The organism is Chloroflexaceae bacterium (assembly GCA_025057155.1).
Classification (GTDB): Bacteria; Chloroflexota; Chloroflexia; order Chloroflexales; family Chloroflexaceae; genus JACAEO01.
The window spans coordinates 115,344-172,363 of record JANWYD010000010.1 but is presented as its reverse complement, the minus strand read 5'-3'; the positions used below and the strand labels follow the sequence as shown (position 1 = coordinate 172,363).

The 57,020-nt window shown below is 63.7% G+C and carries 52 protein-coding genes and 3 tRNA genes (2 of these 55 cut by a window edge); 25 read left to right on the top strand and 30 right to left on the bottom strand.

Going from position 1 to position 57,020, the window contains the following annotated elements:
• From NZU74_11300 to NZU74_11235, 14 genes are all read left to right on the top strand, one after another.
• Window positions 1-1,187: the 3' portion of a glycosyltransferase family 2 protein gene (locus NZU74_11300; protein MCS6881910.1), read on the top strand. It extends 43 nt beyond the left edge of the window; only the last 1,187 of its 1,230 coding nucleotides appear in the window; its start codon lies beyond the left edge, outside the window; the stop codon is at window positions 1,185-1,187.
• Entirely contained in the window at window positions 1,187-1,645 is a 459-nt protein-coding gene (locus NZU74_11295; GenBank protein MCS6881909.1) for a hypothetical protein, read from the top strand. The genes NZU74_11300 and NZU74_11295 overlap by 1 nt, the downstream gene beginning before the upstream one ends.
• A gap of 52 nt (window positions 1,646-1,697) precedes the next feature.
• The gene (locus tag NZU74_11290) at window positions 1,698-3,476 is read left to right on the top strand and encodes a radical SAM protein (protein ID MCS6881908.1); all 1,779 of its coding nucleotides are present in this window, start codon (window positions 1,698-1,700) and stop codon (window positions 3,474-3,476) included.
• A gap of 172 nt (window positions 3,477-3,648) precedes the next feature.
• Window positions 3,649-5,181: a glycosyltransferase family 39 protein gene (locus NZU74_11285; protein MCS6881907.1), complete on the top strand. Its 1,533-nt coding sequence runs from the start codon at window positions 3,649-3,651 to the stop codon at window positions 5,179-5,181.
• A gap of 16 nt (window positions 5,182-5,197) precedes the next feature.
• Window positions 5,198-6,697, top strand: a complete 1,500-nt coding sequence (locus tag NZU74_11280; protein MCS6881906.1) for a hypothetical protein — start codon at window positions 5,198-5,200, stop codon at window positions 6,695-6,697.
• Window positions 6,698-6,815: 118 nt separating this feature from the next.
• Window positions 6,816-8,063 carry a glycosyltransferase family 4 protein gene (locus NZU74_11275; protein MCS6881905.1) on the top strand — a complete coding sequence of 416 codons (1,248 nt, stop codon included), beginning with the start codon at window positions 6,816-6,818 and terminating at the stop codon, window positions 8,061-8,063.
• Window positions 8,060-9,349 carry a glycosyltransferase gene (locus tag NZU74_11270; GenBank protein ID MCS6881904.1) on the top strand — a complete coding sequence of 430 codons (1,290 nt, stop codon included), beginning with the start codon at window positions 8,060-8,062 and terminating at the stop codon, window positions 9,347-9,349. Before NZU74_11275 ends, NZU74_11270 begins: the two co-directional genes overlap by 4 nt.
• A 279-nt stretch (window positions 9,350-9,628) precedes the next feature.
• Window positions 9,629-10,384 carry a glycosyltransferase family 2 protein gene (locus NZU74_11265; GenBank protein ID MCS6881903.1) on the top strand — a complete coding sequence of 252 codons (756 nt, stop codon included), beginning with the start codon at window positions 9,629-9,631 and terminating at the stop codon, window positions 10,382-10,384.
• 134 nt (window positions 10,385-10,518) lie between these two features.
• On the top strand, window positions 10,519-10,872 hold the full coding sequence (locus NZU74_11260) for an EamA family transporter (GenBank protein ID MCS6881902.1): 354 nt from the start codon (window positions 10,519-10,521) through the stop codon (window positions 10,870-10,872).
• Between the two features lie 114 nt (window positions 10,873-10,986).
• The gene (locus NZU74_11255) at window positions 10,987-11,628 is read left to right on the top strand and encodes an SIS domain-containing protein (GenBank protein ID MCS6881901.1); all 642 of its coding nucleotides are present in this window, start codon (window positions 10,987-10,989) and stop codon (window positions 11,626-11,628) included.
• Window positions 11,625-12,725 (top strand): DegT/DnrJ/EryC1/StrS family aminotransferase, encoded by a 1,101-nt coding sequence (locus tag NZU74_11250; GenBank protein ID MCS6881900.1) that lies wholly within the window; start codon window positions 11,625-11,627, stop codon window positions 12,723-12,725. The genes NZU74_11255 and NZU74_11250 overlap by 4 nt, the downstream gene beginning before the upstream one ends.
• Before the next feature lie 142 nt (window positions 12,726-12,867).
• Window positions 12,868-14,220 (top strand): NAD(P)/FAD-dependent oxidoreductase, encoded by a 1,353-nt coding sequence (locus tag NZU74_11245; protein MCS6881899.1) that lies wholly within the window; start codon window positions 12,868-12,870, stop codon window positions 14,218-14,220.
• Window positions 14,221-14,253: 33 nt separating this feature from the next.
• Window positions 14,254-15,726, top strand: coding sequence for a sugar transferase (locus NZU74_11240; GenBank protein MCS6881898.1), 1,473 nt, complete (start codon window positions 14,254-14,256; stop codon window positions 15,724-15,726).
• A 71-nt stretch (window positions 15,727-15,797) separates the two neighbouring features.
• Window positions 15,798-16,829 (top strand): Gfo/Idh/MocA family oxidoreductase, encoded by a 1,032-nt coding sequence (locus NZU74_11235; protein MCS6881897.1) that lies wholly within the window; start codon window positions 15,798-15,800, stop codon window positions 16,827-16,829.
• Window positions 16,830-16,960: 131 nt separating this feature from the next.
• Here the strand turns inward: NZU74_11235 and NZU74_11230 are convergent, their stop codons facing one another.
• Window positions 16,961-17,650, bottom strand: coding sequence for a response regulator transcription factor (locus NZU74_11230; GenBank protein MCS6881896.1), 690 nt, complete (start codon window positions 17,648-17,650; stop codon window positions 16,961-16,963).
• 632 nt (window positions 17,651-18,282) lie between these two features.
• Complete coding sequence (locus tag NZU74_11225) at window positions 18,283-18,936, bottom strand: biotin transporter BioY (GenBank protein ID MCS6881895.1); 654 nt, start codon at window positions 18,934-18,936, stop codon at window positions 18,283-18,285.
• A 329-nt stretch (window positions 18,937-19,265) separates the two neighbouring features.
• Here NZU74_11225 and NZU74_11220 point away from each other — a divergent pair, with 329 nt between their 5' ends.
• Both NZU74_11220 and NZU74_11215 read left to right on the top strand, forming a co-directional pair.
• The gene (locus NZU74_11220) at window positions 19,266-20,585 is read left to right on the top strand and encodes a glycosyltransferase family 4 protein (GenBank protein ID MCS6881894.1); all 1,320 of its coding nucleotides are present in this window, start codon (window positions 19,266-19,268) and stop codon (window positions 20,583-20,585) included.
• Between the two features lie 19 nt (window positions 20,586-20,604).
• Entirely contained in the window at window positions 20,605-21,639 is a 1,035-nt protein-coding gene (locus tag NZU74_11215) for a YvcK family protein (GenBank protein ID MCS6881893.1), read from the top strand.
• 94 nt (window positions 21,640-21,733) lie between these two features.
• Here NZU74_11215 and NZU74_11210 read toward each other — a convergent pair whose 3' ends face one another.
• Complete coding sequence (locus tag NZU74_11210; protein MCS6881892.1) at window positions 21,734-22,051, bottom strand: metal-sulfur cluster assembly factor; 318 nt, start codon at window positions 22,049-22,051, stop codon at window positions 21,734-21,736.
• A gap of 277 nt (window positions 22,052-22,328) precedes the next feature.
• On the opposite strand from NZU74_11210, the gene NZU74_11205 reads away from it, so the two are divergent.
• Complete coding sequence (locus NZU74_11205; GenBank protein ID MCS6881891.1) at window positions 22,329-23,963, top strand: transporter; 1,635 nt, start codon at window positions 22,329-22,331, stop codon at window positions 23,961-23,963.
• An 84-nt stretch (window positions 23,964-24,047) separates the two neighbouring features.
• On the opposite strand, the gene moeB is transcribed toward NZU74_11205, so the two are convergent.
• From moeB to NZU74_11140, 13 genes are all read right to left on the bottom strand, one after another.
• Entirely contained in the window at window positions 24,048-25,202 is a 1,155-nt protein-coding gene (moeB, locus tag NZU74_11200; protein ID MCS6881890.1) for a molybdopterin-synthase adenylyltransferase MoeB, read from the bottom strand.
• Window positions 25,199-25,480, bottom strand: coding sequence for a MoaD/ThiS family protein (locus NZU74_11195; protein MCS6881889.1), 282 nt, complete (start codon window positions 25,478-25,480; stop codon window positions 25,199-25,201). The genes moeB and NZU74_11195 overlap by 4 nt, the downstream gene beginning before the upstream one ends.
• 182 nt (window positions 25,481-25,662) lie before the next feature.
• Complete coding sequence (locus NZU74_11190; protein ID MCS6881888.1) at window positions 25,663-26,145, bottom strand: M67 family metallopeptidase; 483 nt, start codon at window positions 26,143-26,145, stop codon at window positions 25,663-25,665.
• A 139-nt stretch (window positions 26,146-26,284) separates the two neighbouring features.
• The gene (locus NZU74_11185; GenBank protein ID MCS6881887.1) at window positions 26,285-27,214 is read right to left on the bottom strand and encodes a cysteine synthase family protein; all 930 of its coding nucleotides are present in this window, start codon (window positions 27,212-27,214) and stop codon (window positions 26,285-26,287) included.
• Complete coding sequence (locus tag NZU74_11180; protein MCS6881886.1) at window positions 27,211-27,624, bottom strand: iron-sulfur cluster assembly scaffold protein; 414 nt, start codon at window positions 27,622-27,624, stop codon at window positions 27,211-27,213. The genes NZU74_11185 and NZU74_11180 overlap by 4 nt, the downstream gene beginning before the upstream one ends.
• 141 nt (window positions 27,625-27,765) lie before the next feature.
• Complete coding sequence (locus tag NZU74_11175; GenBank protein ID MCS6881885.1) at window positions 27,766-28,617, bottom strand: sulfurtransferase; 852 nt, start codon at window positions 28,615-28,617, stop codon at window positions 27,766-27,768.
• Window positions 28,618-28,692: 75 nt separating this feature from the next.
• Window positions 28,693-29,010, bottom strand: coding sequence for a non-heme iron oxygenase ferredoxin subunit (locus NZU74_11170; GenBank protein MCS6881884.1), 318 nt, complete (start codon window positions 29,008-29,010; stop codon window positions 28,693-28,695).
• 67 nt (window positions 29,011-29,077) lie between these two features.
• Complete coding sequence (gene sufB, locus NZU74_11165) at window positions 29,078-30,493, bottom strand: Fe-S cluster assembly protein SufB (GenBank protein ID MCS6881883.1); 1,416 nt, start codon at window positions 30,491-30,493, stop codon at window positions 29,078-29,080.
• Window positions 30,494-30,610: 117 nt separating this feature from the next.
• Window positions 30,611-31,006, bottom strand: coding sequence for an SUF system NifU family Fe-S cluster assembly protein (locus tag NZU74_11160; protein MCS6881882.1), 396 nt, complete (start codon window positions 31,004-31,006; stop codon window positions 30,611-30,613).
• Between the two features lie 8 nt (window positions 31,007-31,014).
• Window positions 31,015-32,253: a cysteine desulfurase gene (locus NZU74_11155; GenBank protein ID MCS6881881.1), complete on the bottom strand. Its 1,239-nt coding sequence runs from the start codon at window positions 32,251-32,253 to the stop codon at window positions 31,015-31,017.
• Window positions 32,254-32,488: 235 nt separating this feature from the next.
• A complete protein-coding gene (gene sufD / locus NZU74_11150) occupies window positions 32,489-33,694 on the bottom strand; it encodes a Fe-S cluster assembly protein SufD (GenBank protein ID MCS6881880.1) in 1,206 nt (401 codons plus the stop codon).
• Window positions 33,695-33,718: 24 nt separating this feature from the next.
• Window positions 33,719-34,498, bottom strand: coding sequence for a Fe-S cluster assembly ATPase SufC (sufC, locus tag NZU74_11145; GenBank protein MCS6881879.1), 780 nt, complete (start codon window positions 34,496-34,498; stop codon window positions 33,719-33,721).
• Window positions 34,499-34,757: 259 nt separating this feature from the next.
• The gene (locus NZU74_11140) at window positions 34,758-35,441 is read right to left on the bottom strand and encodes a MarR family transcriptional regulator (GenBank protein MCS6881878.1); all 684 of its coding nucleotides are present in this window, start codon (window positions 35,439-35,441) and stop codon (window positions 34,758-34,760) included.
• 392 nt (window positions 35,442-35,833) lie between these two features.
• Here NZU74_11140 and NZU74_11135 point away from each other — a divergent pair, with 392 nt between their 5' ends.
• A complete protein-coding gene (locus NZU74_11135; protein ID MCS6881877.1) occupies window positions 35,834-36,169 on the top strand; it encodes a DUF4177 domain-containing protein in 336 nt (111 codons plus the stop codon).
• A 64-nt stretch (window positions 36,170-36,233) separates the two neighbouring features.
• Here NZU74_11135 and NZU74_11130 read toward each other — a convergent pair whose 3' ends face one another.
• From NZU74_11130 to NZU74_11100, 7 genes are all read right to left on the bottom strand, one after another.
• The gene (locus NZU74_11130) at window positions 36,234-37,451 is read right to left on the bottom strand and encodes an AAA family ATPase (GenBank protein ID MCS6881876.1); all 1,218 of its coding nucleotides are present in this window, start codon (window positions 37,449-37,451) and stop codon (window positions 36,234-36,236) included.
• Window positions 37,452-37,622: 171 nt separating this feature from the next.
• Window positions 37,623-38,531 carry a hypothetical protein gene (locus NZU74_11125; GenBank protein ID MCS6881875.1) on the bottom strand — a complete coding sequence of 303 codons (909 nt, stop codon included), beginning with the start codon at window positions 38,529-38,531 and terminating at the stop codon, window positions 37,623-37,625.
• A gap of 225 nt (window positions 38,532-38,756) precedes the next feature.
• Window positions 38,757-39,434 (bottom strand): response regulator transcription factor, encoded by a 678-nt coding sequence (locus tag NZU74_11120; protein MCS6881874.1) that lies wholly within the window; start codon window positions 39,432-39,434, stop codon window positions 38,757-38,759.
• 433 nt (window positions 39,435-39,867) lie between these two features.
• Window positions 39,868-40,668: a class I SAM-dependent methyltransferase gene (locus NZU74_11115; GenBank protein ID MCS6881873.1), complete on the bottom strand. Its 801-nt coding sequence runs from the start codon at window positions 40,666-40,668 to the stop codon at window positions 39,868-39,870.
• A 185-nt stretch (window positions 40,669-40,853) separates the two neighbouring features.
• The gene (locus tag NZU74_11110; GenBank protein ID MCS6881872.1) at window positions 40,854-42,020 is read right to left on the bottom strand and encodes a glycosyltransferase family 4 protein; all 1,167 of its coding nucleotides are present in this window, start codon (window positions 42,018-42,020) and stop codon (window positions 40,854-40,856) included.
• Window positions 42,020-43,051 carry a GDP-mannose 4,6-dehydratase gene (locus tag NZU74_11105; GenBank protein MCS6881871.1) on the bottom strand — a complete coding sequence of 344 codons (1,032 nt, stop codon included), beginning with the start codon at window positions 43,049-43,051 and terminating at the stop codon, window positions 42,020-42,022. Before NZU74_11105 ends, NZU74_11110 begins: the two co-directional genes overlap by 1 nt.
• A gap of 421 nt (window positions 43,052-43,472) precedes the next feature.
• Window positions 43,473-43,547 (bottom strand) — tRNA-Cys (locus tag NZU74_11100).
• 154 nt (window positions 43,548-43,701) lie between these two features.
• On the opposite strand from NZU74_11100, the gene NZU74_11095 reads away from it, so the two are divergent.
• Window positions 43,702-44,367 (top strand): TIGR04282 family arsenosugar biosynthesis glycosyltransferase, encoded by a 666-nt coding sequence (locus tag NZU74_11095; protein ID MCS6881870.1) that lies wholly within the window; start codon window positions 43,702-43,704, stop codon window positions 44,365-44,367.
• A gap of 18 nt (window positions 44,368-44,385) precedes the next feature.
• Here the strand turns inward: NZU74_11095 and NZU74_11090 are convergent, their stop codons facing one another.
• From NZU74_11090 to NZU74_11065, 6 genes are all read right to left on the bottom strand, one after another.
• A complete protein-coding gene (locus NZU74_11090) occupies window positions 44,386-45,066 on the bottom strand; it encodes a hypothetical protein (GenBank protein ID MCS6881869.1) in 681 nt (226 codons plus the stop codon).
• Between the two features lie 138 nt (window positions 45,067-45,204).
• Window positions 45,205-45,717 carry a FixH family protein gene (locus tag NZU74_11085; protein MCS6881868.1) on the bottom strand — a complete coding sequence of 171 codons (513 nt, stop codon included), beginning with the start codon at window positions 45,715-45,717 and terminating at the stop codon, window positions 45,205-45,207.
• Window positions 45,718-45,746: 29 nt separating this feature from the next.
• Window positions 45,747-46,358 carry an SCO family protein gene (locus tag NZU74_11080; protein ID MCS6881867.1) on the bottom strand — a complete coding sequence of 204 codons (612 nt, stop codon included), beginning with the start codon at window positions 46,356-46,358 and terminating at the stop codon, window positions 45,747-45,749.
• Window positions 46,359-46,471: 113 nt separating this feature from the next.
• The gene (locus NZU74_11075) at window positions 46,472-46,975 is read right to left on the bottom strand and encodes a copper chaperone PCu(A)C (protein MCS6881866.1); all 504 of its coding nucleotides are present in this window, start codon (window positions 46,973-46,975) and stop codon (window positions 46,472-46,474) included.
• Window positions 46,976-47,094: 119 nt separating this feature from the next.
• Complete coding sequence (locus NZU74_11070) at window positions 47,095-47,478, bottom strand: hypothetical protein (protein ID MCS6881865.1); 384 nt, start codon at window positions 47,476-47,478, stop codon at window positions 47,095-47,097.
• A gap of 415 nt (window positions 47,479-47,893) precedes the next feature.
• Window positions 47,894-49,273 carry a cyclopropane-fatty-acyl-phospholipid synthase family protein gene (locus NZU74_11065; GenBank protein MCS6881864.1) on the bottom strand — a complete coding sequence of 460 codons (1,380 nt, stop codon included), beginning with the start codon at window positions 49,271-49,273 and terminating at the stop codon, window positions 47,894-47,896.
• A gap of 198 nt (window positions 49,274-49,471) precedes the next feature.
• On the opposite strand from NZU74_11065, the gene ligA reads away from it, so the two are divergent.
• Window positions 49,472-51,556 (top strand): NAD-dependent DNA ligase LigA, encoded by a 2,085-nt coding sequence (gene ligA, locus NZU74_11060; protein MCS6881863.1) that lies wholly within the window; start codon window positions 49,472-49,474, stop codon window positions 51,554-51,556.
• A 292-nt stretch (window positions 51,557-51,848) separates the two neighbouring features.
• Here ligA and NZU74_11055 read toward each other — a convergent pair whose 3' ends face one another.
• Window positions 51,849-53,030: a zinc-dependent metalloprotease gene (locus NZU74_11055; protein ID MCS6881862.1), complete on the bottom strand. Its 1,182-nt coding sequence runs from the start codon at window positions 53,028-53,030 to the stop codon at window positions 51,849-51,851.
• Window positions 53,031-53,347: 317 nt separating this feature from the next.
• On the opposite strand from NZU74_11055, the gene NZU74_11050 reads away from it, so the two are divergent.
• The 5 genes from NZU74_11050 to pstC form a co-directional block, all read left to right on the top strand.
• Window positions 53,348-53,420: transfer RNA gene (locus tag NZU74_11050), tRNA-Ala, on the top strand.
• Between the two features lie 7 nt (window positions 53,421-53,427).
• Window positions 53,428-53,503, top strand: a tRNA-Ala gene (locus tag NZU74_11045).
• Between the two features lie 234 nt (window positions 53,504-53,737).
• Window positions 53,738-54,643, top strand: a complete 906-nt coding sequence (locus NZU74_11040) for an isoaspartyl peptidase/L-asparaginase (GenBank protein ID MCS6881861.1) — start codon at window positions 53,738-53,740, stop codon at window positions 54,641-54,643.
• A 422-nt stretch (window positions 54,644-55,065) separates the two neighbouring features.
• Window positions 55,066-56,169 (top strand): PstS family phosphate ABC transporter substrate-binding protein, encoded by a 1,104-nt coding sequence (locus NZU74_11035; protein ID MCS6881860.1) that lies wholly within the window; start codon window positions 55,066-55,068, stop codon window positions 56,167-56,169.
• A gap of 151 nt (window positions 56,170-56,320) precedes the next feature.
• Window positions 56,321-57,020 carry the 5' portion of a phosphate ABC transporter permease subunit PstC gene (gene pstC, locus NZU74_11030; protein ID MCS6881859.1) on the top strand. The gene runs 263 nt beyond the window's last position, so only the first 700 of its 963 coding nucleotides appear in the window; its start codon is at window positions 56,321-56,323; its stop codon lies beyond the right edge, outside the window.

Sequence of the window (57,020 nt, the reverse complement as noted above, 5' to 3'; positions counted from 1 at the left end):
ACGGCATTGCAGCCATTGTTGAACGCGTTCTGGCGATCCGGCCGCAACTGGCCGAGGTCGGTGTTGATGACCTGGAGTGCATCGTGGTTGACGACGGCTCGACCGATCGCACCGCGGCGATTGTGCAGGGTTTTGGGGAGCAGGTGCGCCTCATCCGGCAGCAGAATCGCGGGTACGGCGGCGCCCTGAAAACCGGCTTCAGCGTGGCTCGCGGCGAATTGATCGGCTTCCTCGACGCCGACAGCACCTACCCGCCTGAGCGCTTCCCGGAGATGTGTCGCCTGGCGCTCGAGGGCGCCGAGATTGTGATTGGCAGCCGTATGTCTGGCGAGCACAGCGAGATGCCCCTGGTGCGCCGCATTGGTAATACGATCTTTGCCACGATGCTCTCGCTGGTCGCGGGTGTGCGCATCACCGACAGCGCCAGCGGTCAGCGCGTGCTGCGCCGTTCGGTACTGCCAATGATCTATCCCCTGCCTAACACGCTGGACTTCACTCCGGCAATGAGCACACGGGCCCTGCACGAAGGGGTAAAGATTGTTGAGACGCCGATTCCTTACAAGGAACGCTCCGGTCGCAGCAAACTGAGCGTGGTGCGTGACGGGCTGCGCTTTACCAAATCGATCATCTGGACCGCGCTGACCTATAACCCGGTGCGGATCTTCGGCGGGCTGGGACTGGCGCTGCTTCTCACCGCTATGCTGATCATCGGCAGTCAGATCGCAGTGCACTTTGCGACCGGTCAGGCTGGCTGGTCCTTCCCCACCCTCTTTGGCGCCCTGGTTCTGGCTGTGGCCGGAGTGACGCTGTACACCACCGGCACGACCTTCAGCTATGTGGTGGCTCTCTTCCACCGCCGGCCAATCCGTCAGGGACTCTTCGGACGCCGGGGCAATGGTCGCCGCATCGAGAAGCACTACTGGTGGCTGGGCATCCTGGCGATCCTCGGCGGCTTCGCCACCTACCTTGCAGCCGTCATGTTCGACCTGACCAACCCGGCCCTGGCCGCCTCGTGGTTCGCGCCGGTGGTCAGCGCGCTGCTGGTGCTGACCGGCGTGCAACTGGTGAGCGCCTGGAGCCTGGCGCGGGTGCTGGCCGAACTGAGCCGCCGCGACGTCGAAGCGGAAGCCGACCTGAACTGGACCTACACCCCCGCGCCGGCATTGCGGGGCGAGGCGGCAATCTGATGGAGGCGGTACAAGAGCTGCTGGCGCTTGAGGAATGGAGTTATGCTAACCTTGGACAATGGCATTACGTCCTGGGATACGCGATTGTCCTGGTCAGTCACAACTGGCCGATCATGCTCGCCCTGGCGCTTAGCGGGTGGTTCGGACTCCGAGCGTATGTACAACCAACTCGGCTGAACGTGAGCTGGCTACTCACTGGCCTGTTATTCGGTCTGCTCTACGAATACGCCAAGCACATAGCGAGAGAGTTGCACGCAGCGATAGACTTTCTCTTCGGGTTAGAGATCGCCAATTTGAATCGACCATTGCACTTTCTGGTCGGGCCAGCAGCCATAATCATCTTGCAACTCAGCTTCCTGGCAATGCTGGCCCAATCACTGAGGCTCTCTCTGGCCGCTCGACGCGCCAGGAAGCGTGATAGCATAACCCAAGGGCCAATTCACTCTCAAGGTTCATAAGGTTTCCTAGACAACTATCGCGCTCGACGCGCGCAACGAGGAGAACTAGCAGATGAGCGAGCACGTGCATGACACTACTACCCCGAAGCCTGCCGACAACGGCGCCGAGAAGCGCGTCGCTCCCGGGGACAAGACCAGCGGCATCAAGCTGGTGGCGCCGGCCAGGGCCGACGAGCGGGCCGGCGAGATCCGTTTCGTTGAGATGCCCCGCGAGCGCACGAAGCGCCTTGACGTACTGGTGTTGAATCCGCCCTCGCCCGATGGCGATCTGTTCCTGCGCGACATCGCTCGCGTCGGACGGCGCACCCGCGACGGGATCATCTGGCCGCAGACCGCTCTGGCCCAGATCGGCGCTGTGGTCAAAGAGGCTGGCTACAGCGTCGAGGTCATTGACGCAATCGGCCTGATGATGGATTGGAAGTCGTTCGAGAAGTATATGTGGGAGAAAAAGCCGCGCTACATGATCATTCACGCCACGGCGCCCACGCTGACGAACGACATGCGCACCACCTTCATCGGCAAGGCCGTCGGCACCATCACGATGGCCATCGGCACTCACGTGACCCCGATGAGCCGCGAAACGTTGGAGGCATACCCGACGCTCGATATCGTTGTGCGTGGCGAGCCTGAGTTGACCATTGTCGATGTGATCAAGACGATTGATCGCCAGGTGGAACTGGAGAAGGCCACCGAGACCGTGCCGGTCGGCAACCCTGACCTGACGGCGCCCTGGCGCAAGCTGCCCTTCCCCGACGCTTCCTACCTGACCACCCGCGGGCGTTTCCTTGGCGTCTACCCGCAGGTGATCGCTCGCGCCCTGCGCGAGACCCTTGGCATCGCCTACCGCGATGAGCACGGCCAGGTGCGCATCAACCCCGACCGGCCTTTCATCGAGAACCTGGATAGCCTGCCCATCCCCCTCCACGATCAACTGCCCTGGCGCAAGTACAAGGTGCCTATTGTCGGCGGACCCTACACCTTTGTGCTCACCAGCCGCGGCTGCCCGGCCGGCTGCCGCTACTGTATCAAGCACGTCACCTATCAATCGAGCGTGCGCCACCGCAGCCCTGAGCACGTGCTCCAGGAAATGTTCATGCTCAAAGAAATGGGCATGCATCATATCCACTTCGAGGCCGACCTGTTCACGGTGAAGAAGGAGTTCGTCTACGACCTCTGCAACACGATCATCAAAGAGGGTTTGAAGCTGCGCTGGAGCTGCAACAGCCGGGTGGACTTCGTTGACGAGGCCGAGCTGCAACTAATGCGCCGGGCAGGCTGCTTCATGATCGCCTGGGGACTGGAGAGCGGCAGCGAGGCGGTGCTGAAGCGGGCGCGCAAAGGCACGACCGTCAAGCGCATCGAAGAGACGATTGCCGCCAGCCACCGGGCCGGGATCATGAACTGGGGCTACTTCATCATCGGCCTGCCCGGAGAGACGGTCGAGACCATCCAGCAGACCATCGCCCTTTCCAAGCGTCTCCCGCTGGACATCGCCCTGTTCCATATCGCCACCCCCTATCCGGGTACGCCCTTCTACTACGAAGCGGTCGAGAATGGCTGGATCCAGATGAATCAGTGGGAGGACTACGATATGTACTCCCACACGGTGCTGAACTATCCGCACCTCAGCTCGAAAGACCTGGAATACTGGGCCAGGCGCGCCGCCCGCGAGTGGTCGTTGCGTCCAGGGCCAATCAAGACCTTCCTCAAGGGCGCGACCAACCCCGACACCCTCGGCCAGCTCTGGACCATTGGCATCAATCATCTCAAATGGATGGGGGGCAGCCTGCAGGCCAAGGGGATGCAGCGCCTGGCCGGTTCGGGTGACTGAGGGCGACTGGTGTCTTTGTAATGGTCGAATGAGAGGGGGAGGCCGTCACCTCCCCTCTCGTTCGACTGAAGGCGGCTGATGCCATTTCGGAATGAGGATTGCCGTATCTGGCGTCCTGGCGAGACCTGGCGATGAAGCGCATGCGGTCTGTTCAACGCGGATCGGGATAACGATGTCAGAACAACTCTCAGTTAGACGCTCGCCTCTCGCACACCAATCAGCCGCTGCTCGGCGAAGCCGGGAATGGATCATCGCCCTGCCCCTCGCTCTTCTGATCGCGCTTCTCGCGCTGATCAACCTGCCCTATGCGCCGCCAACCTGGTTCGATGAGGGTTCGCACCTGCATGTACCCAAGACGCTGGTGCGCTACGGGGTGTACGCTGACATCAGCAGCGAAGGCTTTCGCTACTTCGGGCCGACGATCGGCGTCGGGCCGACGGTGATGCTGCCTGTGGCCGCCGCGTTCAAACTGGGCGGGGTTGGCCTGCTTCAAGCGCGCCTGGTCATTGTGGCCTATATGGCCCTCGCGCTCGTCGCGCTCTACTTCCTGGCGCGCCGGCTCTATGGCTGGCAGGTGGCCATGCTGGCAGTGCTGCTGGCGCTGGCCTCTCGAACCCTGCGCTTCGAGGGGCTGATCGAGTACGGGCGCCAGGCGCTCGGCGAAGTGCCAGGGATCGCCTTTCTCTTGCTTGGACTCCTTGGCTATAGCGCCGCCATTTTGAGGCCAGCGACAGCGCGACGCTCCAGCCTGCTCGCCGGGCTGGCCTTCGGCCTCGCCCTGGTGACCAAGAATCAGTTTGTGCTGATTGTTCTGCCATCGCTGGCGCTGCTGGCCCTGCTCGACTGGCTCTACTACCGGGCGGGCAACTGGTGGGTGCGCCTGGCGCCACTAATGATTGCCACGGCCTGCTTCACGATCTGGACCGTGGTCATGTTCACCTTCTTTGGTCCCGATGGTTTCGCAGCAAACCTGGCCAAGACGCGCCAGGCTGCTGGCGGAGCGATCTTTGTCTTTGACACGCAGGCGAGTCTGCGCGCCGCGCGCTACCTGATCCAGGTCTACGGCGGCTTGCTCCTCCCCGGTCTGGCCTATGGCCTCTGGCGCGCCCGCACGCGCAGCCCGTGGGCGCTGACGCACCTGGCCGCGACCTTAATGGCGGTACTCTGGCTCGCCTGGTTCATGATCTCGCTGGGCTGGCCGCGCTACGCGTTCCCTGCCGTGATCCTCGGGTCCTTCACAACAGCCCTGCTGGCCTATGATCTCTTCCAGGCGCTGTGGAAGCGCCAGCGCACAGCCCCGGCCTGGCTCGGGGCGGCCTATCTGGCGCTAGTTATTCTCGTGCCACTAGCCCTTAGCACCCGGGGCGTACTTAGCCCCCGCTACGCTGCCCACGAGATGGCTGCCTACCTTGACCGGAATGTGCCGGTCGGCCCGATCATCGAAACCTGGGAGCCGGAGATGGGCGTGCTCACCGACCATAACTATCACTACGTACCAACCGAACTGCTCGATCCGGCTGTTCGCCACGTCTGGCTCGGCGGCCCGCCCGTCCAGTACAATGGGCTGGAAGCCCGTCCGCCCTATGTGCTGCTCGGGCCGTTCAGTGCATACACCAGGATCTACCCGGACGAGGTGCTGGCCCGCGACTACCAGGTTATCTACACCGCTGAGCCGTATAGATTGCTACAGCGCAGCGGGCCGTGAAAGGGAGGCAGGAGCGATGCAACGCTCACTTCTGATTTTCATCCTGCTCCTCATCTGTTATACCTATGTGCTGCCTCGCTGGTCGGACTGGAACCAGAACTCGCGGCTCAATCTGGTGCTGGCTATGGTTGACGATGGCACGGTCAGCATTGATCGCTATGTCGCCAATACCGGCGACTATGCCATCTACGAAGGACGCGCGTATACCGACAAGCCACCGGGGCTATCGTTTCTGGCCATGCCCGTGTACATGGTCCTCAGCCCGGCGTTAAACATCCCGCCGGTGCGTGAGCGCCTGGAGACCATTAGCAGCGGAACGGCGTTTCAGTCCACGCTGCGGGAGGATGGCAGCGGCCTGCGGGCCGACAAGATCCGCTTCGCTCTGGTGCAGTATGCGTTAACTCTGGCAGTTGTCGCTATCGCCGCAGCAGGCCTAGGGGTGGTATTTCACCTGGCGCTCGTGAGGCTGGGCGTAGTCCCATCACTGGCTGCTCTGGGCGCCCTGGCCTACGGCCTCGGCACCAGCGCCGCGCCCTATGCGGGCAACTTCTACAGCCATCAGGTCGCCGCTGCACTGCTCTTCGGGGCCTTCTTTGTGGCCTGGCCGCGCGATGACGAGAGGGGCCGGCCTGCCTACGCCCGCGGCCTGCTCTGCGGACTGCTGCTGGGCTGGGCAGTCATCAGCGAATACCCTGTTGTACTGCCCGCCGCACTGATTGGTCTCTATGCGCTGGCGCGGCGCGGCTGGCGCTGGATCGGGCCGCTCGCGCTTGGCGGCGCCATGCCGCTGGCGCTCCTGATCGTGTACGACCTGGTCGCCTTCGGTACGCCGCTGCCTATCGGTTATGCCCACTCGGCCCTGTGGCAGGAGCAGCACCACACTGGCTTTATGAGCATTACCGGGCCCCGGATCGAGGCCCTCTGGGGCCTGACCTTCGGCGCCTTCCGCGGCCTGTTCGTGCGCGCGCCGTGGCTGCTGCTCGCGCTGCCGGCAGCGATCCTCTGGTGGCGTGGCGGCGAGCGACGCGCCGAGTGGTGGCTCCTGGTCCTGGCGCCGCTCACGCTGATCCTCTTTTACGGTTCATCGGTGATGTGGTGGGGCGGCTTTGCGGCTGGCCCGCGTTATATTGTGCCGATCATCCCCTTCCTGGCCCTTAGCGCTGCCTGGCTCGCCGCCCGGCTCTGGTCGCGACCGGCAGGCCGCACGGCGGTGACGACCCTGGTCATCGGTTCGATCGCCCTGGTCTGGGCTGAAAGCCTCGCAGGTCAACTCTTTCCCACCGACGCGATCCGGAACACGTGGACCGGTTACGTGTTCCCTGCCTGGGCCGCTGGCGATATCGCGCGCAATCTGGGGATGGTCCTTGGCCTTACCGGACCATGGAGCCTGATCCCCCTGCTGCTGGCAATCCTGGCACTGGCGGGGTTGATGGTGGTCCCGAGGAACCATCGGCGATCGCGCCCTTCAGCAATCGCAGGTGGTAATACCGCTCTGGTACATGAGGAGGTTGTTTGATAAAAACAGCAGGTACGAGAAAACCGTTCCTCCTCGCACTTCTATATGAGCGGGCTTCGCCCCTCGATGGCTAAAGAGCAATATATCCATCAAAACCTGTGCGAAACGCGAGTCTGCCATGCGCATTCTGATGTTGACCCTGGTGGCGCCCTATCCGCCGGACAGCGGTCCCAAGGTGAAGACCTATAACCTGCTTCAGTACCTCGGCCAGCAACACGAGGTAACCCTTGTTTCGCTGGTGCGATCCGAGCGAGAGCGGGAACATGCCGAGAGTTTGCGCGGCCTGTGCAAGGCAGTCTACACTGTGCCCTTCAGACGCTCGCGCCTGCGTGACGCGCAACATCTGCTGCACAGTACGATGACCGGCGAGTCATTCATTATGCGTCGCGACGTCTCGCCTGAGCTAGAAGCCCTTCTGCGCGATCTGGTCCGCCGCGAGACCTTCGACATTATCCACGCCGATCAACTGAACATGGCCCGCTTCGCTGCGGACCTGCCTGGCGCGCGGGTGCTGGATGAGCACAATGCGGTCTGGACGATTGTCGCCCGGATGGCCCGCCACGGCGGGCCGCTGCCGAAGCGATTGTTCCTCGAACTTGAGGCGCGGCGGTTGCGTCGCTACGAGGCACACATCTGCGCCCGATTCGACGCTCTGCTGGCGGTCAGCGAGTCGGATGTGCGCTTCCTCGAACTGGCCGCTGCCGAGGCCAGGACCAGTCTGCCGCCGACAACCATCGTTCCCATCGCCGTAGACGCACGCGGCAATGGGCCGGTACAGCGGGTTGCGACTCCGGGCACCATCCTCAGTATGGCTACCATGTTCTGGCCGCCCAACGTTGACGGGGTGCTCTGGTTCGCCCACGAGGTGTATCCGCTCGTTAAGCGTGAAGTGCCGGAGGCGAACTTTGCAGTGGTCGGCGCGCGACCGCCAGCAAGCGTGCGCCGGCTGAGCAAGGACGATCCAAGCATTGTCGTAACCGGCTACGTGGAGGATCCCCGTCCGTACATGGAACAGACCGCCGCGCTGATCGTACCGGTGCGCGCGGGGGGCGGGATGCGAGTGAAGATCCTCGAAGCGCTGGCCCGCGGCCTGCCGATTGTCTCAACCACCATTGGTTACGAAGGGATTGACCTTACACCGGGCGAACACCTGCTGGTCGGCGACACCCCTGCCGAGTTTGCAGCGGCTGTGGTGCGCATCCTGCGCAATCCGGGCCTGGGGGAGCGCCTGGCCGCTGCCGGGCGCCGCGTCGCCGAGGAACGCTACGACTGGCGAGTGGTCAATCCGAGTGTAGAAGCGGCCTACGGCGCGGCCCTGGCCCGCGCTGAGGCGCGAGGCGCTACAGCATCACAGGTGCACCTATGAGCATCCTCTCCGCCTCACCTGATCGAGTCAGCGCCAACGGAGCGGGTTCACGCTTGCGTGTGCTCTTCGTCGCCCCATACGCACCTTCGCCGATCCGCGTGCGTCCCTTCCAGTTTCTGCGTCAGCTTGTTGCGCGGGGCCATGCGGTGACACTGGTCTGCCCCATCAGTGGCCCCGACGATCAACGGGCGCTCGACGCGCTCCGCGGGCTTTGCCCGACCATAGCCGTACCACACGGTCGCCGGGCGGTCCTCGAAGCGTACCTGCGTGCCATCCCCAGCGCGCTGCCCTTCCAGGCGGCCCACTGTCTGAACCCGGCGCTGGTTCAGGCAGTGCGCACAGCAATGGTCAGTGACACATATGACATTGTACATATTGAACACCTGCGGGGTGCCGAGGTGGCCCGCAGCGCAGCGGCGGGTCTATCCTATGCTCCGCCCCTGGTGCTGGACGCGGTTGACAGCATCAGTCTGCTCTTCGAGCGGACCCTGCGCCACAACCCCGTGCTAAGCGCGCGGGCCATGGCGCTCCTCGACCTGGCTCGCACTCGGCGCTACGAGGCAGCCTACGGGCGCGCCTTCGCCCAGGTGGTGATCACTTCACCAGAAGACCGCTGGGCGCTTGACATCCTGCGAAGGCGGTTCAATCAGCTTCCGGGCGCCCCGATTCAGGTCGTGCCGAATGGGGTTGATTGCGAGTACTTCCATCCACCACAGACCGAGCGAGAACCAGCAACCATCCTCTTCAGCGGCAAAATGAGCTACCATGCCAACGAAGCCGCCGCCCTGCGCCTCCTCCGCGAGATCATGCCCCTGGTCTGGCAGCAGCGCCCTGACGCGCGCGTGGTCATCGCCGGAGCGAACCCAGGGCCGCGCCTGCGCGCCTGGAGGCGCGACCCGCGCGTCGAGATCACCGGCTACGTCCCGGATCTCCGCGTCTATATGCAGCGCGCCACACTCGCCGTCGCGCCGCTCACGTATGGGGTGGGTATTCAGAACAAGGTGCTGGAAGCCATGGCCTGCGCCACCCCGGTAATTGCTGCGCGCCAGGCTACGGTCGCCCTGCAGGTGCGGGCGGGAATTGAGTTGCTGGCCGCCGAAAGCGTCCGCAACTTCGCTGACGGTATCGTCGCGCTGCTTGAAGACACAACCTTGCGCGCGCGGCTGGGGCAGGCTGGCCGAGCCTACATCGAGCGCCATCACACCTGGAAGGCCAGCACCGCGGCTCTGGAACGCGCCTACCACGCCGCCCTGCAGACGACCCCTTCCGCCGGTCCCAAACAGTAACAATCGACAGCTTGCGCAGCCAGGAGCCGCTCAGGCACCGGCCTGAGAGGTTTGCGTCCTCTCGTGCGCTCTCACGAGCAGGAAGCGGGAAACATTGGAGACCCCGCGTTCAGAACGGCAGAAACGCACCACCGCTAAACGAACTGTCAGATGCTCAATCGGGACGATTTAATCAAGAGTCAGAAGCCTCCGGCATACTAGAGGTCACAAGCCGGCGGTGGCTCGTGTGGAACAAAGAGCCATCTAAGGGCCCAGGGGCGTGTGAGGAGAAAACAAGCAATGCAGAATGTCGATTTATCTGTTGTTGTTCCGTGCTATAACGAGGCTGAAGGCATTCCCACGATGCGCGAGCGGATCGGACAGGTGCTGCCTGAATTGCGCCAGCGCGGTAGCGTCGAACTCATTCTGGTTGACGATGGCAGCAGCGACAACACCGGCGCGTTGCTCGCGAGCGCCTTCCGTGATGTGCCCGAAGCGCGAATCGTTAGCCATGAGCGCAACCGCGGCCTGGGGGCCGCCCTGCGCACCGGCTTCGCGCACAGCCGGGGCGCCGTGATTGTCACATGTGACAGCGACGGCACCTATCCTTTCGCCGAAATCCCCGCGCTGCTTGATCGGCTGACCCCTGATGTTGATATTGTCACAGCGTCACCATACCATCCCGGCGGCAGGGTCGAGAACGTGCCGACGTATCGGGTGGCGATCAGCAAGAGCGCCTCGCTCTGCTACCGCTTGCTGATTGATTGGAACATCCACACCTACACCGCGCTGTTCCGGGCCTGCCGCCGCGAGGTGATCGAGCGGATCACCACCCACGCCGACGGGTTCCTGATGGTTACCGAACTGCTGGTCGAAGCCCGGCTGGCCGGTTACCGCATCGCCGAATATCCGACAACCCTGCGTGTTCGCCGCTATGGGCAATCCAAGGCGAAAGTGCTGCGCATCACCCGCACCCACCTGCGCTATATGGCCGGCCTGATCGGGCGACGCTTTGCCGGGCGACAGGGTTGGAACACTGCAGCGCGCCCGCAGTAAGGAATCGCCCGATCAGCCACGCGAAGGAGAACCAGGGAATGCAGCATATTGATGAAGTGACCGCTCCCGTGCGCGTCTCTGCTCTAACGAGAGCAACGCCACGGCGAATCGGAGGGTTGTTGATGAGCACATGGATGCTGATCCTTATCGCGACCGTTATGGGGATTGTTGGCCAAACGATGTTAAAGCACGGAATGAACCAGATGGGTCCGCTGGGCCTGAGCGTTGAGACAGTGCCGGGGATCATCTGGCAGATCGTACGCTCGCCATATGTTATTGGCGGATTGCTCATCTACGGTTTCGGCACTTTCTTCTGGTTAGTAACCCTTTCACGGATCGACCTGAGCGTCGCCTATCCCTTTGTGAGCCTGAACCATGTGCTTCTGTTCCTGGTTGGCTGGCTCATTCTGCGTGAGAGCGTCAATCCGCTACGAGCGGCGGGCGTCGCCGTGATCTGCATCGGTATGATCCTGGTAGCCAGATCGTAGCAGCCCTGCCCCCTGTCAGACACACACTTTGACTATCTGTGGCACATAAACCGCTCAACAACTGCCCCGGAGCTAAGCTCTGTAGCTTGGCCCTGGTAGAGAGTCGTGACACCTATGACAACCCCGCTCAATCGCTATCTCCACCTGGTGTCGCAGAGCCTGCAACAACTGCCGCGAGAGCCCCTCGAGGCAATCGCCGATGCACTCTGGCACACATACGAACGCGACGGTACGATCTTTATCTGCGGCAATGGCGGCAGCGCCGCGACAGCCTCCCATTTCGCCTGTGACTTGACCAAATGGACAATCAGGCCCGGGGCGCGGCGCGTGCGGGCGCTGGCCCTCACCGACAACGTCCCGGTGATCACCGCCTTTTCCAACGATCAGGGCTATGCCGACGTCTTTGTCGAGCAGTTGATGACCCATTATCGCCCTGGCGATCTGCTGTTCGCCATCTCGGGCAGCGGCAACTCGCCGAATGTCCTGGAAGCTGTCAGTTGGGCCAACGCTCGTGGGGCGATCACCATCGGTCTTACGGGGTTCGACGGCGGCAAGCTGGCGCAGCTTGCTCAGATTAGCCTGCACAGCGCGACCTATCACATGCCAGCAGTGGAGGACGTGCATAGTGCTGTCTGTCACTCACTGGCAGTCACGATGGGCCTGCGCATCGAAGAGAGCCTCCTGGAGGTAAGAGAGGTCGCGGCTGAACCGCAGTACGCCCTGGCGACGCGAGTAGCGGGAGGAGGCCGGCTGTGATCCCCGTCGCCCGTCCCCAGATCGGCCCCGAGGAGGAGGAAGCCGTCCTTGCCGTCCTGCGTTCAGGCATGCTGGCCCAGGGGCCCGAAGTGGCGCGACTCGAATCGGCCTTCGCAGCGGTCTGCGGCGTGGCGCATGCCGTTGCCGTGAGCAATGGCACGGCAGCCCTCTTTCTCGCGCTGCGCGCCCACGACATCGGCCCCGGCGACGAGGTAATCACCACTCCGTTCAGCTTCATTGCCACTGGCAACAGTATCTTGATGGCCGGGGCCCGTCCGGTCTTCGTGGATATTGATGAACACACGTTCAATCTCGATCCCGACCAGGTGGAGGCGGCCATCACGCCGGCAACGCGGGCGATTATGCCTGTCCATCTGTATGGTCAACCGGCTGCGATGGACGCCCTGTGCGCCATCGCGGAGCGCCACGGGCTGGTGATCATCGAGGATGCCGCCCAGGCGATTGGGGCGCGCGATCAGGGACGACCGGTCGGAAGCTTTGGAACCGGCTGTTTCTCGCTCTATGCGACGAAGAACATCATGTCGGGCGAAGGCGGCATGATCACCACCAATGATGCGCAGATTGCCGACCGGCTGCGGCTCCTGCGGAGCCACGGCAGTCGGGTGCGCTACTACCACGATTTCCTGGGCTACAACTTCCGCATGACCGACCTGCAGGCGGCCATCGGGAACGCCCAACTGGCGAAGCTCGAACGCTTCACGGAACGCCGGATTGCCAATGCGGCCTACTTCAACCAGACGATCACCCACCCGCAGGTGCTGAAACCGTCTGTGCGCCCTGATGTCCGCCATGTCTACCACCAGTACACGGTGCGCATCCTGGGCGATCGCGATGAAGCGATGCGCCAGCTCCGCGCTGCAGGCGTAGATACGGCAGTGTTCTACCCGTTGCCTATTCCGCACCAGCCGATGTACCGCGCGCTGGGCTACAATCAGTCGCTGCCGGTTGCTGAACGTCTTAGCCGGCAAGTCCTATCCCTGCCGGTTCATCCAGGTCTCACCAGCGAGGATCTAGCGCACATCAGCGAAGCGCTGAATGCCCTGTCGCTCGAACCCAGCGAGGTATTGAGCGAATGACGCGACTGAAGATTTCAGCTCGCCGATGTGCGATTGCAGCCTCGACGTGGCGCATCCGAACACGGACAGTCCGGGAGGGACGCACCCTCCCGGCGATCCTCTTCCAGAATCCGCCTTCAGAGACGCTTACAGGAATGAACGAATGATTGACATCATTGGCGGTGGCATTTTAGGACTTACATTGGCGCATGAGTTCTTGAAATGGGGCAAATCGGTCAGGGTCTGGGAACGCGCCGCGACCCTGGGCGGCCTGATGGGGCGCACCACCTTCGCCGAGCTGGGCGGCATGAGCTGTGATCGCTACTATCACGCGATCCTGAGCAGCGATCAGACCCTGATGAGTCTGATGGACGAACTGGGCCTGCGCAGCCGCCTGCGGATGGTCTCAACCAAAATGGGCTTCTACCACGATGGGCGCTGCTATCCTATGACGACGCCCCTTGAGTTCCTGCGCTTCCCGCCACTGAACCTGATTGACCGGATGCGCCTGGCGTACACCATTCTGGCCTGCCGCCGGATCAAAGACTGGCGCGCCCTGGAGCAGATCCCAGTTGCAGATTGGCTGCGGCAACTGAGCGGGGAAAAAACCACCCGCCATATCTGGGAGCCGCTGCTACGAGCCAAGTTTGACGGCGACTTCTCGCAGGTGCCTGCGACCTACATCTGGTCACGACTGGTTCGCACCACCGACACACGTACCCGAGGTGGCAGCCAGGAATTGATGGGTTACCTGCCGAATGGCTACCAGGAGTTGATTGACGCGCTGGCAGCGGCGATACGAGCGCGAGGAGGGATGATTACTACGGGGGCCAACGTCGAGCAGGTGCGGATTGCCGACGGGCGAGTAGTAAGCCTGAGCATCAACGGGATCGAGCAGGTCACCGACCGGGTGATCATTACTGCGCAGACGCCCATCGCGCGCCGGCTGTTGCCGCCTGAGGCGACGGCCGTCAGTGAGCGCTGGGGCAGGCTAGAGGGTTTCCTGGGCATCGTCTGCGTGCTGCTGGTGCTGCGCCGCAGTCTAACACCATACTACACCCTGAACATCACCGACGAGCGTATCCCCTTCACGGGGGTGATCGAGACGACGAACCTTATCGATCCGGCCTGTGTGGGCGGCTACCATCTGGTCTACCTTCCCAAGTACGTGGCGCCGGGCAGCCGTTTCGCCACCATGTCCGATGACGAGCTGCGCGCAGCCTTCCTCGGCTACCTGCGCCAGATGTTTCCCGACCTGCGTGATGACGAGATTGCAGCGGTGCGTATTGGTCGCGAGCGTTATGTCGAACCGTTACATCCTGTGGGAATGACCGACCTCATCCCGCCGGTACGTAGCGAGATCACCGGGCTTTACCTGGCCAACACTAGCCAGATCTACCCGCAGTTGACGAATGGCGAGTCCGTGTGTGCCTTTGCGCGCCGGACGGCATGGGAAATTATCACAGACGTTACCGGGCGCAACACCTCTATCTCGCCAGCCCTTATCAGCGCCTGAGACACTCAATCGAATGAAATGGTGGGGACAGCTATGAACAACCAGATGATTGACATTCTAGCCGGACAGCTTTTCCCAGCCAGAGAAGCTCGGCGCAACGAATGGCGATGGGTGCTCCTGGGGATCGGGTTGGGTGACGCCCTATGCGTGGCCGGGGGATTTATCCTGGCCTACGTGCTGCGTTTCTTTACCGACTGGGCGATTTTCTACCCCGGCGATGCGCGGTTGGAGTTCTACGCCACACTGATCGCCCTGCTCGTACCATCGTGGATTGTGCTCTTTGCCATGTATGGGCTGTACAACCCTAATATCATCTTCGGAGGCACAACCGAATACGCCCGCATTTTCAATGCCTGTACCGTGGGTGTGCTGGTGATTATCGTCCTCACGTTCCTGCAGCCGGACTTCGTGATTGCGCGGGGATGGCTGCTGCTGGCCTGGGCCTCTGTCCTGGCAATGACCATAGGATGGCGCTTCCTTGCGCGACGGCTCGTGTACTCACTCCGAGAACAGGGACGCCTGATCCAGCGCACGGTAGTGCTAGGGGCCAACGCCGAAGGCCGGGCAGTTGCCGAGCAATTGAACGCCTCAAGCCAGGGCGGTATGCGGGTCATCGGCTTCATTGACGATCATCTGCCGCCGGGCACGGAAGCGCTGCCGGGTGTGCCGGTGCTCGGACCGGTTACGGCCTTTGAAGCCATCGTCACGCATACGGGGGTAGATAGCGCAATCATTGCCGACACCGAGATGGTGCGCGAGCGGTTGCCTTCGGTATGCGGCGCGATGGAGACCCTACGCCAGCTTGACGTCTTGCTGGCGCCAGGGATCTTTGAGTTGCTGACTGTCGGAGTAGAGGTGCGCGAGCGTGGTTCCGTGCCGCTGCTCGGTCTTAACAAGACGCGCATTACCGGCCTCCATGGGGTGTGGAAGACAATTATAGACCGGGGGGGAGCGCTGGCAGCCTTGATACTCCTCAGCCCGCTGCTGGCTATTGTTGCCATCCTTGTGCGTCTCGACAGCCCGGGGCCAATTATTTACCGCCGCCGGGTCGTGGGGGTTGGCAACCGGACTTTTGACGCCTTCAAGTTCCGCACCATGCGGGTGGATGGCGACAAGTTGTTAACGCCTGAGCTGCGTAAAGAACTTGAAGAAACCGGGAAACTCCAAAATGACCCCAGGGTTACGCGCCTCGGACGCTTCCTGCGGCGCACCAGCATTGACGAATTGCCGCAACTGGTGAATGTGCTCCTGGGTCAAATGAGCCTGGTCGGCCCACGGATGATCACGGCCGACGAACTGCGGCACTTTGGACGCTGGCGTCACAACCTGGTAACCGTGCGGCCGGGGCTTACCGGCCTGTGGCAGATCAGCGGGCGCAGCAACCTAGGCTACGAAGAGCGTGTGCGCCTGGACATGCACTACATTCGCAATTACTCGATCTGGCTCGACCTGTACATTATCTATCGCACCATTGCCGTGGTCATCTCGGGTCACGGAGCATACTGAGGCCGCAAGGCGTTTGCACGCTGCCTGAACGCACGGATCATCCAACCAGTGCATCGTGTCTGGAGGTTGTTATGCATGCACGACTTCGCGCCGGCGTTATCGGTGTCGGCAGCATGGGCCGGAACCACGCCCGCGTCTATGCCAGCATGGACGGAGTCGAACTCACTGCGGTCAGCGATACCGATCCAACCACCGCAGCGCGTGTTGGCAATATGTATCGCTGCCGGGCCTATACAAACTATCGGGAGATGCTGGAGGAAGAGCGCCTCGATCTGGTTTCTATCGTCGTACCGACCAAACATCACTTCGAGGTGGCGCAGGACGTGATCGAACACGGCGTATCCCTGCTGATCGAGAAACCGATCGCCGCGACGGTGCTCGACGGATACGCGCTGGTGGAAGCTGCCCGGCGCAAGGGCGTATTGCTCACCGTGGGACACATTGAGCGTTTCAACCCGGCGATCATCGCGCTCAAGCAGCAACTTGAAGCGCACGAACTGGGCCATATCTTTCAGATCACCGCGCGCCGGGTTGGCCCATTCCCGGCAAGGATCATGGACGTCGGCGTGGCGATTGACCTGGCGACACACGAGATGGATATTCTCAACTACCTTCTCGGCTCGAAGATCAGCCGGATGCACGTCGAACTGCATCGCCACCTGCATCGCTCCCACGAAGACCTGCTCTCGGCAGTGCTGCGCTTCGAAAATGGCGTTGTCGGCATTCTCGAGATCAACTGGCTGACACCGACGAAGATCCGCGAACTCAGCATCGTGGGCGAGCGGGGGATGTTTGTCGCCAACTATCTCACCCAGGATCTGACCTTTTTTGAGAACGACGAATGCGCGGGCAAGCACTGGCCGACACTGGCGACCATAGGGGTCAGTGAGGGGCGCATGATCCGCCTCAAGGTACAGCGACGTGAGCCGCTGTTTGAGGAACTACGCGCCTTTTGCGAGGCGGTGCGTCATGGCCATCCACCAGCGGTGAGTGGTGAGGATGGCATCGCGGCGCTGGACATGGCGCACCAGATTATCCGAGCCGGGTCTGCCTTCCAGGGCGGAACTAACGTGGTTGAAATGACTGTAGGGGTTGCCGCCTGAGCGAGCAGCGTGAAATGACGCGAGGTAAGCGCCCCTTTGGCGCCCGTGCGGCCAGACCGTTCAACTAAAAAACACTTCTGGGAGGGCAGAGCCCTCCCAGAAGCACGGCCAGATGGTGAGGACGCCCCCTGTCATGGTCGAAAGGTATAGCCCAGATCGCGGACGCGCACAATATGGGCGGGTTTGAGCGGATCGGCTTCGATCTTGCGGCGCAGCCGCCCAATGTAGACAGGCACCAGGTTACTGTCTGTCGTATCTTCCAGGCCCCAGACTTTCTGCAACAACTGCTGGGTGCTAAGGACGCAACTGGCATTTTGCACCAGATAGTACAGCAACTGGAACTCGCGCTCGGTCAAGGTTTGTTCATTGCGACCATTGATGACCACGCGGCGGCGAACCGGATCGAGACTCAGCGGGCCGACCGTGATGGGATGGTAGCCAACATGCAGACGCAGATCATTATTACCGTACCGACGCATAATCGCCTCAATACGCGCGAGTAACTCCGCCGGATTGTAGGGCTTCTGTAGAACATCATCAGCGCCCGACTTCAGCGCCTGAACACGTTGAACGACGGATTGCTCCTGAGAGAGAAAAATAATTGGCGTATGGTAAAGCGAGCGCGCCTCGCCGCACAAGACATACCCCCCGGCCTCCGGGCACTGCTCATCTAAGAGCAAGAGGTCGAAATGACCGGTCTTGAATGCCTGGCGCATTCCCTGATCGTCAACCTCGTGCTGGACCGTATATCCTACATCTTCGAGCAAGAACCTGGTCATGCGCGAATACAGGATATCACTGCTGGCAATCAGAATATGCATGGCCCCCCCGCCATTCGACCATAATCCTGAGTTACAGAACTCCTGAGCGTCGTATGTGAGCTACACGACCTCGATATTTAACGTCAAAATGACCGCCATTCATTCAGGCCTGAAAGCCATGCCGCCGCGACCTGCGAGAAGAGGAGAACAGAGAAACTTGCTTACCCGGACAAAAGTGCGGGGAACCCGGGTTCCCCGCACTCCTACTGAGCAATTTGTGTGAGGCCCAGCGTCATAATAACGACGCGCTCTCGCACATTTGCATATGGGATTCAGTTCCTGTTGCCGCACTTTATTCCTGTTCCGATGGGGACTGGCGGTATCAGACGCACCAGCAGGCTGTCTTCAGAAGCAGCCTTCGACGGTGCTTGGTGACCGGGGTTGTCACTTAGAGTTGCGGGGTAGAATATTTTGAGGTCATGGAAATACTAACTTAACTCGCAGGGGCTGTCAAGTGCAGAAAACGCAAGTTCCCGCCAGGCAGTATATCCAACAAGACCAAGGGCGCGGCTGTCGATCAAACAGCCGCGCCCTCTTTACTCACAGCCTCGTTGCAATGTTGTTGTGAGATGGGCGTCGCCATTGCACGCCCGTTTACCCTCATCAGTCAAGAATGGTCAAGCGCGAGAGCACTAGCGCCGATCCAGACTCTCAAGCAAGCGCCACCCCCCCGGTAGCGCCAGCGCTGCCAGCAGCATCTTGATTGCATCGCCTGGCAGGAACGGGATCACCGCCATATTCAAGAGCGTGATGACGTTTACCGATCCCCGGAACATAGCCGTGATTGCGGCCAACCAGAGAAAGCCCAGGACAAGGATGATGACATTCCCCAGAAGCATCGCTGGAATGGCCGTGCGCACCCGGCGATCCCAGCCACGATGGGCCAGCGCGCCCACGACCGCCGCGGCAATCGGATAGGAGAACAGGTACCCCGCCGTTGGGCCAACGATGACCGGAAGGCCGGGAATGCTGCTGGGTGTCCAGGCGCTGCGCCCCCCGGCGAACACCGGCAACCCCAGCAAGCCCTGGGCCAGATAGACCAGCATGGTCAGCGCGCCGAGGCGCGGGCCCAGGAGCGCTCCAAGCAGCAACACGCCGAAAGTCTGCCCGGTGATGGGCACCGGGGTGAACGGGAGAGGAATGCTGATCCGCGCTGTCAGCGCCATGAGCAGAGAACCTGCCAGAACCAGCAGACCATCGCGGACGAAGGGCCGTTGCAGCGCGCCCTGCGCGGGTACCAGTCGCTGCGCAAGAGTGCCCGGGCTCGAAATGCCGCTGTTGCTCATAGGTGCCGCTCCTTTCCTGCTACGCCGGATAGCGCTGATTGTAACATATCTGGTATCGTCTGTTGCAGGCCGCTGACGCAACTGCAGAGATGGCACTACGGTTGGACAGGGAACAGCCCCGCCAAGGTCTGGCAGGGCTGATGCTATCCTGGAGGCAAGCTCCCGAACTCTACAGTTTGTCGTCGGTTTTGACGGCAATGCCGTTAAAACCGACGACAAAGACCTTTCTGGGCGGCTGCACCGCCCCGAACCTCATCGCCGGAGGCGGACGTTGCGAAGGACCTGACCCTGCTGTGCAGGGCCTATGTTCAGTCTGGCTATGTGGTATCATGCACGCTATGAAGGTCGCCTCCTCGTTGAACGGCCGTCCGATCCGCGTGGCGATGCTGGCCCGTGTCGTCTTTCCGCTGCATGGGTACGGCGGGATCGAGCGCCATGTCTTCCACCTGGCGACCCATCTGACACGCCTGGGGGCCGCGGTAACATTGTATGTGCAATCGGCTGATCTGCGCCGCCAGACCGCTGATGACGAGGCCACCCGCGCTGTGACGCAGGGGTTGCACGGCCTGATCCAGTTGCGCTACGATTACACCTCGCCATGGTTGCCGCCTAATGGCATTGCCGGTCGCCAGATCAACTATCCCTGGTATTCCTGGCGACTCGGCTGCGTGGTCGCTCGCGCCGCCCGCCGGGGGGCCTATGATGTGGTGCACAGTCAGGGTCTCTGCGCGGCCGGCTATGGCTTTATCCGCTCTCGCGACCCGCTGCTGCGCGCCCTGCCCTTCGTCGCCAATCCGCACGGCATGGAGGAGTTTCGCACCCCCGACCGGCGCAAGTGGCTGGCCTACGCTCCCTTCCGCGCCCTCTACGCCTATGGCCACCGCCAGGCTGATCGGGCCATCGCCACCGATGCCTGCACCCGCGACGATCTGCCGCGCTACCTCGGCGTTGATCCGCGGCGCGTCGTAGTCATCCCCTCGGCGATTGATGTGGATGAGTGTCTGGGGTATGTCAGGCCAGATATCCGGTCTCGGCTGCGCGAGCGCTGGAACCTTGACGCGGCTGATCCGCTCCTGCTCAGCGTGGGACGGTTGGAGCGCAACAAGGGGTTTCACGTGCTGATCGCGGCGCTCGCCCGCCTGCGGGCCGAACTGCCGCCAAGCTGGCGCTGGCTGCTGGTCGGCAACGGCAAGGAGCGAGCAGTGCTGGAGCGCCAGGCGCGACAGGCCGGGATCGCCGACCACATTGTTTTCGTCGGGCGCCTCGACGATGTGGAGTTGCACAGCCTCTACGAAGAGGTGGATCTGGTTATCCACCCGACGCTGTATGAAGGCTCCAGTCTGGTGACGTTGGAGGGGATGATTCACCGCAAGCCGCTGGTGGCCTCGGCCAGCGGCGGCATTCCTGACAAGGTCTTCGATGGGCGCAACGGCTATCTGGCGCGCCCCGGCGACGTGGAGGACCTGGCGGCGAAGTTGCGCCTGGCCCTCCGGGCGCGCGCCCGCTGGCCCGCCTGGGGCGAGGAGAGCGCGCGCATCGTGCGCTCGACCTTTGCCTGGCCAGTGGTTGCCCGTCAGACGCTTGAGTTGTACCAGGAACTGCTGGCGATAAGCGCCAGAAGTGCGACCGGCCGTGTGATTGAGCGATAGACGCACAAACGAGAAACCTATGAACCTCAGCGACACACCCGCTTCCACGCTCAGACTTGTCGCCATCGGGGGCGGCGGCGGCGTCAGTCAGGTGCTGCTGGGAGCGCGGCCCTACTTCGGCGGCCTCACGGCGGCGATTGCCGTAACCGATACCGGTCGCAGCACCGGCACTGCCCGCGCGATTGCCAGTATGCCCGCCCCCGGCGACGTTCGCAACACTCTGGCGACTCTCGCCCGCGATCCCGACTCGCTGCTCGCCCGCCTGATGCAGCACCGCCTGCGTTCGCCTGCTGTGCCCGTGCTCGATGGGATGGCCTTCGGCAACCTGCTGATCGCTGCCCTGACACAGATGATCGGAGACTTCGCCGAGGCGATCGAGGCGGCCAGCCTGATGCTCGATTGCACCGCCCGAATTCTGCCGATCTCCACGGTCAATACCCACCTCTGCGCCGAGCTTGAGGACGGCACCGTGGCCGAGAACGAACTGGCCGTGCGGGCCCTCAACAAGGCGCCGATCAGCCGGCTCTACCTCAGTACGCCCCGGGCCCCTGCCAACCCCGCTGTCATCCAGGCCATCCTCCAGGCCGATGTGGTGACGATTGGCCCCGGCAGCTTCTTTACCTCGGTGCTGGCGACCCTGCTCTTCGATCACGTTGGCGAGGCCCTCCGTGACACCCGTGCCACGGTGGTTTTCATCTGCAATACTACCACCCAGCCCGGCCAGACCGACGGATTCTCCGTCGCCGATCATGTGCGCCATCTGGTCAAGCTGCTCGGTTCGGGTGTGGTTGATATTGCCCTGATCAACCGTAGCGACCAGCTCGATCCGGAGATCATCGCCGAGTACGCCGCCGAGGGGTTGCACGTGCTCGAACCTACCGAAGCCGATCTGGAGCAGATCAGCCGCCTTGGCGTGCGACCGCTGGTGCGTAATCTGGCCGAAGCCAGGGAAGGGAAACGCACCCTCTGGAACAAACAGGACACAATCCGCCATGACCCTACCCTGATCGGCCTGGCGCTGTGGAAGATAGCCCTGGATCGGGAGGGGATGTGAGGGGGTGAGGGGGTGTGGAGGTGTGGAGGTGTGGGAGTGGGGAAACCCAGGTTTCCCCACCCACCTCCAGCCGCCCACGTTCAGGTGAGAGAGCCTAGAAAAACCCCAGCTCCTCGCGCGCCTCGTCGCTCATCAGGCTGGGGTTCCAGAAGGGCGTCCATACCAGGTTGATGCGCACGTCTTCGAGATTCTTGAACACCTCTTGCAAGGCCAGCACCTCGCGTCGGGCCTGGTCGAGGATCTGCGGCCCGGCGGGACAGGCCGGCGTGGTCAGGGTCATGTCAATATCCACCACACGGCCTTCCTCCAGCACATCAATGCGGTAGACCAGCCCCAGGTTGACAATATCCAGCCCGATCTCAGGATCGACGACATTCTTGAGCGCGGCGCGCACCATTTCTTCGGTGACCATCGTCTTCCTCGATTTCTATCAGGCGTGACCGGGGTTGACACCGAACAGGTTCATCCGGGCGCGGCCCGCCGCCCCTCTTCGGCCCCTTTCGGCCACACTGGTTGCGTTATCAAGTATACCGCTATGATACCATAGCTCCGCGGGGCGATGCCTCTTTCAGCCGCGCGGCTTCAAGGGAAAGGCGTCGGGAAACCCGCTGTCTTTGCGCTCCTGCCTGTGAGAGGAGCCGGGCAGGCGCCGCCCTCCCGGGAACTTGCGTCTGCTCCTGGATTGAGCCATGATAAACCTGCTGATCAACAATCCTCTTCTGCTGCTCTTCGTGGTATCGGCCATCGGCTATGTGCTGGGCCGTGTGCAGATCGGGGGAGTGAGTCTCGGCGTCGCCGCCGTGCTCTTCGTGGGTCTGGCCTTTGGGGCCCTCGACCCGAACGTGCAACTCCCCGACATTATCTACCAACTCGGCCTGGTGCTGTTTGTCTATACGATCGGATTAAGCAGCGGCCCCGGCTTTTTTGCCTCGCTGCAACGCAGGGGACTCCGCGATAACCTGCTGGTGCTGGGGGTGTTGCTCTTCGCCACGGCGCTGACCGTCGCGGCGCATCTGGTGATCGGCACAGGCCCGCCGATTACCGCGGGGATGTTCGCTGGCAGCCTGACCAACACCCCGGCCCTGGCCAGTGTCATCGAACAGCTTAAGCGCAGCGCCGAGCAGAACGATGCCGCCCTCGCCGGGCCGGTCGTCGGATACTCGGTCACGTACCCTATGGGTGTGCTGGGGGTGATCCTGGCGATCCATGTCTTTCAGCGGCTGTGGCGCGTTGACTACGCCGCCGAGGCGCGCTCCTCGCCCGAGCTGCGCCTGGGAGTCGAAAACCTGGTTAACCGCACCGTGCGCGTAACTCGACCTGACATGGATGGCCGGAACCTTGGCGAACTGGTACGCACCTATCGCTGGGACGTGGTGTTCAGTCGTCTGCAACACGATGGGCACGCGAGCCTCGCCACCAGCGACGCCTATCTCCGGCTCAACGATCTGGTGAGCGTCATCGGCGCGCCCGAAGAGGTTGAGCGCGTGGTGACGGTCCTGGGCGAACCGGCCCCCGAAGGGCTGGAGCTGGACCGTCACACGCTGGATTTTCGGCGTGTCTTCGTGTCAAATCCGGAGGTGGCGGGCAAACGGTTGCGCGATCTTGACCTGCCACGCACCCAGGGGGCGATTATCACCCGCGTGCGGCGCGGTGATGTGGATATTCTGCCCCACGGCGACACAGTGCTCGAACTCGGCGACAGGGTGCGGGTGGTGACCCGGCGCGAAAACCTGGACAACGTCAGCAAGTACTTCGGCGACTCCTACCAGCGTCTCTCCGAGATTGACGTCGTCTCGCTGGGCCTGGGGATGACCATGGGCCTGCTGGCAGGCATGATCCCCTTTCCGCTGCCCGGAGGCGGCGCGTTTACCCTGGGCTTCGCCGGCGGGCCGCTGATCGTTGCGCTGATCCTCGGCTGGCTGGAGCGCAGCGGGCCCATCGTCTGGAGCCTGCCCTACAGCGCCAACCTGACCCTGCGCCAGGTCGGGTTGACGCTCTTTCTGGCAGGGGTGGGGCTACGCTCGGGCTACAGTTTCGTGAGCACGCTGGCAGAGGGGGGAGGTCTGGCGATCTTCGTCGCCGGGGCCCTGATTACCGCCATCTCCGCCGTGACGCTGCTCTTCGTCGGGTACCGCCTGCTCAAGATCCCGCTGGGGCTGTGCATTGGCCTGCTGGCGGGAATGCAGACCCAGCCGGCGGCGCTGGCCTTCGCTGCGGAACAGACCCGCAATGATATGCCAAATATCGGCTACGCCACGGTGTATCCGCTGGCGACCATCGCCAAGATCATTCTGGCCCAGGGGCTGGTGGCGCTATTACGGTGAGGAAACAGGGAAAAACAAGAGGGCAGTCGGGTTGCCCTGAGGGGCCAACCCTGAGGGTTGGCCCCACCTTAATTTCTCCGGTCTCTAATACTTTGCCACTGTCGGGTCCACCTCATCACTCCAGCGGAGGATGCCGCCCTCAAGGTTCTTGACCTTACGGAAGCCGGCCTGTTTGAGCAGTTCGACCGCGCGCCAGCTACGCACGCCACTGCGGCAGTAGACCACGATCTCGCGGGCGCTGTCGAGTTCGTAGATGCGCTCCGGCAACTGGTCAATGGGGATGAGTTTGTCGGTGCCGGGGATGCTGGCAATGGCCACCTCGTAAGGATTGCGCACATCGAGGAGGAAGGGCCGATCGTCGCGCTGGAGCCAGCCGGCCAGTTCGAGCGGCGTAATCACATACTGGCCGCCAATTGAAGGCGCTTCGCGGGTGATGCCGCAGAACTGCTCGTAGTCAATCAGGGCGGTGACGGTGGGATTCTCGCCGCAGACCGGGCAGTTCGGATTGCGCCGCAGTTTCAGTTCGCGGAAGTGCATGCTCAGAGCATCGTAGAGCAGCAAGCGCCCGATCAACGGCTCGCCGATGCCGGTGAGCAACTTGATCGTCTCCGTCGCCTGAATCGTCCCGATTACGCCCGGCAGCACTCCCAGCACGCCTCCCTCGGCGCAGGAAGGCACCAGACCCGGAGGCGGCGGTTCGGGGTAGAGGCAGCGGTAGCATGGCCCGCCATGCTGCGGCGAGAACACCGTCGCCTGGCCCTCGAACCGGAAGATGCTGCCGTAGACGTTGGGCTTACCGAGGAGCACCGAGGCATCGTTGGTCAGGTAGCGGGTGGGAAAATTGTCGGTCCCGTCCACAATGACGTCATAGGGGCGCAGCAGATCAAAGGCGTTGGCCGAGGTGATCTGCGTCTCATAGACAGTGACCTCGATATGCGGATTGAGGTCGAGCAGGCGCCGGCGGGCCGACTCGGTCTTGGCGATGCCGACGGTGCTGGTGCCGTGGACGATCTGCCGTTGCAGGTTGCTCGCATCAACCACATCGAAGTCAACCAGCCCGATGTGACCAACGCCCGCCGCGGCCAGGTAGAGAGCCAGCGGCGACCCCAGGCCGCCGGCGCCAATCAGCAGCACACTGCCCTGCTTCAGACGCCGCTGGCCCTCCATGCCCACTTCGGGCATAATCAGGTGGCGGCTGTAGCGGGCAATTTCTTCATTAGAAAGCGAAACGTTGCTCATCGGCCTCCTCCCGCGATGGCAGGAATGATTGACACCGTCTCACCGGCGCTGAGGGGGGTTTCTTCACCCTGGAGGAAGCGAATATCCTCATCGTCGACATAGATGTTGACAAAGCTGCGCAAGCGGCCATCCTCGGCGAAGAGGTGCCGGCCCAGAGCAGGATGCAGTTCGACCAGGCCGCGCAGCAGTGCGCCAACCGTGTCAGCTTCCAGTTGCACCTGGGCATTGCCGCCGGCATACTCGCGTAACGCGGTGGGGATGGTTATGGTTACGGGCATAGGTTAACACTCCTTACTACTGGTTTGATCGACAACAAGACTTCGTCTCGACGGGGATTGCGGGGGCCGGCGGCCCCCGCAACCGTTCCCTTTGCGGCGCAGCTTCGCCGCGCCGCAGAGGGGGCTTCGGAGGGGCTGCGCCCCTCCGAGCCTCCCCTCGCAGGAGAAGTCTCGTTGTTATGTCACATCCCGGCAATAATCACCTCTTCGGCTTCAAAACGCGCCCCGGCATCCACCAGCAGCCAGCTTGTCACCTCGGCGGCGCGGCCCTGGCGCACGGCTTGAATGACAAAGGCGAACGTCGAGCCGCCAATGGCCTGCGCGCCGACGCGATCGCGCTCGGAGGGGGTGGCGGGCGCGTCGGGGTGGGAATGGTAACAGCCGACGATTTCGAGGCCCCGCGCCGTCGCCGCGCGGTCGGCGCGCAGATAGTCGCGGGGGTCGAGGTAGAAGCGATCGCGCCGCGAGGTGGGATCATCGCTCGAGCTGAGCTGCACCTGACCACTCCAGCGGTTCTCCACCGGAAAGGCTTCGAGAGCCAGCTTCGCGGCGCCCTCCAGGCGCCCCAGCAGCAAGCCGACGCACTCGTCGGGGTAAGTTGCCTCGGCGTGGGCCGCGATCGCCGCCGCGACGGCGGGTGAAAGGGTGAGGATAGGGCGTGTCATTCCCGGTTCCAGCATATGGAGAGTCTGGGCGAGCAGGTCACTCTCAATACTCAATACGGTGCATGCATGTGATCGCCTGATTTCACTGGGAAGCCATATTCAGCAATCCAAAATCCACAATCCACAATCCAAAATGGCATTAGATCCCGCTGCCCTGCTCGAAGCCCGGCTCCTCCCAGAAGCGTTCGCTAAGGTAGCGATTGGCGCTGTCGCAGAGGATGGTCACCACCACGCCGGAGCGCAGGTCGCGGGCCACCTGTAGCGCGGCGGTGACATTGGCGGCCGCCGAGATGCCGACCAGCAGCCCCTCCTCGCGAGCCAGGCGCCGGGCCATAGCAAAGGCGGCCTCGCTGCTCACCTCCAGAATGGCGTCGGGCGTCCCCGGGTCGTAGATCGCCGGAACGAGGCGCGTCGAAGCCATGTGCTTCACTCCCTCCAGGGCGTGGTAGGGACTATCGGGCTGCACGGCGATAGCCTGCAGGGCGGGGTTCAGCTCGCGCAGGCGCCGGGTGACGCCCATGAAGGTGCCGCTGGTGCCCAGAGCGGCGACGAAGTGGGTCACCCGGCCGCCAGTCTGACGCCAGATCTCCGGCCCGGTAGTCTCGTAGTGCGCCTGGGGATTGGCGGGATTGCTGTACTGGTCGGGATAGAAGTAGCGTTCAGGCTCGCGTGCTACGAGCTGGCGAATAGTGGCAATTGCCAGGTCCATGCCCTCGGCGGGGTCGGTGAGGATGAGCGTGGCACCGAGGGCGCGCAGGGTGCGCTGGCGTTCGGGGCTGGCGTTGGCCGGCAGCGCCAGGGTCACGCCGTAACCCAGGGCCGCACCGATAGTGGCATAGGCGATGCCGGTGTTGCCGCTGGTGGCATCGGCGATGCGCATCCCGGGGCGCAGCAGGCCCCGGCGTTCGCCGTCGCGGATCATCCACAGCGCCGGGCGATCCTTGACCGAGCCGCCGAGGTTGTACCACTCCGCCTTGGCGTAGAGTTCCACGCCGGGCGGCAGGTCGGCGTTCAGGCAGGTGAGCCGGAGCAGGGGCGTCTCACCGATCAGATCGAGGGCCGTGGTCATCGCGTCTCCTGGAAGGGCGCCTGGCGCTGCCGGCGCCGGTAGGCCCGCACGGCGGCCCGAAGGGTGTGCAGGGCCAGGGTGGCGCAGCGAGGACGAGCACGGGCGACTTCGTAGCCGACCAGATCGAGGACCGCAGCGTCATCAAGGGCCTCGATGGCCGCCAGCGCAGCGTCCTGGAGCGTCTCGGCCAGAATTGAAGCGGCGGCCTGGCTCACGCTGCACCCCTGGCCCTCGAAGCGCAGCGCTGCCACTCGCTCGCGCCCCGGATCAACCTTGAGATAGATCGTCACCTGATCGCCACAGTCGGGAATGCCGCCAGGGACGATCACGTCGGCATCGGCCAATGGGCCGTGATAGCGGGGATGTTCGTAGTGATCGAGCAGCCGTTCGATGATCGCCTGGCGGTCCATACTGCGATTTTTGATTTTGGATTTGAGATTGTGGATTGGCCGCGGCTCATCTGGACGCGGACGTAGTCTGATTGACGCTCGAGCAGGCGCCCAGAACCGCAATGGCCACTCTATGCCAGCGCCCCTATAGGGGCCTTGGCGCTAGCCCTTCTCGATCGGCAGGCCCACGGCATTGCCCCACTCGGTCCAGCTCCCATCGTAGTTGCGGACCTGAGGATAGCCAAGCAGGTAGGTAAGCACGAACCAGGTATGGCTGGACCGCTCGCCGATACGGCAGTAGGCGATGATATCCTTATCGGGCGTAATCCCCTTGCCCTCATAGAGCGCGCGCAACTCCTCGGGGCTCTTGAAGGTGCTATCCTCGCGCACGGCCTGGGCCCAGGGAATGTTGACAGCAGTGGGAATGTGGCCGCCGCGCAGGGCGCCCTCCTGGGGGTACTCCGGCATATGGGTGCGCTCACCGGTGAACTCCTGCGGGCTGCGCACGTCCACCAGCGCCACGCCGGAGGGACGCTTGATATGGGCCAGCACCTGGTCGCGGAAGGCGCGAATGGTGGTGTCATCGCGAGGCGGCGCAACGTACACGCCGCGGGGATAGGAGGGAACCTCGCGGGTCAGTTCGCGCCCTTCCATAATCCATTTAGCTCGCCCGCCATTCAGAATACGCGCGTCCTGGTGGCCAAAGAGCTTGAAGACCCAGAAGGCGTAGGTGGCCCACCAGTTATGCTTATCGCCGTAGAAGACCACCGTAGTATCATTGGAAATGCCCTTGCTCGCCACCACCTCGGCGAAGCGTTCGGCATCCAGATAGTCACGCACCACCGGATCGTTCAGATCGGTCATCCAGTCAAGCTTCACCGCGCCGGGGATATGGCCGGTATCGTACAGCAGAACATCCTCGTTGCTCTCGACGATGCGCACCCTGGGGTCATTCAGGTGGTCGGCGACCCAGGCGGTATCAACCAGCACTTCGGGATGGGCGTAGCCGCTCATCGCATGCTCCTTTACACTCGACGCTGTTATCGGCATGCACCCATTGTAGCCCCGGCGCCGGGTTTAGTCAAGTTGTTACTCTGGATACTCAAGAAATATGGCGTCGCCCTGGATGAAGGCGCGGTAGGCGGCGACCGGCTCAAAGGCGGGGAGGGTGCGAGGAGCGCCGGTGCGCACATCGAATAGCGAGCCGTGCAGCGGGCACTCAACGCACAGCTCGTCGGGATCGAACTCGCCCGCGCTGAGGGACGCCTCGGCGTGAGAGCAGGTATCGTCAATCGCGTACACCTCATCGGCGACGCGAAACACGGCGATGCGCCGCCCGTTGACCTCGAAGGCCCGTCCCGTCCCGTCGGGAAGATCGGCCAGGGTTGCAATGGTGATGTTTGGCATAAGCGCCTGGTGGTTCCAGGGGGGCAACCCTGAAGGTTGCCCCACCCTATGTCATCCGGCCAGCTCTTTACCCGACCGACCCCTCCATCTCCATCTGGATGAGGCGGTTCAGTTCCACGGCGTACTCCATGGGCAGTTCGCGGGTGAACGGCTCCATGAAGCCGAGGACGATCATCGAGAGCGCATCGGCTTCGGGCAGGCCACGGCTCATCAGGTAGAAGAGCTGCTCCTCGCCGATGCGCCCGACGGTGGCCTCGTGGGCCAGGGTGCAGCGATCCTCCTCGATCTCGATGAAGGGGATGGTGTCGGAGGCCGAGCGCTCGTCAAGGATGAGCGCGTCGCAGTTCACGTTGATCTTCGCGCCGTAGGCGCCGCGGGCCACCTTGGCCAGACCGCGGTAGGTGGTCTTGCCGCCATCCTTGCTCACCGACTTATTGGTGATGCGACTAGTGGTTTCGGGGGCGATGTGGACCATCTTCGCCCCGGCGTCCTGGTGCTGGCCCTTACTGGCGTAGGCCACGCTCAACACCTCGCCGCGGGCCTTGCGCCCCATCAGGTAGACCGAGGGGTACTTCATCGTCAGCTTGGAGCCGATATTGCCGTCCACCCACTCCATGCTGGCCTCTTCGTAGGCCACGGCGCGCTTGGTAACCAGGTTGAAGATGTTGTTGGCCCAGTTCTGAATAGTGGTATAGCGGAACTTGCCGCCCTTCTTCACGATCACCTCGACCACCGCCGAGTGCAGCGAGTTGGTGGAGTAGATCGGCGCGGTGCAGCCTTCGATGTAGTGGGCCTCGGCGCCCTCTTCGATGATGATCAGCGTGCGCTCGAACTGGCCCATGTTCTCCGCGTTGATGCGGAAGTAGGCCTGGAGCGGAATATCCACCTTGACCCCGGCGGGCACGTAGACGAACGATCCGCCCGACCAGACCGCGGTGTTGAGCGCAGCGTACTTGTTATCGGCGGCGGGCACGATCGTGCCGAAGTACTGCTTGAACAGCTCGGGGTACTCCTTGAGCGCCGTATCAGTGTCGAGGAAGATCACCCCCTGTTTTGACCACTCTTCGCGCAACGAGTGGTAGACCACCTCCGACTCATACTGCGCCCCCACGCCGGCCAGGAACTTGCGCTCGGCCTCGGGAATGCCCAGGCGCTCAAAGGTGTTCTTGATCTCCTGGGGCACGGCGTCCCAGTCGGTCTGCGGGCGCTCGCCAGCGCGCACGTAGTAGTGGATGTCGTCGTAGTTCAACTCGGCCAGTTCCGGGTTGGCCCACATGCCGCTGAGCGGAGTCGGCTTCTGGTTAAAGATCTCCAGGGCCTTCAGCCGGCGCTTCAGCATCCACTCCGGCTCGCCCTTCATCCCCGAAAGCTCGCGCACAATCTTCTCATTCAGACCCTTCGGGGCCTTGTAGAGGTAGTTCTCTTCGTTGCGGAAACCATACTTGCTATAGTCAAACTGGAGATTGACCGCCTCGGCAACCATGCATATCCTCCTCAGTAATGGTTATGCGTCATTATCCATTGTTCGGCGCGCACCGGCTGATTGTCATATGTCACGCCCCGGTAGGACCGAAGCAGCGGCGTAGCTGTTGCTTCGGCCCTACGCGTCATCAACATCCACCGACCCCACTCCGTACAGCCCGGCCTTGAGCGCCTTGAGCGCGAGAAGGGCGCACTTGAGACGGGTGGGATTTTTATTAAGCGGAATGCCGATCAGCATAAGCAGATCGTCTTTGCTGAAGGCTCTGGCCCTTTCAACGTTCATGCCTTTGATCTCGTCGGTGAGCATCGAGGCCGAAGCCTGGCTGATGGCGCAGCCCTTGCCGCTGAAGCGCACATCGGCGATCACCCCATCTTCAATCAGCAGATCAATGCGCACCCGGTCGCCACAGAGGGGGTTGTACTCCTCGTGGCTGATGGTCGGGTGTTCGAGCGTGCCGTAGTTGCGGGGATAGCGGGCATGCTCGAGGATCTGCTCGCGATAGATATCTTCCATTCCACACCTCAGGCGAACAGGCGCTTCGCCTTCTCCAGGCCCGCGACCAGCCGGTCAATCTCCTCCGCTGTATTATAGATGTAGAAACTGGCCCTGGTGGTGGCTGGAACATCAAGATGGCGGTGAAGCGGCTGGGCGCAGTGGTGCCCCGCACGCACCGCAACGCCTTCGCTGTCAAGCACCGCGGCCACATCGTGAGGATGCACGCCTGCCAGGGTGAAGCTGATCACCCCGCCACGCTGATCGGTGCTGTGCGGACCGTGAATGGTCAGCCCCGACACCTCGGCCAGACGCCCCAGGGCGTAACCCAGCAATTCAAGCTCGTGCCGGCGAATGGCCTGCATCCCCACGCGGTTGAGGAAGTCCACCGCTTCACCCAGGGCGATCGCCTCGGCGATCGCCGGCGTCCCGGCCTCGAAGCGCGCCGGCACATCGGCGTAGGTGCTGTGGTCGAGTTCCACTACCTTGATCATCGAGCCGCCGCCGAGGAAGGGCGGCATGGCTTCGAGGATCTCGCGGCGCGCCCACAGCCCGCCGATGCCGGTCGGGCCGCACATCTTATGGCCGCTGAAGACCAGGAAGTCACACTCCAGTTCCTGCACGTTCACCGGCATGTGCGGCACGCTCTGCGCTCCGTCCACCAGCAGCTTCGCGCCGACGGCATGGGCGCGCCGGGCCAGATAGGTCACCGGGTTGATCGTGCCCAGTACATTTGACTGGTGCGTCACCGCCACCAGGCGAGTGCGCTCGGTGAGCTTCGCGTCCAGTTCCTCCAGCGCCAGGCGGCCCTCGCTGTCGAGGTTCAGGTAATCGAGCTTCGCGCCCACACGCTCAGCAAGCATCTGCCAGGGGACGATATTGGAATGGTGCTCCATCAGCGTGAGCAGGATGCGGTCGCCAGGACGCAGAGTAGCATCGCCCCAGGCGCGAGCCACCAGGTTGACCGCCTCGGTCGCGTTGCGCGTAAAGACCAGCTCGCGCGGCGAAGCGGCGCCGATGAAGCGCGCCACCTTGCCGCGGGACCGCTCGTAGGCGAAGGTGGCCTCTTCGCTGAACTTGTAGATGCCCCGGTGCACGTTGGCGTTGTAGCGCCGGTAGAAGTCTTCAAGGCAGTCAATCACCTGGCGCGGCTTCTGCGAGGAGGCGGCGCTGTCGAGGAAAGCCACGAGCTTGCCGTTAACCTCCTGCTGAAGGATGGGAAACTCGCGCCGGATGGCGAGCACGTCAAACTGGGAGAGAATAGACATAGCGAGCCTGCTAGCCGGTACGGGCCGGGCGGCGCGCCGATTAGCGATCCGCGCGCCACGATGAGAGATGATTGCAAAAGAGCCATGCTTCCGTCAGGGTCCTGTACCGATCCACCCTCCTCCCACCCTCCCACCGTTGGGGGAGGAGCAAGGTTCTCTCCCCCGGCGGGGGAGGGTTGGGGAGGGGGCGGGAGCGACGAGACCCGTACCCTCCCGGGACCTCTCGAAGTTCAGCTCAGATCCTGGCCTCGATGGCCGCCTCCAGCTCCGCGCGCAGCGCCTCGACGGGAATGGTGTCGAAGGCCGGGCCGAAGAAGCCCATGACGATCATGCGCTTGGCCTCAGTCCTGCTGATGCCGCGGGACTGCATGTAGAAGAGTTGCTCCTCGTCCACATCGCCGCTGGTGGAGGCGTGACCGCCCTTGAGCACGTTGTTAGTGTCAATCTTGAGGCCGGGGATCGAGTCGTTGCGGGCGCCGGGGTTAAGGTGCAGAGCGTGCTCCTCCAGCCGCGTGCTGGTGCCGGTCGACTCGCGCTCGATCTTGATCATTCCGTCAAAGATCGAATACCCCGTATCGTTGACCACCGTGCGGAACTCCATGTAGCTCTCGGCGTGATGGCCAATATGCCGCAGCCAGGGCGCGATAAGCAACCGTTGCGCGTCACCGGCGAAGGTAGCCCCCAGCCAGTTGACCCGCGAGCCGTCTCCCTTCAGCGTGGTCTCCGCCTCGATGTGCTGCACCTTCGCGCCGATAGCCACGCTGGTCCACTCCAGGTCGGCGTCGCGCTCAAGAACGACCTTCTGCCCGCCAATATGGTACACGCCATCGCCCCAGCGCTGGATGCTGACGAAGCGCACGCGGCTGCCGGGACCAGCGAAGATCTCGGTGACCGGAGCGGCCAGGGCCGTGTCGGGCTGATCATCGGAGATGAACTCCTCGATCAGCGTCACCTGAGCGTTATCCTCGACGATCACCAGCGTGCGAGGGAAGGTCGTGCGGCTGCCGGCGGGCAGACCGTAGCGCACGCGGATGGGCTTCTCAGCGGCTATATTCTTCGGTACATGGAGCAGGACCCCGTCCTGCCACAGGGCGGCGCGCATGGCGCTGAACTTATGCTCCAGCGGAGCCACCGCGGCGTCCATCCGCGCCTCGATCAATTCGGCGTGGCTGGCCAGCGCCGCGCCCAGCGGCTTGAGCGTCACGCCCTGCCCGGCGAGCGCCTCGTCCCACTCCAGGGTGAGGGCAGTGCCAGCAGTTGGCGCCAGTTCTTCGGGGCGCAGGCCGCTGAGGTCGGTGCGGCGCCACTCCGGCGGGCCGGCCTGGGCGAAGAAGCTCCAGGCCTGACTCCGGCGCTCGGTGAGCCAGGCCGGTTCACCGCGCTGCCGCGAGATGGCGGCGATGGCATCGGCGCTCAGTTCTTTCAGGGTAAGCGATGTCATAGGTCTTTCTGGCCCTTCAACTCATCACGCCGTTCCCGCCAGCTCCTCGCGCAGCCAGTCGTAGCCCTTCTCTTCCAGTTCGAGCGCCAGCTCGGGGCCGCCTTCGCGCACAATGCGCCCATCCATCATCACCGAGACGAACTGAGGCTTGATGTAGTTAAGCAGCCGCTGGTAGTGGGTGATCACCAGAACGCCCATCTCCGGCCCGGCCAGGCGGTTGACACCCTCGGCGACGATGCGCAGCGCGTCAATATCGAGGCCCGAGTCGGTTTCGTCCATAATCGCCATACTGGGCTTGAGCATGGTCATCTGGAGGATCTCCAGGCGCTTCTTCTCGCCGCCGCTGAAGCCCTCGTTCAGGTAGCGCCGGGCGAAGCTCTCGTCCATTTCGAGCAGCTTCATCCCTTCGCGCAATTGCTTGCGGAACTCGGCCACGGGAATGGCGGTCTCCTTGGGGTCCTTGCCCTCCTCGGCCCGGTGGGCGTTGATCGCGGCGCGCAGGAAGTTAGCGACCGTCACCCCCGGCACCGACACCGGGTACTGAAAGGCCAGGAACAGTCCGAGCTTACTGCGCTCATCAGGTTCCAATTCAAGAATGTTCTGGCCCTTGTACCAGATCTCGCCGCCGGTGACCTCGTAGGCGGGGTGGCCGGCAATCACGCTGGCCAGCGTGCTCTTGCCACTGCCGTTGGGACCCATGATGGCGTGGATGGTGCCGCCCTGAACGGTCAGGTTGACCCCCTTGAGGATCTCCTTGTCGCCGATCTGCGCATACAGATCCTTGATGACCAGGTCGTTGCTCATGTGCTCCTCTATGTTTCTTCGTTGAGTGCCTGAACCTGAGTTTCCGGATGCCATAGGGTGGGAGGATGTTTCTCAGGGAGGGCAAGCTTTCCCTGCAACCCTCCTTGCAAGAGCGGCCCGCCACGCTCAAGGGCAAGCCCTCCCCGCAACCTTAATTCCTGTAAAAGGAAATAACGCGGCGCATCATCGCCATGTATCACCGAGACCCTACAGCCACATACAGCAATCCAAAATCCAAAATCCAAAATCCAAAATCCCATTACCCTTCGTCCTGCGCGCCCACGGGATCAGCGGCGCGCGCGGGGGTCAGGGGAATGTCCCCGCTCTTTAGCACGAAGCGGCAGGTATGGGCGCCTTCGCGAATGGTGCTCTCCAAAGCCAGTTTCTCACCCAGGGCATATTCAATCATCTGGCGCTCCATTGAGCAGACCTGGGGGTGATCCTGGGCCACATCGTAGAACGGGCAGGCGAAGAGACGGATGCCATCGCCGCCCTCGGCCACCTCGGCGGGCACGCCGCGCTGCTCGAGCAGACGGCGCAACTCGTTCAGCCGCTCCCTGACCTCAGTGCCAGCCATGCGATCGGCGTACTCCTCGGCGAGGCGCCGGCTGACACGTTCGAGCAACAGTTCGACTTTGTCCGGCCCCTCCAGGGCGATCAACTCGCGGAGCAGGCCGGTGATCAGACGATCATACTGTTTGGGGAAGCGACTGCGCGCCTCGTCGCTGAGGGTGTAGACCAGGCGGGGCCGGCCAGGGCCATGGCGCTCGGCGCGCACCGTCACCAGGCCTTCGGCCTGGAGATGGATGAGATGGTCGCGCGCAGCGGTGGTGCTAACGCCGAGGAGAGCGGCCAGGTCTTTGACCGTGGCCTCGCCAGCGCGCTGAAGATGCTGCAAGATCTGTCCGGCTGCACTGCTGGCGGAGTAGCCGATCACAAGCATAGTCGCAATCCTCCGAACTACTGGGGTATAGTCTACCAGCGTTTAGAGGTTTTGTCAATAAAAAAGGAAAATACTTTGTTTATTCATCGAGGGCGCGTTGCACCCGAGAGGGCATGGGAGATGCCCTCGCGCATTCCGGGCGCAACCTGGAAGGTTGGGTTGCCGTTCGCTGGCAGACTGGCAGGGGCATGGGAAAACCGGGTTTCCCATACTTTGCAACCCGGAAGAACTGGCAGGTAGGTGGCCGCTCGCAACCCGGTCAAATGGCCCGTGAACGCACCGGTTCTCCGTGCTACACTCACCCCATGACGCCCACAGGGAGCGCCCGGGCGGCGGCGCCGGTTGCCGCGGCCCGGCTGCCCGGGTAACCCGCAGGAGACGAGGAGGAACAGATGAGCACGAAGTGGGAATACAAAGTCGCCTTTGTCGAGCGGTGGGAGCGTGTCTCGGTGGAGGGGCGCGAGACGCGCCCGGAGAAGGGCGAGCGGCGCAGCGCGTTCGGGCGGCGCTTTCTCAACACCCTCGGCGCCGATGGGTGGGAACTGAGCGGCGTGCAGCACACGATGCCGGGGCGAGTCTACCTGATCTTTAAGCGCCCTCTGGAGGGCAACGCCGAGCCGGATCTCTCGGTCGTGCGCGGCGAAGCGGTGATGCAGCCGGAGGGCCAGACGCCGCCTCCAGCGCCGCCGCATGAAGGAGGCGTCGGGCCGCAGGTGGTGTCGTTGTAGCCCGAAACGTTTCTGGGAGGGCATGGCCCTCCCAGACCCTCTCCGATCCGTAGGTTTCCGCGTTTTACGAACGACCCTCGTGTCGGCGGGGATGAACCCGCGGGCCGCGAGCGGCAAAGGGACCGGCGCCGCCCTCGGCGGTGTTTGCCTTCTCGTTCGTCAGGCTGATGCTGGGAGGCTGCGGGCCGTCACTGGGGGCGATATGGAGCCGGCCAACCTCCTGCATGCGCAGTTCCTCAGCCTGGCGCAGAAGATGGGGCGCCGCTTCGTAGAAAAACTCCAGCGCCTCGCCGTGCCTATCCACGCCAGTGTAGTCAACCACCACATGGCTGCCGGCGGGGATGCCGCCGGAGGCGATCAGATCGGCCAGGGGAGCGTCAATCAACTTGAGCAGTTGCTGGCGCAGCGGACGGGCGCCAAAGCGGGAGTCAAAGCCCTTGCTCAGCAGATACTCGCGCGCCTCGGCGGTAACGCTCACCTGAACGGCCTGGCGCAGATACTGCTCGTTGCACTCGCGCAGCATCCGGTCGAGCACCTGCCGCAGCACATCGCTGGAGAGCGGGCGGAAGGCGATAATCTCATCCAGGCGGTTGATCCACTCCGGCTGAAAGACCTTCTGCAGCGCTTCAAAGCCAATCTGATAGATCTGCTGACCCGTGGCCTCAACATCGCCGTGGGGGGTGCGAAAGCCAATCGTGCGGCGGTCGAGATAATCCACCATCTCTTTGGCGCCAACGTTGGTGGTAAAAACGACGATGCTATTATGGAAGCTCACGCGGCGACCGCCGTTGAGCAGCAAGATCTCGCCATCTTCCATCACCTGGAGCAGCAGGTTCCACAGTTCTGGCTGGCCCTTTTCAATCTCGTCGAAGAGAACAACGCTATTTTCCTGTTCAATGATCTCCGGGTTGAGCAACGGCTTCTGGTCGCGCCCGACGTAGCTGGGAGGGGCGCCAACCAGGGCGCTCACCTCATGGCCCTGGCTAAAGAGCGAGCAATCAATCTTCAGGAACGCCTCGCCGTCGGGCCGGAGCAGTTGGGCCAGGGCGCGTGCCGTGGCCGTCTTGCCCACGCCGGTTGGACCGAGGAACAACAGCGTGGCGCGAGGACGACGGGGATTACCCGCCGAAAAGCCAAAACGCGCGCGGTTCAGCACGCGGATCACACTCTCGATGGCTCGTTCCTGGCCAAAGATCTGTTCGCGCAAACGGCGCTCTACCGCATCCAGCGGGTTGGCGTTGCCCCGCACCGCCCGCGTCATACCCCGGTGTTTCTCTGTCATACCGCCTCTTCGGAACTGGTGGCGCGGCGCCAGTGGATCTGGCGCTCCTCAGGCATTTCCATGCCACGATTGTAGCATGCCGTGTGTACGATACCGTAGCCTCGGAGGTGGAGTAAGGCCGAAGCATTGGCTGCGCCTGTGCTTCGGCCTTATGGGGTGGGGCGATGTCCCTCAGCGCAGGCGCATGACGGCGGACACAATCGTAATGATGTTAAACAGGTGCAGGCCAAGCGGCATTCCGATGAACAGCGCCCCGATGACCCCCGGCGAGAGCACTCCAATCATAGCCACGGCCAGACCGCTCAACATGAACAGAAAGCCCGCGACATAGGCAATGCCCACGGTCAACTGCATCAGTTGGCCGCGCTTGCCGCGGGTGAAGCGGTCGGTCAGGCGCACCAGCAGGTCGCCGGCCACCGGCCCCAGCAGCAAGGCGACGAGCAAGCCAAAGAAGCCAATGCCGCTCAGAAGCAGGAAAGCGAGGGTCGAGACCAGGATGCTGTACACCACGGTCGTGGCGCCAGCGATGGCGCTCTCGACAGCAGAGACCTGGTAGTTGACCGGCCGCCGGGCTCTGGCGCATTCAGGGCAGAGCTGGCCCACAGCGGCGGGGCGCACACAATCGGCGCAGATGGGCCGATCGCAACTGGTGCAGCGCAGGCCGGTCTCGCGGTCAGGGTGCAGATAGCAGAACCGGGTTGCAGCCGGAGCGACGGTCGCCTCAGACGGCGGCGCCGGAGGCGCTTCGGGCGCGGGGGCAGGTTGCGGCTCGCGCTCGCGGACGCCGCCGGGGGCCAGCACCTCGCCTGCGGCCAGGCGCGCCTCGACCTGTTCCAGCACGGCGCGGGCGTGCTCGTTGTCGGGGTCAATCTCCAGGGCGCGCAGCAGGTGCTCGCGCTTCTCGCGGTAGGGGCGCACGCTGCCGGCCATGCCGATCAGCGCGTCCACCCGGCGGGGATCGCGCTCCAGCGCGGCGCGAAAACGCTGGCGCGCGGTATAGGTGTCTCCGGCGATCAGCGCTGCATTCCCCTCGGAAACCAGCGCGGTCACATCGTCGGTAGTTTCGGTCATGTCTGTCATAATGGCCCTCCTAGGGTCATTATAACAGTTTGACGGTGGCGCGGGGGGCTGTCCTCACCCTTCCCCGCCGCTGGCGCAGCGGGGGAGGGCGAGGACGGACTGCCAGGCAATGACTTCGAGGGATGGGTGGGAAAACCCTGGTTTCTCCACCCCCCTGCCGGTCTGGAAATGGACCGTAGCGCCACCCTCCGGGTTATGCGCAGGGAAACCCGGGTTTCCCCATCTTCACTGCAGCAACCCCAGTTCCGCCGCGCGGGCGGCGGCCTGGGTGCGGTCGGCGGCGCGGAGCTTGGCAAGAATGCGTTCAACGTGGTTCTTGGCCGTGCCCGCGCTGATCCCCAGGCACTGGCCGATCTGGCGGTTGGTGCGCCCCTGAGCCAGCAGGCGCAGCACCTCCAGCTCGCGTGGCGTCAGCCGGTCCGCCAGGCCCGCAGGGGCCGGCGCGGGCATGGCGCCCAACTGCTTCAGGGCCTGGATAAGCAGGTTCTGGGTCAGCAGCTTTTCACCGCGGCCAGCGCGCTGGATAGCCTCCACCAGCTCGTCGCGGGAGGCGTGCTTGAGCACATAGCCCGCCGCGCCGGCCCGAAAGGCCTCGAGCATGTACTCAGGATTGGCGTACAACGTGACCATCAGCATCTGGATGTGGGGATGGGCCAGTTTCAGCGCCCGGGCGGTGGCCAGGCCGTCCATCCCGGGCATGCGCACATCGAGGAGCACGACATCAGGCCGTTCGCGGTGGCAGAGTTCGAGGGCCTGCGGGCCATTGCTGGCCTCGCCAACCACGACGATCCCCGGCTCCGCGGCGAGCAACGCGCGCAACCCCGCTCGGGCAAGGTCGTGATCGTCTACGATGAGCACGCGCAGGGGCATGGAAGACGGTGGCGCGGGCGGGGCGTCGGGCATAGCAGAACCTCCTGGATTTTGAATTTCGGATTTTGGATTGCGGATTGTTATTGGTATTCACTGATGTTTTCGGCGCGCCATAATGAGAGCCAATACGTGACGTTTACGCCAGTCGCTGCGACTGTAAACGCTGCTGAAACAAGAGCGTCAGTGGCCTCTCCCTGGCGGGAGGGAAAGCGGGGGCCGTGGCGCAACGACCCATGGTGGATGCTCAAACAGGTCGCCAGCGACCATAGTTGGTTTCGCATGCAAAAAACTGCGAAAACATCAGCATAAACGCAACACGGTTCAGTATAGGCGCTTCGCGAACCGGGCCGTAACCGGCGCCGCGCCGGGGGAGCGGGAGAACGAGATTTCCTGGGAGGGCAAAGCCCTCCCAGACCCTCCCCTTAGGGGCAGGGGGGTGGGGAAACCTGGTTTTCCCACCCTCCCCCTACCCCCTTTTCCGCAGCACAAAGAAGTAGTACGGCCCGTCGTCGCCGGGCGGAGCGTCATAGATGCGCCGTAGCAGCGGCTCCCAGAGCAGGTTGGGGGTGAAGGGCGGGGCCAGCAGCCAGCGCCCGGTGAGCCAGCGGGTGAGCAACGAGGGAGCGCCGTAGTAGTGACTGAGGTCGAAGAGCTTCAGAGCGGCGGCGCTAAGGTAGGGGCGCCAGGCAAGCACCTCGAAGCCGGCCCGCTCGAAACGCGCGCGCCACTCGTCTGCGCTCAACGTATTAAAATGGTAGGAGATGCGGTTGAACCAGCGCCCGTAGCGCGATCCGTCCAGGCCCAGGCGGTTGAGCACCCAGACGCCGAGCAGCTCCTCGGAGAAGCGGTTGCCCACCACCGAGGCCACGAAGAGTCCCCCGGGCCGCAGCACCCGCGCCGTCTCGGCGAGGGTGGCGTCGAGGGGAATGATGTGCTCCAGCACACAGTTGGAGATGGCGCTGGCGAAGCAGTGGTCGGGGAAGGGCAGGGCCGCGCCGCTGGCGACGCTCAGCCCGGCGTAGACGCCCCGCGCGCGAGCCTCGCGCGTGTCGGCCAGCAGCGGATCGATGCCGAAGATAGTCTTGCCGGGAAGGGCGATCTGCACGAAGGCGCCGTCACCGCTGCCGAGGTCGAGGATCGGCTCGGGCAGATCGGGCGCCAGTTCGGCCAACAGGCGCGCCTCAACCGACCGGATCATGGCCCGGTGAACGGGCAGGGTCAGCAGGTGGGGCCGCAGGTAGTCCCGCGGTGGGGAGGCTGGGCGCATGGGTGCCATGTCATGTGGAGCTGTAGAGCTGTGGAGCTGTAGACGTGTAGCGCAATGGCATGGTATGATCCATAGTGGAGTGCCCGCCCGCTCCACACCTCCACACCTCTACACCTCCACACCTCTACAGACCGGTTACGTGAACGTATACGGTCAGGCTGAAACAATCGGATCTGAACCATACCCTAGGGGGACACGCCTTTCGAGCCACGCCTCCGCAGCGTTTCAAAGAGCTGTTCATAGGCCTCAGCGGTCCGCTCGGTGGAGAACTTCGCGGCGATTTCGGCCCGCGGGCGCACGTAGCGCTCGCGCAACTCGATCACCCGCAGGATGGCCGCGGCCAGGGCGTCGCTGTCACCGACAGGCACCACTTCGCCCATCCCTGTCTGGTGCACCGGCTGCCGCACGCCGGGCAGGGCGCTGGCGATCGACGGGGTGCCGCAGAGCATGGCCTCCACCTGCACCAGGCCGAAGGTCTCGGTGGAGTTTAATGAGGGCACCACGATCACGTCAAGGTTGGGGAAGAAGGCGGCCATCTCGCGCGGGCCGAGCGTGCCCAGAAAGGTCCAGTGGCGGCTGAAGCGGGCGAACTCGGGCGCGAGGCGCTGGGCATAGGCCTCTTCGCCGAGGACGTTCTCGTGGGGGCCGGCGAAGAGCACCCGCGTCTCAGGGTAAACCTCCAGGACGCGGGGCAGGGCCTTGAGCAGCACCTCGACGCCCTTCTCGGCGGCGAGCCGGGCGGCCATGCCAATGACCGGGCGGCGCAGGTTCCAGCGTTCGCGAAAGGCGGCGATCTCCTCAGGCGTGGCCTCGGCCACCTCCACGGGGGGCGGGATGACGACGATCTTCTCGCGGAAGCGCCGCAGGTAGGGCGAGTGGTCGGCGAAATCCTGGGTGTAGGCGACGATCCGCGTCGCCAGGACGCCAGCGGCGAGGTTGGCGGCGTCCACCACCTTGTTGGCGACGGTGTTGAGCATGCTGAAGGGCAGTTGCAGGTCGCTGTGGTAGGTGAGCACGACCGGCTGGCGGAAGAGGCGCCCGCGCAGGGCCAGGCCGGGCGCGTCGAACTGGGGCAGGTGCAGGCTCATCACATCGTGGTTCCACACCAGCGAGGTGGCCAGCCAGCCGAAGGTGGGCATGATCACGCCCTTGCTCACCCGCGCCACCACCGGGGCGCGCACGACGCGCACCCCGTCCATCCACTCGGTAAGGGGCAGACTGGGATCGTACTGCGAGGTGAGCACGGTCACCGCGTGGCCGCGACGGGCCAGTGCGGTCGCCAGACGCTGGACGTAGATCGTCAGGCCGCTGATGTAGGGACGGTAGTAGGTAAGGGCGCAGAGGATTCGCATTACCGGAACAACTCGCGATGCTCCGCGACCCATTTCCAGAGACGCTGCATGCCCTCTTCGAGACCGACGCGAGGGCGCCAGCCCAGATCGCGCTCAACCTTGCGAATGTCGAGCACGCAGACGCGCTGATCGCCGGGCCGCCATTCGCCGAAGCGGGCGGCCTCGACCTGACGGCCGGCCAGGCGGCTCAACAACGGCTGAAACTCGGCCCAGATCGAGAGGGTATGCTCCGGGCCGCCGCCGACATTGTAGATCTGCCCGGCGATGGTTTCGATGCGGTCGAGCGCCAGTTCGTAGAGATCCACCAGATCGTCAATGTAAAGCATGTCCCGCACCTGCTTGCCATCGCCGTAGATGACAATCGGGCGGCCGGTCTGGGCGGCAATGACGAAGTGCGCCGCCCAGCCCTGATCCTCCACGCCGAACTGGCGCGGGCCGTAGATCGCCGACTGGCGAAAGACCACCGTGGGCAGACCGTAGATGCGGTGATAATCGCGCACATACTGGTCTCCAGCGCCCTTGGAGCAGCCATAGGGCGAATAGAAATCCACCGGATAGGTTTCGGGCACCCCGTAGGGCAGGTCGCGGTAGCGGTAGCGGGTCTCTTCTTCAACAATCGCCAGGTCGGACATCGCGCCATAGACCTTATTGGTCGAGGCGTAGAGCACCGCCGGGCGCGCCGGGGCGCGGCGGGCGGCTTCGAGGACGTTGAAGGTGCCCAGGGCATTGATCTCAAAATCGGTGCGCGGATCGAGCACCGAAGTGGTGACAGCGACCTGGCTGGCCAGGTGGATGATGGCCTCGGCATCGGCGGCGGCAAGCATCACCGCCCGCGCATCGCGCACATCGCCGCGGATAAAATCGAGCGCACCGGGCGCGTCGTCGGCGAACCGTTCGAGCCAGTCGAGATTATGGGGCGTACAAGGCCGCGAGAGGTTATCGAACACCGTCACGCGGTGCCCGCGCATCAACAGGCGATAGGCCAGATTGCTTCCGATGAACCCGGCGCCGCCGGTGATTAAGATCCGCATAGTTCGCTCTTCACTCGTCAGGCGCCTCGGAAGGAGGTTTACCGGGAGGATGACACCTTCCCGGCTCATTCCGTCAGACAGGGATGCCGGGCGCCTTCCTTGTCCGGGGCGCAACCCGGAGAGAGAGTTGCGCCCGGCGCTCTCACTAGTTTGTAAACAAAGTTTTTCGCTATACCCCGCCCCCTCCCCAATCCTCCCCCGCCGGGGGAGGGGTCCGGCTGCTCCCCCCCAACGGGGGGAGATTGGGAGGGGGGCCGAAAGGCCAGGAAACTTACTTTACAGACTACTCACAGGCAGGGGCATGGGCAAAGCCGGTTGCTCCGAACCCCTCTACAGACTCCGGCATTATACTGACGCGCGCAGCGGCTGACAAGGCGCGCCGGAACGTAAAACGCCCCGCGTGGCGGCGGGGCGAACCGATTGGAGGCGACGGCGGGAATCGAACCCGCGAATGGCGGTTTTGCAGACCGCTGCATTACCACTTTGCTACGTCGCCAGTAACAGCTTTATTCTAGCACAGCGCCGCTCGGGCCGCAACTGCGACCGTAATAGCTAATATTGCATCTACCGAACATGTTCGCACCGCAGAGGGCGCGGAGGGTTCCAACAATCCTTGCGCGCTCTGCAGTAAATCTGAACACGTACCCGTAATGATGCGCCAGACCCTGCTGATCTTCGCCAAACAACCCGTCGCCGGCCAGACCAAGACCCGCCTGTGCCCTCCCCTGAGCCATGCCGCGGCGGCGGAGCTGTACGCCTGCTTCCTGCGCGACACCCTGGCGCTGGCCCGTCAGGTCCCGGCCTCGTCACGGGTGGTCGTCTACCAGCCTGTGGAGGCCGCCAGCTACTTTGCGGCGCTGGCCCCTGATTTCGCCCTGCTGCCCCAACAGGGCGCCGACCTCGGCGAGCGTATGGAGCGCTGCTTCGCCACGGTTCTGGGCGCCGGCCCCGGCGCCGCCGTGCTGATCGGCTCCGACATTCCCACCCTGCCCGCGGCTTACGTCAATCGCGCGTTTGCACTCCTTGGCGCGCACGATCTGGTGTTCGGCCCCAGCGATGACGGCGGCTACTATCTGATCGGCATGCATCGCCCTCACTCGCGCTTGCTGCGCGAGGTGACAATGAGCACGCCCACGGTGCTGCGCGACACCCTGGCGATCGCCGCCGAACTGGATCTCCGCGTCGCGCTGTTACCTGGCTGGTACGACGTGGACACCCCCGCCGACCTGGCGCGGCTGCGTATCGAACTGGCCGCTGCCTCTCCGACAGTTGCGCCGCACACCAGAGCGTGGCTGGCAACGTTCGCGGAACATTGACCCGTCCTTCGGCGGCTCTCAAAGCACCGGATATACCAGCAGCCTGCTCACCCCATAGGTGAGCAGCGCCATTGCGATCGCGATGAGCGTTATGCGCACGAAGAGGAGCTTGAAGTTCGAGACCAGGCCGCTGAAGAAGAGCACCAGGGCCAGGATCACCGTGTTAAGCACGTACCGGTCAGCGGTCTGGTTGGCGGCGATGCCCTGGTCGAACATTTCGCCAGCTTCGCGTTCCAGCCGGTTGGCTTCCTCCTGAGCGGCGAGCCGGTACTCCGGCATTTCGAACGGGCTGGAGGCGGCCTGCGGGTTCTCGAGGGGGCGACTGGCCAGCCACGCCTCAAAGGCCGGCACGAACTCGGGCCGGAAGCGCGTCCGGTAGAAATCCGCCAGCGCCTGATTCTTCGCGGCGACGGCCTCGAGCCAGTCGGTGAACAACTGCACGTCAAGCTGGACGTTGCGGCTGGCTATCCCGCTGTTTCTGACCGACTCGACGCGCAGCGCGCCTGCCTGGTTATAGCGCGTCGCCATCTGCCCGTTCCACAGGCCGGCCTGATAGCCGCTCCAGGAGGTTCCCAGCGCCGCCAGCGAGAGCAGGATGGCTGAAAGGGTTTCGATCACCTTCAACCACTGCTCGGTGCTCAATCCGAGACGCCCCTCCAGTCGCTCGGCCATCTCGCGTTTTGACCTCTGGTTTTGCATCGCGCACCTCTGGACCTGACACCCACGGGGCAACCAGGTCGCACGGGCCTCTGCCCGGTGAGGGTTCGGGAGGGCAAGGCCTCCCCAGGAACTCTCTTGATTTGCACCCGGGGCAACCGGCTTGCCCTGCGCCCCCGCTTACCCCAGCGGCGACCCGTCAGGGTCGGCCACGTGAATACGGAACAGGGCTTGGCGGGTTTCGCCGTTCACCTGGGCGTACACGGTGATCTCCCACTCCCCGGGCATCTGGTAGACCGAACGGGCCTCGTACTGGCCCGGCCCCACGGGTGTGGCCAGCGGCTGCGCGCCGCTGAGGCAGATCATGTTCATGTCCAGGTCCAGGTAAACGCTGGCCCCGTCGAGGGGGCGACCCAGCCGGTCGGTGAGCGTTACACGGAAGCGCTGGGGCTGGTTGATCTGCGGATCGCGCTGCGTGTCCAGGGTGATGGTAAGGCCATTGACTGTCTGCTGGGCGCGCACCTGGTCAGGGGCGAGCGGCGGCAGGCTGCCCCCGCCACAGGCGCCGGCCAGGAGCGCCGCCGCCAGAGCCACGAGAAACATCAGCGAGCGCCAGGCGCCCCGCCCCGGCCACGACCGGCGCTCCTTGAGCGGCCGGTCAGCCCTGTGACGATGAACATCACGTCCCGGCATGGGCGCCGGGAGTCTTCCCGCGCGCACGGTCAACCTTCCTTCAACAACGCGCGAACGTCTGCCGCGATCACCTCAGGGGGCGTGCCGAAGCTATATACGACGCGCAGGCGCCCCTCGGCGTCAATCAGATAAGTCGCCGAGCTGTGGTCTACCAGGTAGGCGGCGCTGGTGCCTTCGGGCGTGTTGCGCTTGTAGTACAGCCCGTACTCCGGGCCGATCCGCCGCAGGGTGGCATCGTCGCCCTGCAGACCGATGAACGTCGGATCGAAGGCCGCCAGATGCCGTGCCAGCACCTCAGGGGTATCCCGCGCCCCATCCACGCTGATGAACACCACCTGCAACTGTTCGCTATCAGCGCCAAGATCGGCCTTCACCCGTTTCATCTCCGAGAGGGTCATCGGACAGACATCGGGGCAGAAGGTGTAGCCGAAGAAGAGCAGGAGGGGCTTGCCGCGCAACTCGCTAAGGCTCAGATCGCGGCCCAGGCTGCTGGGCAGGGTGAAATCGCTCAGTTGCGTCGGCGGTTCGATGCGCGTTCCCTGCTGGACCGAAGACTCGGGCGCGGGGCCGGGCGCGGGTCGAGCACAACCGCTCAGGAGGGCCAGGATCAATGCAATCGAGAACAATCCCAGACGAGGCATAGTTTTTTTCCAATCGGTTATGAAGTAGCCAGATTATGGGACGACCCTCCGGGTTGTCCCACATGCAACCCGGAGGGTTGTCCCACATGCGCTTCACGGGGCCTGTGCCCACCTCAAGGCATCCGCACCGGAGCGTCCACCGTCACCTCGCCGGCGCGTTCGAACTTCAGCGTCAGCCGGACGGTCTCGCCCGCGGCCAGATCACGCTTCAATCCGATCAGCATCACGTGGAGGCCGCCGGGCTTCAATTCGACCTGGCCATTCGCGGGGACGGGGATGCCGCCGGTGACCGGCGCCATCTGCATCACATTATCCACCATTTTGGTCTCGTGCAACTCGACCACTTCGGCAACATCGGTGCTGGCAGAGACAAGCCGGTCGCCTGCGCCGCCCCGATTGACCAGCACCATGTAGGCGGCGCTGGTGCCACTCGGAGGCGTCATATCGGTGCCACCGTGACTGCCATGGCCGCTCATCCCGCCCTGGGCATCCATCCCGGTCATCTTGGCGGCGCGCACCCAGGGTTCGTTGACGGAAATCTGAGGCGCCGACGCGCCACAACCAGCCAGCAGGGCCACGCCCACCAGTATGAGCACGAGCACGTTTGTCACTCGCATAATTCGTGTCCTCCAGGTATAAAATGCGGTTAATCCGCTTGCTGTCGTAAACTTGCGAGACACAAGGTTCCCCCACCCTCTGCCTGCGGGGTGGGGCAATCCTCCGGATTGCCTCTGTACTACCTGGGGAACACAGAACGCGGTGGAGGTGTCGGCGGTGACAGGAAGGGCGGAACATAACCTCGAGCAAGGCTCAGGACGGCGATAAGCGTCAGCAGGCCAGCCAGGGGCAGCAGCGGCGGCGCCGGGGGAAGCAGTTCGAAGAAGGCTCTGGGCGAGCCTGCCGCGGGCGCGTCGGCGTCGGCGATCGTCGCCGCCGGCGGGTGGTGCGCGCCGCAGAGGAACCAGGCGATTGCCGGTCGTTCCCCGCGCGCCGCCAGGAAGCAGTGGAACACGCAGGTGAGGGGCGCGAGCAGGCCCAGTTCAAGGGCGATCAGCAGGCCGAGGGCGCGCGGCAGCCAGCGCCAGGCTGCACTCCTGCTCCAGGCGATACGGCCGGGCATGCAGAGCGATACGGCGCGGCGGCGAACAGTTCCTTCCCCTATCTGCGTGGCATCCATCACAAATGGGACTATACCAGATCGCGCCGCCGCGCTCAAGTTGAGATTGCTTCACCGGCTTCCAACCGGTGCTGGGAGCTCAGGCGCCCCAACAGCAGTTGGAAAGCGGGGAAACCGGGTTTCCCCACCTTCTCAGGTGTAGGGTTTTCCAGCACATCCTCGCGTCACATGCGCCATCCGGGACATTGGGACGCCCAACTTCCCGCTCTCCACCTACGGTGGAGAGGGGGGCGGGGGGTGAGGATCACAAGCGCATTGGAATGCCGAAAACTCCTTCTCGCTCGAAAAACCCTACACCTGAGAGGTTTCCCCACCTCCCCTCCCACCCGAGGGTGCACAAGTGGCCCAACCTTCGGCGTCATCCCCCTACACTCCACTCCAGAGGTCGCTCGGCGTACAGATCGGCCCGGGTCGGGGGCAATTCAACCCGGCCACGGGCGGTTTGCCGGGCGAACAACATCTGCACAATGCCGATCTGCCCGACGCGGAAGCGCCAGGCCGAACCGGCCAGGTAGAGCCGCCAGGCGCGGTACAACCGCTCGCCCACCAGCGCGACCGCCTCGGTCTGGCGCGCCTCCAGGCGCCGCCGCCAGTGATCGAGGGTCACGGCATAATGCTCGCGCAGGCTCTCCAGGTCGCGCGGCTCGAACCCGCACTCCTCAGCGTAGCTCAACATCTCGCCAGCGGGCAACAACTCGCCGTCGGGGAAGATGTAGCGTTGAATGAAGGCCCCCTGCCCCCATAGCCTGGCCCCGATGCGGCTCAGGCTGGTCTGGCGTTGCCGCGTCGCCAGGACGATGCCGTGGTTGAGGAACAGGCCGCCGGGGCGGGTGTGGCGGAAGGCCGCCTCGAAGTAGGCGCGCATCTGCGCGCGGCCAACGTGTTCGACCATGCCCACGCTGACAACCTTGTCGAACACCTCTGAGGGCGGCAGTTCGCGATAGTCGCAGATCTCCACCCGACAGCGCCCGCTCAACCCTGCCGCCGCGATTCGCTCGCGAGCCAGTTCGGCCTGGGCCTCGCTGAGGGTGATGCCCAGGGCCTCGACGCCGTAGCGTTCGGCAGCATAGCTGATCAACCCGCCCCAGCCGCAGCCAATGTCGAGCAAGCGCTCGCCGGGGCGCAGGCGCAGCTTCCGGCAGATCAACTCCAGTTTGGCCTCCTGAGCCTCGTCGAGGGTCTCGCCGCCTGTCGGGAAGTAGGCGCAGGAGTAGACCATGCGCCGGTCCAGCCACAGGGCATAGAAGTCGTTGCCGAGATCATAATGGTGGCGCACGGCGGCGCGATCGCGTTCCAGCGAATGGCGCTGACCCTGGTGTTGAAACCGCCCGTCCGTCTGAGCAACCGGCGTCTCATCAGCGGCAGGGAGGGCCTGCAGGCGCAGCATTACCCGCGCCAGGCGCCCTGGAGCGGTCAGCAAGGCCCCAAGCTCGTCGGCCACTCCGCTGGCGGCGCCGAGATCGCCCTCGATGTCAATATCGCCACGCAGATAGGCTTCGGCCAGGGTTAACTCCGAGGGGGGCGCGAGCATGCGCCGAAGCGCGTCGGGACGTCGCAACACCAGCGTGAACGCGGGCGCCCCGCCCGGCGCCTCGCGGCTGCCATCCCAGAAGGCGACGGCGAAAGCGCGCCGTTCTGGAGGTCCAAACAGATCCGCCAGGATCTTACGGCTCAGATCAACCGAGTCCGTAGCAGCTTGCTGCGTCGTTGTTTGCCTGGGCGCTTGCAGAAAGTCCATCGTTGACCCTCCTCCACAGGTACAATACAACCAGCAAGGGGTTATAGATTGAACAATTATATCGAATAATGCGTCATAATGCGTGAAATATGTCACTCTGACAAACAAAGGGGGAACCCGGCTTCCCTACACCCCGGCTATTGAGGGAACGAATCGTAGCGCAACTCTCCAGGTTGCACCCAGGGAGCTTCATCCACTATGGACCACCGCGATCCCGCCCGGCGCGCGGCCGAGTTGCGCGCCGCCATCGAAGAGGCCAATTACCGCTACTACGTGCTCGACGCTCCGACCCTGAGCGACGCGGAGTATGACGCGCTGATGCGCGAGTTGCGCGCCCTCGAGGCGGCCCACCCCGAGTTGATCACCCCCGACTCGCCTACGCAGCGGGTAGGCGGGGAGGCCAGCAGCCTGTTCGCCAGGGTGCGCCACCCTCAACCCATGCTCTCCCTCGGCAACGCGATGAACGAGGCCGAACTCCGCGAGTGGCGCGAGAGCCGCGTGCTCAAGCTGCTCGGCCCCGATGTTTCCGTCTCCTATGTGGTCGAGCCAAAGATTGACGGCCTCGCCGTGGCCCTCACCTACCGCGGTGGGATCCTGGTGCAGGGAGCCACCCGCGGCGATGGCGAGGTGGGCGAGGATGTCACCGCCAATCTGCGCACTGTGCGCGACATCCCCCTGCGCCTGCGCGACCCGCAGGAGACGGGGCTGCCCCTGGCCAGCCTGATCGAGGTGCGCGGCGAGGTGTATATGCGCACCGCCGACTTCGAGGCGCTGAACGAACGTCTGGCTGCCGCCGGTGAGAAGACCTTCGCCAATCCCCGCAACGCCGCCGCTGGCTCCCTCCGCCAGAAGGACCCCGCGATCAGCGCAGCGCGGCCCCTGCGCTTCTTCGCCTACGGCGTCGGCCCCTTCGAGGGCGTCACCCTGACCGGCCAGTGGCAGGCGCTCCGCTACCTGCGCGCCCTGGGCTTCCCCGTCAACGCCGATGCCCGCCACTTCGAGGACTTCGAGCAGGTTATCGCCTACTGTCGCGAGTGGATGACCCGCCGCGACCAGCTCCCTTACGAGGCCGACGGCATCGTGATCAAGGTGGACGACTTCGAGCAACAGCGCGTCCTGGGCGCTGTGCAGCGCGAGCCGCGCTGGGCGGTGGCCTTCAAGTTCCCCGCCCGCGAGGCCGTCACGCGCCTGCTTAACATCACCGTGAACGTGGGCCGCACAGGGGTGGTGACGCCCAACGCCGAACTGGAGCCAGTGGTTATCGGCGGAGTGACCGTGCGTAACGCCAGTCTGCACAATGCCGATTACATCGCCGAGCGCGACATCCGCATCGGCGACTATGTGATCGTGCAGCGGGCCGGAGATGTCATTCCCTACGTGGTGGGACCGGTGCTGCGCCTGCGCACCGGCGCCGAGCAGCCCTGGAGCTTTCCCACCCACTGCCCGGCCTGTGGCACGCCCCTGGAGCGGCAGCCTGGCGAGGCGGCCTGGCGCTGCCCCAACTTCGGCATCTGCCCGGCCCAACTGGTGCGCCGGATTGAACACTTCGTCAGTCGCGGCGCGATGGACATCGCCGGCATCGGCGAGCGTCAGGCCGAGCTGTTCGTGAACATGGGCTGGGTCAACGACGTGGCCGACCTCTACAACCTGACGCCGGAGCACTTCCAGGGCGTCGAGGGCTACGGCCCCAGACGGGTCGCCAATCTGTTGCGGGCTATTGAAGAGTCGAAACAGCGGCCCCTGGAACGGGTGATTATTGGCCTGGGCATTCGCCACGTCGGCAGTGTGGCCGCCGCAGCTCTGGCGGCCCATTTTGGCAGTCTCGACGCGATCATGGCCGCCAGCCAGGAAGAACTTCAGGCCATTGACGGCATCGGCCCGGTGGTGGCCGCCAGTGTGGCGGACTTCTTCAGCCGCGAGGAGGAGCGGCGCGTGGTCAAAAAGCTCCGCGCCGCAGGGGTGCGGCTGAGCGGCGGGACCTCGCGCCCGAGCGCCAGCGCCAGTCTCGCCGGCAAGACCTTCGTCCTCACCGGTACGCTGCCCACGCTCACTCGCGATCAGGCCAGCGAGCTGATCATCGCCCACGGCGGCAAGGTTACCGATAGCGTCAGCAGGAAAACCAGCTACGTGGTGGCGGGGGCCAATCCGGGGAGCAAACTGGCCCGAGCCGGGGAACTTGGCGTGCCTGTGCTCGACGAAGCAGGCCTGCTGGCGCTGATCGGCGCCGGTGACGGCAATATCGAAGGCGAGCCGTCTCTCCCTCCGGCCCCACAAACACAGTAGGGGCGACCAGCCGGTCACCCCTGCCTGTCCGCCCTGAGACGTGTTCGTGAGAGATCCTCGCCCTCCCAGAACCCGCCCCCGGGCCGTCTGCCTTCACTTCAGGCAGGCATCGCACCCGCCCCCGTCCGTCTGGCAGTGACCCGCGCCTTCGTAGCGCGCCTCCCTGGAACGCGGCCACTTTCTTGATCCCTGCACCGCTGCCGGGCAACTGGTGGAGGAGTATGGCCATTTTGGATTTTGGATTTTGGATTTCCGTATATGGCAATCCAAAATCCAAAATCCAAAATCCAAATTATCCTTGCCGGTCCATACGCCTGATCCAGGCTCCCGGATTGCGGATCTCCTCCAGGGTAGGCAGATTCTCAGGCCGCTCCCAGACGCGGGCGGCGAAGACCACCCCACGGGTTTGCGTCACTGCGTTGACGAAGGCCTCACCCTGCTGGTACTGGATCAGCTTCAGATCCATGCCCGTAATCCGGTTTATCAGCACCTCGAGGACCGTCTTATTCGCCTGGCGCTGGGCCACACGCTGTTCGATTTGCTCGAAACTCGGCAGCAACTGCCGGCCCACCGCGTTCATGACATGGTTGCCATAGCCCTCGACCAGCGACATCAGCGCCTGGAGTTGTTCAAAGATCCGCCGCTGCTCGGGGGTCAACATGGTCTCGATCCAGTGCTGGCCGCTGGCAAGGCCCTGGGCGATGCGAACCAGCAACTGCGGCAACCCGTTGCCGAAACGCTCCAGTTGCAGATTGAGCTGATCGAAATACTGCTGCAACAGATCGCGGAAGTGCTGGCGCACCCACGGATACGCCTCAAACTCGAACACGTGGGTGGCCTCGTGCAGAGCGATCCAGAGGCGGAAATCCTCGTCATTGAGGCCGAGCTGCTGCTGGACGCGCGCAATATTCGGTTCGACAAAGTAGAGCGCGCCGCGGGTGGCGGGATCAGGCGAGAGGAGACTCAGATCGTACTGGCCAAGCACACGGCGGGCCAGATAGCCCAGCAGCAAGCCCAGTTGCGCGCCGAGAAACTTGCCGTTCAGTTCGCCGAAGAGCACGGCGCTCACGCTGCGCCCGCCGCCGTTCCGCTCGTAAATCTCCTCGATCGGGCGGAACAACTGCTCGAACGACGCAAAGTTCGCCTCCAGCCACTCGCGCCGGTCGTGGACATACACCCGGCTGATCGGCTGAGGCAGTTGCACCCCCAGGTACTCCGCGATCAACGGCTCACTGCGCTTCACCAGACGAAAATACTGCTCCTGGCGATAGGCGCGGTTCAGCACCGGCGCCTGCTCCCACTGCGCCACGCGCAGAGCCATCTCGCGGGCCTGCTGCCAGTCAATCAGGCGTGGCGGGCGGTAGCCCTCGCTGCGCGTGCGACTCTCGATATAGTGACGCGCGGCGGCGCCCGCAACAACCCCTAGCAGCAGCATGGCGCCGAGCCGGCGAAGCTCATTACCAGGTGTAGACACAAACAAATCCTTTCTAACGTGAAAGCGGATACACCGCCTTTCCCTGCGCCCCTGCCGGCCAGAGAGCCGTCCTTCCTGCGACGCGGGATGTTAAGAAACAGTGTAACACGTCTGCAAGCGTCGTGTCCAACGCGTTTTGGCTGAAGCAGGGCTTGAGCAAAGTCCGTCGCCGAAGATGAGGTGTGGGGCGGCTGCGCCGCCAAAACCATCGAAAACCCGGCGTTTGAGGCAAACCCCAAAGACTTTGCATTAGCCCTGGCGTCTCGGCTGACTCGTTTGACATCCGTCACCCGTGGTGGTATACTTTCACAGGCCATGGGCGCATAGCTCAGTTGGGAGAGCGCGACAATCGCACTGTCGAGGTCCGGGGTTCGAATCCCCGTGCGTCCACAGGGTAGGGGCCATAGCTCAGCTGGGAGAGCGCAACACTGGCAGTGTTGAGGTCAGCGGTTCGAGCCCGCTTGGCTCCACCAGAGTAGCAAGAGCCGTCGCAGCAAGGTGCGGCGGCTCTTTGCATGGCCCGCTCTCACCGACCCTAACTGACACTGGCACGGTTCCAGACGACCTGCATCAGTCCAACGCCGCCTGAATCCAGCGGCAACACGCTCGGTCCCTGAATCTAAAATCCGCAAGCGCACCTTTGCGCCCCTGTCGCTATTGTGATAGATTAAGACTTCGGTAGCATTGCAGACCTGGGGTAGTAGCGCATGCGTATAGCAATGATCGTCCACGGCGGCGCTTGGGCCATCCCCGATGAGCAGGTTGAGGCCCATCTGGCCGGCTGCCGGGCCGCGCTGGCCGCGGGCTGGACCATTCTTGAGCGCGGCGGGTCGGCGCGTGAGGCGTGCGAGGCTGCCGTGCGCCTGCTGGAAGACGATCCCACTTTCGATGCTGGCACCGGCTCACACCTCACCGCCGCGGGGTCAGTTGAACTCGATGCCGCAATGATGGATGGACGGAGCCTGCTTTACGGCGCCGTGGCCAATCTCCGCCGCGTGCGCAATCCCATCAGTCTGGCCCATCGCCTCCTGGAAGGCCCGGCCACCTTTCTGGTCGGCGAAGGCGCCGAACGCTACGCCGCCGCTCAGGGCATCCCCCTGTGCGACAACAGCGAGCTAGTGATCGAACGCGAGCGCAAGCTGTGGGAAGCGTGGCGCGCCGGCCAGGTCGCCGCTGCCGACAGCGACGCGCGGCATGTCCTGGGTGGCCGCGATACGGTGGGGGCCATCGCTCTCGATCAGAGCGGCAACCTGGTGGCCGCCAACTCCACCGGCGGCACGCCCTTCAAGCTCCCCGGACGGGTCGGCGATACGCCGCTGATCGGCTGCGGCCTGTACGCCGACGCACAGGTCGGCGGCGCCGTCTGCACCGGATGGGGCGAAGCGATCGTGCGCGTCGCTCTCGCTCGCCGTGTGGTTGACATGCTCGAACGGGGCCTGCCGCCCCAGGCCGCCGCCGAAGCCGCGGTGCGCATCCTCAACCGGCGCGTCAGCGGCGGCGCCGGCGGTTGCATTGTGCTCACGCCCGACGGCCGGCCTGGCCTGGCCTGGAACACGCGCCGCATGGCCTATGCCTACCGCAGCGGCACGAGTGATCCGGTGTATGGGGTATGAAGGTGGCGGGGGCAAATCCGGGTTCCCTACCCGCCCGCCTGTCGCAGTAGCGCAACCCTCCAGGTTGCGCAGGGCGGCGAAGCCGGGCTTCCCCACGCCCGTCCAGCCTGGCAGCGCCAACCTTACGAGTGGCGCACAGGGCCTGGCAAGGAAAAGCTCTCCCCGCCTGTCATCAGTTAACCGGCATTCGGACAGCCTCTTAACAATAAGTTAACATTTCCTTGTGCGGCATTTAATCTCAAACCGCTAAGATGTCGCTGTTGGCGTGAGTATTATGCTAACAAGGCCACGCTGCCTGTGCGCCTGCGAGTCGCCTTCCCGAAGCTCCACATCAGCGACGCTCCGGGAACGCATATTCACGCCACGAATGCGGTATGCCACAGGGGTGTTCCGCAACGACTAGCTCAGAGGAGGGTATCGTTATGTCTCGTGTTCGCACTCTGGCGGCACTGGTGGCATTCTTGCTGCTCCTGCCACTTGTTGCCGCCTGCGGCGGCGGCACTGCCACCGCTCCGACCACTGCTCCGGCTCCCCCTGCTACAGAAGCTCCGGCGCCCACTGCGCCACCGGCGCCGACCGCGGCGCCCACTGCCGCTCCCGCCCCTACCGCGGCGCCCACCGCCGCTCCTGCACCGACCACTCCGCCCGCAGGCGGCGCCTTGATCGAACTGCCTGAAGTCAACCCGGCTTCGGTGAGCGGCAACATCATTATCGCCGGCTCCTCGACAGTCTACCCGCTCACCGAGCGTATGGCCGAATTGTTCAAGAAGGACGGGTTCGGCGGCCAGATCACTATTGACAGCATCGGCACCGGCGCCGGCTTCGAGCGCTTCTGCAAGGCTGGCGAGACCGATATCGCCAACGCCTCGCGCCCGATCAAGAAGGAAGAGACCGAGAACTGCGCGGCCATCGGGCGCACGCCGATCGAGTTCCGCGTCGGCACCGACGCCCTCGCAGTGGTGGTCAGCGCTCAGAACGACTTCGTCGAGAACCTGACGAAGGCGCAACTTGCCGACATCTTCTCGGGCAAGGTGAAGAAGTGGAGCGAAGTGGACCCCAGCTTCCCCGACCAGCCGATCCAGCTCTACAGCCCCGGCACCGACTCCGGCACCTTCGACTACTTCGTCGAAGTGATCTTCGACAAGGATCCTCAGCCGATCCTGTCCGCCAACCCGCAACTCTCGGAGGACGACAACGTTCTGGCCAAGGGCGTTGAAGGTTCTCCCTACGCGATTGGCTACTTCGGTTACGCCTACTATGCCTCGGAGCGCAGCAAGCTGCGCGCCGTCAAGATCGAAGGCGTCGAGCCGACCGATGAAACGGCCGAGAGCGGCGAGTATCCGCTTGCCCGCCCGCTCTTCATCTACTCCGATGCCAAGATCATGAAGGAGAAGCCCCAGGTCAACGCCTTCATCAACTTCTACTTGACCTATGTTGATGAAGAGATTAAGGAGGTGGGCTACTTCCCGGCTAGCGACGATGCTCTGAACGAGGCGCGCCAGCGCTGGCTCGACGCGCAGAAGTAGCCGGCAAGAAGTGACGGTCACATCTACAAGCCAGTCTTAGATTACGAAGGTCTGGGAGGGCATAGCCCTCCCAGACCTAAACCAAATATTTATCGCCTGGTTGTCTAGACAGTCTCTAACACTAGGCGCTAAAAACCCAAGGACAATACGTATGGCAGATCAGGCCCAGGCCAAAGCTGAACAGCGCGCGGCGCTTGCGGTAACCGTTCCCCAGACCATAGACCTGCGGAAACGCCCCCGGATTGGCGAGTCGATCATCCAGACCGTGCTCATTGTTTGTGGTTTTGTCTCGATTTTTACCACTGTTGCCATCGTCTATGTGTTATTTCAGGAGTCACTCGCTTTTTTCGCCGATCCCGCAGTGACTCTGGTTCAGTTCTTTACCGGCACTGTTTGGCAACCGCCCATCAATGAGTTCGGCGTTCTGCCTCTGGTCAACGCGACGCTGGTGATCAGTTTGATTGCTATGCTCGTCGCTGTCCCTCTCGGGCTGGGCATGGCGATCTATCTGAGCGAATACGCCTCGGAACGCACCCGCGGCATTCTCAAGCCGGTCATCGAATTGCTGGCCGGGATCCCCACTGTGGTGTATGGCTTCTTCGCCCTCACGTTTGTGACCCCCATTCTGCGCGGGATTTTTGGCGATGTCGTTTCGATCTACAACATGCTGTCAGCAGGTCTGGTGGTGGGCGTGCTGATCACCCCTATTATCGCCACCCTGAGTGAAGACGCCCTGAGCGCCGTGCCTAACAGCCTGCGGCAGGCCAGTTTTGGCCTCGGCGCCACCAAGTGGGAGACGGCCATCAAGGTGGTGGTGCCTGCGGCCCTCTCTGGCATCCTCGCCGGGTGCA

Coding starts and splice junctions, on each gene's coding strand:
- sufB (MCS6881883.1), bottom strand. CDS start 30,493: ATGGTTGCCGAGGCGGTCAATCTCCAGTTTGACTATAGCAAGTATGGT.
- NZU74_11180 (MCS6881886.1), bottom strand. CDS start 27,624: ATGGACCGCCAGGCGATCATCGAACGGCTGCTCGATCACTACGAACAT.
- NZU74_11270 (MCS6881904.1), top strand. CDS start 8,060: ATGAGCATCCTCTCCGCCTCACCTGATCGAGTCAGCGCCAACGGAGCG.
- NZU74_11295 (MCS6881909.1), top strand. CDS start 1,187: ATGGAGGCGGTACAAGAGCTGCTGGCGCTTGAGGAATGGAGTTATGCT.
- NZU74_11090 (MCS6881869.1), bottom strand. CDS start 45,066: ATGCAAAACCAGAGGTCAAAACGCGAGATGGCCGAGCGACTGGAGGGG.
- moeB (MCS6881890.1), bottom strand. CDS start 25,202: ATGAGCAACGTTTCGCTTTCTAATGAAGAAATTGCCCGCTACAGCCGC.
- NZU74_11065 (MCS6881864.1), bottom strand. CDS start 49,273: ATGGACTTTCTGCAAGCGCCCAGGCAAACAACGACGCAGCAAGCTGCT.
- NZU74_11190 (MCS6881888.1), bottom strand. CDS start 26,145: ATGACACGCCCTATCCTCACCCTTTCACCCGCCGTCGCGGCGGCGATC.
- NZU74_11235 (MCS6881897.1), top strand. CDS start 15,798: ATGCATGCACGACTTCGCGCCGGCGTTATCGGTGTCGGCAGCATGGGC.
- NZU74_11075 (MCS6881866.1), bottom strand. CDS start 46,975: ATGCGAGTGACAAACGTGCTCGTGCTCATACTGGTGGGCGTGGCCCTG.
- NZU74_11175 (MCS6881885.1), bottom strand. CDS start 28,617: ATGAGCGGCTACGCCCATCCCGAAGTGCTGGTTGATACCGCCTGGGTC.
- NZU74_11260 (MCS6881902.1), top strand. CDS start 10,519: ATGCTGATCCTTATCGCGACCGTTATGGGGATTGTTGGCCAAACGATG.
- NZU74_11080 (MCS6881867.1), bottom strand. CDS start 46,358: ATGCCTCGTCTGGGATTGTTCTCGATTGCATTGATCCTGGCCCTCCTG.
- NZU74_11220 (MCS6881894.1), top strand. CDS start 19,266: ATGCACGCTATGAAGGTCGCCTCCTCGTTGAACGGCCGTCCGATCCGC.
- sufD (MCS6881880.1), bottom strand. CDS start 33,694: ATGACATCGCTTACCCTGAAAGAACTGAGCGCCGATGCCATCGCCGCC.
- NZU74_11035 (MCS6881860.1), top strand. CDS start 55,066: ATGTCTCGTGTTCGCACTCTGGCGGCACTGGTGGCATTCTTGCTGCTC.
- NZU74_11125 (MCS6881875.1), bottom strand. CDS start 38,531: ATGACAGACATGACCGAAACTACCGACGATGTGACCGCGCTGGTTTCC.
- NZU74_11255 (MCS6881901.1), top strand. CDS start 10,987: ATGACAACCCCGCTCAATCGCTATCTCCACCTGGTGTCGCAGAGCCTG.
- NZU74_11070 (MCS6881865.1), bottom strand. CDS start 47,478: ATGCCCGGCCGTATCGCCTGGAGCAGGAGTGCAGCCTGGCGCTGGCTG.
- NZU74_11110 (MCS6881872.1), bottom strand. CDS start 42,020: ATGCGAATCCTCTGCGCCCTTACCTACTACCGTCCCTACATCAGCGGC.
- NZU74_11210 (MCS6881892.1), bottom strand. CDS start 22,051: ATGGTCACCGAAGAAATGGTGCGCGCCGCGCTCAAGAATGTCGTCGAT.
- ligA (MCS6881863.1), top strand. CDS start 49,472: ATGGACCACCGCGATCCCGCCCGGCGCGCGGCCGAGTTGCGCGCCGCC.
- NZU74_11115 (MCS6881873.1), bottom strand. CDS start 40,668: ATGCGCCCAGCCTCCCCACCGCGGGACTACCTGCGGCCCCACCTGCTG.
- sufC (MCS6881879.1), bottom strand. CDS start 34,498: ATGAGCAACGACCTGGTCATCAAGGATCTGTATGCGCAGATCGGCGAC.
- NZU74_11140 (MCS6881878.1), bottom strand. CDS start 35,441: ATGCTTGTGATCGGCTACTCCGCCAGCAGTGCAGCCGGACAGATCTTG.
- NZU74_11285 (MCS6881907.1), top strand. CDS start 3,649: ATGTCAGAACAACTCTCAGTTAGACGCTCGCCTCTCGCACACCAATCA.
- NZU74_11240 (MCS6881898.1), top strand. CDS start 14,254: ATGAACAACCAGATGATTGACATTCTAGCCGGACAGCTTTTCCCAGCC.
- NZU74_11185 (MCS6881887.1), bottom strand. CDS start 27,214: ATGACCACGGCCCTCGATCTGATCGGTGAGACGCCCCTGCTCCGGCTC.
- NZU74_11230 (MCS6881896.1), bottom strand. CDS start 17,650: ATGCATATTCTGATTGCCAGCAGTGATATCCTGTATTCGCGCATGACC.
- NZU74_11215 (MCS6881893.1), top strand. CDS start 20,605: ATGAACCTCAGCGACACACCCGCTTCCACGCTCAGACTTGTCGCCATC.
- NZU74_11170 (MCS6881884.1), bottom strand. CDS start 29,010: ATGCCAAACATCACCATTGCAACCCTGGCCGATCTTCCCGACGGGACG.
- NZU74_11195 (MCS6881889.1), bottom strand. CDS start 25,480: ATGCCCGTAACCATAACCATCCCCACCGCGTTACGCGAGTATGCCGGC.
- NZU74_11205 (MCS6881891.1), top strand. CDS start 22,329: ATGATAAACCTGCTGATCAACAATCCTCTTCTGCTGCTCTTCGTGGTA.
- NZU74_11290 (MCS6881908.1), top strand. CDS start 1,698: ATGAGCGAGCACGTGCATGACACTACTACCCCGAAGCCTGCCGACAAC.
- NZU74_11225 (MCS6881895.1), bottom strand. CDS start 18,936: ATGAGCAACAGCGGCATTTCGAGCCCGGGCACTCTTGCGCAGCGACTG.
- NZU74_11095 (MCS6881870.1), top strand. CDS start 43,702: ATGATGCGCCAGACCCTGCTGATCTTCGCCAAACAACCCGTCGCCGGC.
- NZU74_11280 (MCS6881906.1), top strand. CDS start 5,198: ATGCAACGCTCACTTCTGATTTTCATCCTGCTCCTCATCTGTTATACC.
- NZU74_11130 (MCS6881876.1), bottom strand. CDS start 37,451: ATGACAGAGAAACACCGGGGTATGACGCGGGCGGTGCGGGGCAACGCC.
- NZU74_11275 (MCS6881905.1), top strand. CDS start 6,816: ATGCGCATTCTGATGTTGACCCTGGTGGCGCCCTATCCGCCGGACAGC.
- NZU74_11155 (MCS6881881.1), bottom strand. CDS start 32,253: ATGTCTATTCTCTCCCAGTTTGACGTGCTCGCCATCCGGCGCGAGTTT.
- NZU74_11135 (MCS6881877.1), top strand. CDS start 35,834: ATGAGCACGAAGTGGGAATACAAAGTCGCCTTTGTCGAGCGGTGGGAG.
- NZU74_11105 (MCS6881871.1), bottom strand. CDS start 43,051: ATGCGGATCTTAATCACCGGCGGCGCCGGGTTCATCGGAAGCAATCTG.
- NZU74_11160 (MCS6881882.1), bottom strand. CDS start 31,006: ATGGAAGATATCTATCGCGAGCAGATCCTCGAGCATGCCCGCTATCCC.
- NZU74_11040 (MCS6881861.1), top strand. CDS start 53,738: ATGCGTATAGCAATGATCGTCCACGGCGGCGCTTGGGCCATCCCCGAT.
- NZU74_11245 (MCS6881899.1), top strand. CDS start 12,868: ATGATTGACATCATTGGCGGTGGCATTTTAGGACTTACATTGGCGCAT.
- NZU74_11265 (MCS6881903.1), top strand. CDS start 9,629: ATGCAGAATGTCGATTTATCTGTTGTTGTTCCGTGCTATAACGAGGCT.
- NZU74_11085 (MCS6881868.1), bottom strand. CDS start 45,717: ATGCCGGGACGTGATGTTCATCGTCACAGGGCTGACCGGCCGCTCAAG.
- NZU74_11120 (MCS6881874.1), bottom strand. CDS start 39,434: ATGCCCGACGCCCCGCCCGCGCCACCGTCTTCCATGCCCCTGCGCGTG.